Source organism: Paenibacillus tritici (assembly GCF_013204885.1).
GTDB classification, from domain to species: Bacteria; Bacillota; Bacilli; order Paenibacillales; family Paenibacillaceae; genus Paenibacillus_AQ; species Paenibacillus_AQ tritici.
In genome coordinates this window covers 1-57,671 of sequence record NZ_JABMKX010000008.1, presented here as the reverse complement: position 1 = coordinate 57,671, position 57,671 = coordinate 1, and the positions used below count along the sequence as shown (strand labels likewise).

50 protein-coding genes and 1 riboswitch (1 of these 51 running past the window's edge) are annotated in these 57,671 nt (G+C 55.3%); of the genes, 34 read left to right on the top strand and 16 right to left on the bottom strand.

The window, feature by feature from the left end:
- Positions 1 to 271 carry the end of a heavy metal translocating P-type ATPase gene (locus HQN87_RS15480; protein WP_173134966.1) on the top strand. Its footprint begins 2,183 nt before the window's first position, so 271 of the gene's 2,454 nt are visible here — the last part of the coding sequence; its start codon lies beyond the left edge, outside the window; its stop codon occupies positions 269 to 271.
- 898 nt (positions 272 to 1,169) lie between these two features.
- Here HQN87_RS15480 and HQN87_RS15475 read toward each other — a convergent pair.
- On the bottom strand, positions 1,170 to 2,120 hold the full coding sequence (locus tag HQN87_RS15475; RefSeq protein ID WP_173134962.1) for a DMT family transporter: 951 nt from the start codon (positions 2,118 to 2,120) through the stop codon (positions 1,170 to 1,172).
- A 201-nt stretch (positions 2,121 to 2,321) separates the two neighbouring features.
- On the opposite strand from HQN87_RS15475, the gene HQN87_RS15470 reads away from it, so the two are divergent.
- The 8 genes from HQN87_RS15470 to HQN87_RS15435 all read left to right on the top strand — a co-directional run bounded on the left by HQN87_RS15470 (position 2,322) and on the right by HQN87_RS15435 (position 10,608).
- Positions 2,322 to 3,665, top strand: a complete 1,344-nt coding sequence (locus HQN87_RS15470) for an aminotransferase-like domain-containing protein (protein WP_173134958.1) — start codon at positions 2,322 to 2,324, stop codon at positions 3,663 to 3,665.
- Between the two features lie 84 nt (positions 3,666 to 3,749).
- The gene (nfsA, locus tag HQN87_RS15465) at positions 3,750 to 4,502 is read left to right on the top strand and encodes an oxygen-insensitive NADPH nitroreductase (RefSeq protein ID WP_173134955.1); all 753 of its coding nucleotides are present in this window, start codon (positions 3,750 to 3,752) and stop codon (positions 4,500 to 4,502) included.
- 479 nt (positions 4,503 to 4,981) lie between these two features.
- Positions 4,982 to 6,244: an alpha/beta hydrolase family protein gene (locus HQN87_RS15460; RefSeq protein WP_173134952.1), complete on the top strand. Its 1,263-nt coding sequence runs from the start codon at positions 4,982 to 4,984 to the stop codon at positions 6,242 to 6,244.
- Between the two features lie 92 nt (positions 6,245 to 6,336).
- Positions 6,337 to 6,924 (top strand): TetR/AcrR family transcriptional regulator, encoded by a 588-nt coding sequence (locus HQN87_RS15455; protein WP_173134949.1) that lies wholly within the window; start codon positions 6,337 to 6,339, stop codon positions 6,922 to 6,924.
- Between the two features lie 275 nt (positions 6,925 to 7,199).
- On the top strand, positions 7,200 to 8,111 hold the full coding sequence (locus HQN87_RS15450; RefSeq protein ID WP_173134946.1) for an ABC transporter ATP-binding protein: 912 nt from the start codon (positions 7,200 to 7,202) through the stop codon (positions 8,109 to 8,111).
- A gap of 8 nt (positions 8,112 to 8,119) precedes the next feature.
- Positions 8,120 to 8,848 (top strand): ABC transporter permease, encoded by a 729-nt coding sequence (locus HQN87_RS15445; protein ID WP_173135745.1) that lies wholly within the window; start codon positions 8,120 to 8,122, stop codon positions 8,846 to 8,848.
- A gap of 6 nt (positions 8,849 to 8,854) precedes the next feature.
- Entirely contained in the window at positions 8,855 to 10,009 is a 1,155-nt protein-coding gene (locus HQN87_RS15440) for a sensor histidine kinase (protein WP_173134943.1), read from the top strand.
- Positions 10,006 to 10,608: a response regulator transcription factor gene (locus HQN87_RS15435; RefSeq protein ID WP_173134940.1), complete on the top strand. Its 603-nt coding sequence runs from the start codon at positions 10,006 to 10,008 to the stop codon at positions 10,606 to 10,608. Before HQN87_RS15440 ends, HQN87_RS15435 begins: the two co-directional genes overlap by 4 nt.
- 950 nt (positions 10,609 to 11,558) lie before the next feature.
- Here HQN87_RS15435 and HQN87_RS15430 read toward each other — a convergent pair.
- The 5 genes from HQN87_RS15430 to HQN87_RS15410 all read right to left on the bottom strand — a co-directional run bounded on the left by HQN87_RS15430 (position 11,559) and on the right by HQN87_RS15410 (position 16,392).
- Complete coding sequence (locus HQN87_RS15430) at positions 11,559 to 12,395, bottom strand: ABC transporter ATP-binding protein (RefSeq protein WP_173134937.1); 837 nt, start codon at positions 12,393 to 12,395, stop codon at positions 11,559 to 11,561.
- Positions 12,396 to 12,444: 49 nt separating this feature from the next.
- On the bottom strand, positions 12,445 to 13,206 hold the full coding sequence (locus HQN87_RS15425) for an ABC transporter permease (RefSeq protein ID WP_173134934.1): 762 nt from the start codon (positions 13,204 to 13,206) through the stop codon (positions 12,445 to 12,447).
- A complete protein-coding gene (locus HQN87_RS15420; protein WP_173134931.1) occupies positions 13,203 to 13,496 on the bottom strand; it encodes a thiamine-binding protein in 294 nt (97 codons plus the stop codon). Before HQN87_RS15420 ends, HQN87_RS15425 begins: the two co-directional genes overlap by 4 nt.
- 52 nt (positions 13,497 to 13,548) lie before the next feature.
- Positions 13,549 to 14,628, bottom strand: a complete 1,080-nt coding sequence (locus HQN87_RS15415) for an ABC transporter substrate-binding protein (RefSeq protein ID WP_173134928.1) — start codon at positions 14,626 to 14,628, stop codon at positions 13,549 to 13,551.
- Between the two features lie 129 nt (positions 14,629 to 14,757).
- Positions 14,758 to 14,868: riboswitch (TPP riboswitch) on the bottom strand.
- Between the two features lie 72 nt (positions 14,869 to 14,940).
- Positions 14,941 to 16,392: a hypothetical protein gene (locus HQN87_RS15410; protein WP_173134925.1), complete on the bottom strand. Its 1,452-nt coding sequence runs from the start codon at positions 16,390 to 16,392 to the stop codon at positions 14,941 to 14,943.
- Between the two features lie 278 nt (positions 16,393 to 16,670).
- On the opposite strand from HQN87_RS15410, the gene HQN87_RS15405 reads away from it, so the two are divergent.
- The 8 genes from HQN87_RS15405 to HQN87_RS15370 all read left to right on the top strand — a co-directional run bounded on the left by HQN87_RS15405 (position 16,671) and on the right by HQN87_RS15370 (position 23,367).
- Entirely contained in the window at positions 16,671 to 17,117 is a 447-nt protein-coding gene (locus HQN87_RS15405) for a pyridoxamine 5'-phosphate oxidase family protein (protein WP_173134922.1), read from the top strand.
- A 172-nt stretch (positions 17,118 to 17,289) separates the two neighbouring features.
- On the top strand, positions 17,290 to 18,330 hold the full coding sequence (locus tag HQN87_RS15400) for an EAL domain-containing protein (RefSeq protein WP_173134919.1): 1,041 nt from the start codon (positions 17,290 to 17,292) through the stop codon (positions 18,328 to 18,330).
- Between the two features lie 22 nt (positions 18,331 to 18,352).
- Positions 18,353 to 19,027, top strand: a complete 675-nt coding sequence (locus tag HQN87_RS15395; RefSeq protein WP_173134916.1) for a response regulator transcription factor — start codon at positions 18,353 to 18,355, stop codon at positions 19,025 to 19,027.
- The gene (locus HQN87_RS15390; protein WP_173134911.1) at positions 19,024 to 20,445 is read left to right on the top strand and encodes a sensor histidine kinase; all 1,422 of its coding nucleotides are present in this window, start codon (positions 19,024 to 19,026) and stop codon (positions 20,443 to 20,445) included. The genes HQN87_RS15395 and HQN87_RS15390 overlap by 4 nt, the downstream gene beginning before the upstream one ends.
- Positions 20,446 to 20,524: 79 nt before the next feature.
- On the top strand, positions 20,525 to 21,436 hold the full coding sequence (locus tag HQN87_RS15385) for an ABC transporter ATP-binding protein (RefSeq protein WP_173134908.1): 912 nt from the start codon (positions 20,525 to 20,527) through the stop codon (positions 21,434 to 21,436).
- A complete protein-coding gene (locus HQN87_RS15380) occupies positions 21,433 to 22,149 on the top strand; it encodes an ABC transporter permease (protein WP_173134905.1) in 717 nt (238 codons plus the stop codon). The genes HQN87_RS15385 and HQN87_RS15380 overlap by 4 nt, the downstream gene beginning before the upstream one ends.
- A gap of 1 nt (position 22,150) precedes the next feature.
- Complete coding sequence (locus HQN87_RS15375; RefSeq protein WP_173134902.1) at positions 22,151 to 22,888, top strand: ABC transporter permease; 738 nt, start codon at positions 22,151 to 22,153, stop codon at positions 22,886 to 22,888.
- Positions 22,889 to 23,001: 113 nt separating this feature from the next.
- A complete protein-coding gene (locus HQN87_RS15370) occupies positions 23,002 to 23,367 on the top strand; it encodes an ArsR/SmtB family transcription factor (RefSeq protein WP_173134898.1) in 366 nt (121 codons plus the stop codon).
- Positions 23,368 to 23,687: 320 nt separating this feature from the next.
- Here HQN87_RS15370 and HQN87_RS15365 read toward each other — a convergent pair whose 3' ends face one another.
- Positions 23,688 to 24,689, bottom strand: coding sequence for a cation diffusion facilitator family transporter (locus tag HQN87_RS15365; protein ID WP_173134895.1), 1,002 nt, complete (start codon positions 24,687 to 24,689; stop codon positions 23,688 to 23,690).
- A 367-nt stretch (positions 24,690 to 25,056) separates the two neighbouring features.
- Between HQN87_RS15365 and HQN87_RS15360 the strand changes: the two genes are divergently transcribed.
- Both HQN87_RS15360 and HQN87_RS15355 read left to right on the top strand, forming a co-directional pair.
- A complete protein-coding gene (locus HQN87_RS15360) occupies positions 25,057 to 27,378 on the top strand; it encodes a heavy metal translocating P-type ATPase (protein ID WP_173134892.1) in 2,322 nt (773 codons plus the stop codon).
- Positions 27,379 to 27,593: 215 nt separating this feature from the next.
- Positions 27,594 to 29,588 (top strand): methyl-accepting chemotaxis protein, encoded by a 1,995-nt coding sequence (locus HQN87_RS15355; RefSeq protein WP_173134889.1) that lies wholly within the window; start codon positions 27,594 to 27,596, stop codon positions 29,586 to 29,588.
- A gap of 73 nt (positions 29,589 to 29,661) precedes the next feature.
- Here the strand turns inward: HQN87_RS15355 and HQN87_RS15350 are convergent, their stop codons facing one another.
- From HQN87_RS15350 to HQN87_RS15340, 3 genes are all read right to left on the bottom strand, one after another.
- Complete coding sequence (locus HQN87_RS15350; RefSeq protein ID WP_173134886.1) at positions 29,662 to 30,624, bottom strand: L-lactate dehydrogenase; 963 nt, start codon at positions 30,622 to 30,624, stop codon at positions 29,662 to 29,664.
- Positions 30,625 to 30,852: 228 nt separating this feature from the next.
- On the bottom strand, positions 30,853 to 31,359 hold the full coding sequence (locus HQN87_RS15345) for a CcdC family protein (protein ID WP_173134883.1): 507 nt from the start codon (positions 31,357 to 31,359) through the stop codon (positions 30,853 to 30,855).
- Between the two features lie 203 nt (positions 31,360 to 31,562).
- The gene (locus HQN87_RS15340) at positions 31,563 to 31,823 is read right to left on the bottom strand and encodes a GlsB/YeaQ/YmgE family stress response membrane protein (protein WP_036732764.1); all 261 of its coding nucleotides are present in this window, start codon (positions 31,821 to 31,823) and stop codon (positions 31,563 to 31,565) included.
- 268 nt (positions 31,824 to 32,091) lie between these two features.
- On the opposite strand from HQN87_RS15340, the gene HQN87_RS15335 reads away from it, so the two are divergent.
- A complete protein-coding gene (locus HQN87_RS15335; RefSeq protein ID WP_173134880.1) occupies positions 32,092 to 33,144 on the top strand; it encodes a lactonase family protein in 1,053 nt (350 codons plus the stop codon).
- Positions 33,145 to 33,235: 91 nt separating this feature from the next.
- Here the strand turns inward: HQN87_RS15335 and HQN87_RS15330 are convergent, their stop codons facing one another.
- Complete coding sequence (locus tag HQN87_RS15330; RefSeq protein WP_173134877.1) at positions 33,236 to 35,461, bottom strand: alpha/beta hydrolase; 2,226 nt, start codon at positions 35,459 to 35,461, stop codon at positions 33,236 to 33,238.
- Positions 35,462 to 35,995: 534 nt separating this feature from the next.
- Between HQN87_RS15330 and HQN87_RS15325 the strand changes: the two genes are divergently transcribed.
- The 4 genes from HQN87_RS15325 to HQN87_RS15310 all read left to right on the top strand — a co-directional run bounded on the left by HQN87_RS15325 (position 35,996) and on the right by HQN87_RS15310 (position 39,435).
- The gene (locus tag HQN87_RS15325) at positions 35,996 to 37,117 is read left to right on the top strand and encodes a sulfate ABC transporter substrate-binding protein (protein WP_173134874.1); all 1,122 of its coding nucleotides are present in this window, start codon (positions 35,996 to 35,998) and stop codon (positions 37,115 to 37,117) included.
- A gap of 114 nt (positions 37,118 to 37,231) precedes the next feature.
- The gene (gene cysT / locus HQN87_RS15320; protein ID WP_173134871.1) at positions 37,232 to 38,077 is read left to right on the top strand and encodes a sulfate ABC transporter permease subunit CysT; all 846 of its coding nucleotides are present in this window, start codon (positions 37,232 to 37,234) and stop codon (positions 38,075 to 38,077) included.
- Positions 38,078 to 38,248: 171 nt separating this feature from the next.
- On the top strand, positions 38,249 to 39,112 hold the full coding sequence (cysW, locus tag HQN87_RS15315) for a sulfate ABC transporter permease subunit CysW (RefSeq protein ID WP_173134868.1): 864 nt from the start codon (positions 38,249 to 38,251) through the stop codon (positions 39,110 to 39,112).
- A gap of 101 nt (positions 39,113 to 39,213) precedes the next feature.
- Positions 39,214 to 39,435, top strand: coding sequence for a YezD family protein (locus HQN87_RS15310; protein WP_173134866.1), 222 nt, complete (start codon positions 39,214 to 39,216; stop codon positions 39,433 to 39,435).
- 92 nt (positions 39,436 to 39,527) lie between these two features.
- Here HQN87_RS15310 and HQN87_RS15305 read toward each other — a convergent pair whose 3' ends face one another.
- Positions 39,528 to 39,833 (bottom strand): hypothetical protein, encoded by a 306-nt coding sequence (locus HQN87_RS15305; RefSeq protein WP_173134863.1) that lies wholly within the window; start codon positions 39,831 to 39,833, stop codon positions 39,528 to 39,530.
- A 430-nt stretch (positions 39,834 to 40,263) separates the two neighbouring features.
- Between HQN87_RS15305 and HQN87_RS15300 the strand changes: the two genes are divergently transcribed.
- Together HQN87_RS15300 and HQN87_RS15295 are read left to right on the top strand one after the other, a co-directional pair.
- On the top strand, positions 40,264 to 40,896 hold the full coding sequence (locus tag HQN87_RS15300) for an NAD(P)-dependent oxidoreductase (protein WP_173134860.1): 633 nt from the start codon (positions 40,264 to 40,266) through the stop codon (positions 40,894 to 40,896).
- A 1,148-nt stretch (positions 40,897 to 42,044) separates the two neighbouring features.
- Positions 42,045 to 43,679: an NAD(P)H-hydrate dehydratase gene (locus HQN87_RS15295; protein WP_173134857.1), complete on the top strand. Its 1,635-nt coding sequence runs from the start codon at positions 42,045 to 42,047 to the stop codon at positions 43,677 to 43,679.
- A gap of 100 nt (positions 43,680 to 43,779) precedes the next feature.
- Here HQN87_RS15295 and HQN87_RS15290 read toward each other — a convergent pair whose 3' ends face one another.
- Positions 43,780 to 44,235: a hypothetical protein gene (locus HQN87_RS15290; protein ID WP_173134854.1), complete on the bottom strand. Its 456-nt coding sequence runs from the start codon at positions 44,233 to 44,235 to the stop codon at positions 43,780 to 43,782.
- A 67-nt stretch (positions 44,236 to 44,302) separates the two neighbouring features.
- Positions 44,303 to 45,199 carry an SDR family oxidoreductase gene (locus HQN87_RS15285; protein WP_173134851.1) on the bottom strand — a complete coding sequence of 299 codons (897 nt, stop codon included), beginning with the start codon at positions 45,197 to 45,199 and terminating at the stop codon, positions 44,303 to 44,305.
- A 124-nt stretch (positions 45,200 to 45,323) separates the two neighbouring features.
- Between HQN87_RS15285 and HQN87_RS15280 the strand changes: the two genes are divergently transcribed.
- The 3 genes from HQN87_RS15280 to sdaAA all read left to right on the top strand — a co-directional run bounded on the left by HQN87_RS15280 (position 45,324) and on the right by sdaAA (position 47,433).
- The gene (locus HQN87_RS15280; protein ID WP_254075513.1) at positions 45,324 to 45,728 is read left to right on the top strand and encodes a GNAT family N-acetyltransferase; all 405 of its coding nucleotides are present in this window, start codon (positions 45,324 to 45,326) and stop codon (positions 45,726 to 45,728) included.
- Between the two features lie 119 nt (positions 45,729 to 45,847).
- The gene (gene sdaAB / locus HQN87_RS15275) at positions 45,848 to 46,558 is read left to right on the top strand and encodes an L-serine ammonia-lyase, iron-sulfur-dependent subunit beta (protein ID WP_173134845.1); all 711 of its coding nucleotides are present in this window, start codon (positions 45,848 to 45,850) and stop codon (positions 46,556 to 46,558) included.
- Positions 46,555 to 47,433 carry an L-serine ammonia-lyase, iron-sulfur-dependent, subunit alpha gene (sdaAA, locus tag HQN87_RS15270; protein ID WP_173134842.1) on the top strand — a complete coding sequence of 293 codons (879 nt, stop codon included), beginning with the start codon at positions 46,555 to 46,557 and terminating at the stop codon, positions 47,431 to 47,433. Before sdaAB ends, sdaAA begins: the two co-directional genes overlap by 4 nt.
- A 37-nt stretch (positions 47,434 to 47,470) precedes the next feature.
- Here the strand turns inward: sdaAA and HQN87_RS15265 are convergent, their stop codons facing one another.
- Positions 47,471 to 47,773, bottom strand: coding sequence for a hypothetical protein (locus HQN87_RS15265; RefSeq protein ID WP_173134839.1), 303 nt, complete (start codon positions 47,771 to 47,773; stop codon positions 47,471 to 47,473).
- A gap of 71 nt (positions 47,774 to 47,844) precedes the next feature.
- Here HQN87_RS15265 and HQN87_RS15260 point away from each other — a divergent pair, with 71 nt between their 5' ends.
- On the top strand, positions 47,845 to 48,039 hold the full coding sequence (locus HQN87_RS15260) for a YwbE family protein (protein ID WP_173134836.1): 195 nt from the start codon (positions 47,845 to 47,847) through the stop codon (positions 48,037 to 48,039).
- A gap of 1,275 nt (positions 48,040 to 49,314) precedes the next feature.
- Here HQN87_RS15260 and HQN87_RS15255 read toward each other — a convergent pair.
- Positions 49,315 to 50,124 (bottom strand): HNH endonuclease signature motif containing protein, encoded by an 810-nt coding sequence (locus HQN87_RS15255; protein ID WP_173134833.1) that lies wholly within the window; start codon positions 50,122 to 50,124, stop codon positions 49,315 to 49,317.
- Between the two features lie 236 nt (positions 50,125 to 50,360).
- Between HQN87_RS15255 and HQN87_RS15250 the strand changes: the two genes are divergently transcribed.
- The 4 genes from HQN87_RS15250 to HQN87_RS15235 all read left to right on the top strand — a co-directional run bounded on the left by HQN87_RS15250 (position 50,361) and on the right by HQN87_RS15235 (position 57,227).
- Positions 50,361 to 50,897 carry a hypothetical protein gene (locus tag HQN87_RS15250; protein ID WP_254075512.1) on the top strand — a complete coding sequence of 179 codons (537 nt, stop codon included), beginning with the start codon at positions 50,361 to 50,363 and terminating at the stop codon, positions 50,895 to 50,897.
- Positions 50,898 to 50,949: 52 nt separating this feature from the next.
- The gene (locus tag HQN87_RS15245) at positions 50,950 to 51,966 is read left to right on the top strand and encodes a LacI family DNA-binding transcriptional regulator (protein WP_173134819.1); all 1,017 of its coding nucleotides are present in this window, start codon (positions 50,950 to 50,952) and stop codon (positions 51,964 to 51,966) included.
- Between the two features lie 93 nt (positions 51,967 to 52,059).
- Entirely contained in the window at positions 52,060 to 53,403 is a 1,344-nt protein-coding gene (locus tag HQN87_RS15240) for a glycoside hydrolase family 30 protein (RefSeq protein ID WP_173134815.1), read from the top strand.
- A 596-nt stretch (positions 53,404 to 53,999) separates the two neighbouring features.
- A complete protein-coding gene (locus HQN87_RS15235) occupies positions 54,000 to 57,227 on the top strand; it encodes a cellobiose phosphorylase (protein WP_173134812.1) in 3,228 nt (1,075 codons plus the stop codon).
- Positions 57,228 to 57,671 lie beyond the last annotated feature (444 nt).

Genomic DNA, 57,671 nt, shown 5'->3' with positions numbered 1-57,671 from the left:
TATCGGCACGGGTACGGATGTGGCGATGGAGGCGGCGGATATTACGCTGATGCGCGGCGACCTGATGAGTATCCCTGATGCCATTCTGATGAGCCGCAAAACCATGCGCAACATCAAGCAGAATCTGTTCTGGGCGCTTGCTTACAATACCATTGGAATCCCCATTGCTGCGCTGGGCTTCCTGGCCCCTTGGCTGGCCGGAGCCGCGATGGCCTTCAGCTCCGTATCTGTGGTGCTGAATGCGCTGCGGTTGCAGCGCGTTAAGCTGTAAGAATCATAAGACCTGCCGGGGCCGGGGTGTTTCCGGACGGAAGACGGGCAAACTAAAGAATCGCCGGGCGTAATTGCCGGCGGTTCTTTGAGTTATTTGAGGGAATAAGAAAGACTGGAGGAAAGTAGGGAGAGGGAAGAGGGGAGAGGAGAAGGTGAGAAAGTGAGAAAGTATGAAAGAAAATGAAAAGTAGAAAATTTAAAAATTAAGATGTTAGGAATAGTCAATTAGGCAAAAGGAGATCCACCCCAGTAGCCAACTATACGGGATCTAAGGGATAAATCCCATTGAATCCGCCGGAAGCAGGCGATGTGATGGAATGAGGGGGATAAATCTCTTTGATTCCGCCGGAAGCAGGCGATGTGATGAAATGAGAGGGATAAATCCCTCTGAATCCGCCGGAAGCAGGCGATGTGATGGAATGAGAGGGATAAATCCCTCTGAATCGGCCGGAAGCAGGCGATGTGATGGAATGAGAGGGATAAATCCCCTTGAATCTGCCGGAAGCAGGCGATGCGATGGAATGAGAGGGATAAATCCCATTGAATCCGCCGGAAGCAGGCGATGTGATGAAATGAGAGGGATAAATCCCCTTGAATCCGCCGGAAGCAGGCGATGCGATGGAAAGAGAGGGATAAATCCCATTGAATCTGCCGGAAGCAGGCGATGTGATGGAATGAGAGGGATAAATCCCTCTGAATCTCACCAAAAGCTGGCGATACGAAAAATGAAGAGCAAAGTGCACTTGAATGCTCCAGATGTTGGCCGAAGGAGGGACTGAGGAGCATGAATAGTTAGTGTTCCTGATTTCTTCAGGCGCTCCCCCGTAGGCAGCCGCCTAAGCCTAACAGTTGGCCTAGACTCCAGCCTGGTTCACCTGTTTGGGTGATTTCCCTCCTTATGTCAGCCTTGTACCCTGCTGGTTCCGCCCCTTGGTTCCTCCCTTATACCGCCCCAGCCAATTCGTACCGACTACCCCGGCGATGATCAGGAATGATCCGATCCAGTGATAGACCGTAATCTTTTCCTCCAGGAAAAGCGCGCCGGCCACCATGGATACGATGGTGGAGAGGTTGGTGAATACGCTCATGAGCGAGGCTTCGATTTTGGATAAAATATAGGTGGAGGTCAGCGTGGTGACCAGGGAGGCGATAACGCCCAGATAGACAGCCGACAGGATAAAGGCTCCGCTCTTCAGCGGGCTCAGAAAATCCCCGAGGGTGCCGCTGGCGGTATGCCCGGTGAGCGACAGGATCAGGAAGGTGGCGAAGCCGATTCCCATCATCAGGTAGCTAAGCTCAGCGGGACTGAAGTGGCTGGAGAGTGACCGGGCCAGCACGCTGTAGCCAGCGAAAGCCAGACAGGTCAGGAACAACAGCACAATCCCGGTCATATTGGACAGCTCAATGCGGCTCCCTTTCATGACGAAGATAAATACAACGCCAAATACCGACAGGAAAATACATAGCTTTTGCAGCAGAGTTGTCTTCTCCTTCAGGAATATAGAGGCGATAATCATCGTCACCACCGGAGTAAACGAATAGAGAATTCCACCCTCGGCTGAGGTTGCACGCTGAAGTCCAAATACCTGGAGGGTGAAAAAGCCCAGCGGGTACATGGCTGCCAGCAGCAGTGCCCGGCCGATCGGCTTGCCCCGGTAGGAGATTTTGACCCAGCCGAAGGCGACGGGAACCGACATGACGACAAAGGAGGCGGCGAAACGGTAAGTTAGAGTATCCAGCGGTCCGGCATGAACCAGAGCCACCTTGGTGAACAGGAATGAGAAGCCGATAATGAACGCATTAAGTACGGCGAAGCTGTAGGCCAGCTTAAGTCCTTGCTGCTGCATGGGTGCATCTCCTTTGGGTTAAGTGTTACTTTAAAATTAAAGGGAAATGACCGGTCCAACAATACCAGCTTTCTGCGACTGTACCGGTACAAATTGCTTATTCCAGTATCATGAGGGAAGAATAATAAGGTAACATGAACAACAGGATACGGAAATCACAGGGAAAGTGTAAGTGACAGTGACAGCGAACGGAGGCAGGCGATGAACAGGTATCACTGGGTAATCACCGAAATGGAGAAGCGGATGAAGGAAGGGCAATACCGCCCAGGGGATAAGCTGCCATCTGTGCGGAGTGCGGCGGAATTGTACGGCTGCAGTGTCAGCACTATTTTGCGGGCTTACGGGGAGCTGGAGAGAACACATACGATCTATTCTATTCCGCAGAGCGGCTATTATATGGTGGAGAAGGCGGAAGACCCGGGGGCTGCCGCGAGCGGCGGGAAGATCGACTTCGCTTCGGCTTCACCGGACCTGAACGTATTTCCTTATCTGGATTTTCAGCATTGCCTGAACAAAGCGATTGACCAGTACAAATACAACCTGTTCACCTATGGTGATTCTCTAGGGCTGGATACGCTGCGCCGCACCCTGGTGTCTCATTTGGCGGAGTATCAGGTGTTTACGGGGCAGGAGCGGATTCTGATTACCTCGGGGATTCAGCAGGCGCTGGAGATTCTGGCCAGGATGCCGTTCCCAAGCGGCAGGACAGAGATTCTAGTGGAACAGCCGGGTTATGACATTTATCAGCGGTATCTGGAGGCGGAGGGACTGTCTGTCAGCGGAATCGCACGGTCGGCGGCGGGGATTAACCTGGAGGAGCTGGAGGAGCGGTTCGCCAGCGGGAGATTCAAATTCTTTTACACTATGCCCAGGTATCATAATCCGCTCGGGACCTCCTACAACACAGAGCAGCGCAGAGCCATTGCCGGACTGGCGGCCAGATACGATGTCTATATTGCGGAAGATGATTACATGGCGGATCTGGGGATCGGCCGGCGTTATGACCCTATCTATGCGTATGATCAGACCTCACATGTCATCTATCTGAAAAGCTTCTCCAATATCATCTTCCCGGGCCTCCGGCTGGGTGCGGTTGTGGTGCCGGAGCCGCTGCTGGAGACCTTCCGCTCTTATAAGGGATACACGGATACCTCGCTGCTCTCGCAGGCTGCGCTTGAGGTATACATCAAGAATGGCATGTACGGGCATCACCGGCACAAGATAAAGGCCATGTACGCCAAAAGAATCCGGGCGGTATATGAGGCGCTCGGGCGGCATAATACGAAAGGCTTAGTAGAGCCTTCTGCGGACAGCTCCGGCACCTATATCCAGTTCAAGCTGCCGGTAACCGTGAATCTGGAACGTCTGGTCAAGCGGCTGGGCGGGCGGAAGATCAGTGTGGTGTCCGGCAACAGCTTTTATCTGCCCGCCTGGAAGTCCCGGGAGAAATTCATACGCATCAGTATTTCCCGCGCCGGAATGGATCAGATTGATGAGGGAATCCAGGCCGTTATCCAGGAGGTGGAGCGCGGGAGCGGGTGGTAGAGCAGTAGCAAATGCCTCCTGTTGTCTGAACCTTCGGATGAGATCATAATATGTCTATACACGAGTGAAGAGAGGCGATGGATTGTGAAACCTGTAAATGAAACCCTTGAACTATTGAACCGTCATACCTCTGTCCGTCAGTATCAGGACAAGCCAGTCAATGAGGAGCTGCTGGCGGCCATTATCGGAGCGGGCCAGATGGCTTCAACCTCCAGCACTGTCCAGGCCTACACAGTGATTGCCGTGACGGAGCCGGACCTGAAGGCGCAGTTGTCCAAGCTGTCCGGCAATCAGGCTTATATTGAGCAGTGTCCGGTGTTCCTGGTCTGGTGTGCCGATCTATACCGTCTGCGGGAAGCAGCGGCCCCTCATTTGCAAGGAACCCCATCCTATGAGGACACGACAGAGAACCTGATCGTAGCTACAGTCGATGTAGCGCTCGCCGCACAGAATGCAGCCGTCGCCGCTGAATCGCTGGGTCTTGGCATCGTATATATTGGCGGAATCCGCAACGAGATCGCTGATGTATCGGAGCTGCTGAACCTCCCTGAGCTGGTCTACCCTGTATTCGGCATGTGCCTCGGTTATCCGGCTGCTGTGAACGGCATCCGTCCGCGCCTGCCGCAGGCGGCGGTGCTGCATCATAACGGCTATCAGGCGGCAGCGGCGGTAGATCAGGCCAAGGTGTATGACGGTATCTCCAGAGACTATATGCGCCAGCGGACCGGCGGACAGAGCGAGATCTCCTGGTCTGAGATGATGGCCAAACGCCAGGCCCAGCCCTCGCGGATGCACATGAAGGAATTCCTGCTTAGCAAGGGATTCATGCAGAGGTAGGGAATAAGTAAGGCCTTCTCCGGAGTCTGTGGGAGAGGCCTTTTTTGATTGGAGGCGAGTGGACCAAATGTATGCGGAAAACCGAACACAATCGGTCTGGAGCGGGCGCGTGGACCAAATGTATGCGGAAAACCGAACACAATCGGATTGGAGCGGGCGAGTGGACCGAATGTATGCGGAAAACCGAATACAATCGGTCTGGAGCGGGCGAGTGGGCCGAATGTATGCGGAAAACCGAATACATTCGGTCTGGTGCGGGCGAGTGGGCCAAATGTACGTGAAAAAATATTGCTTAACGAGAAATTTTACGTGTTGCGCAAAATTTTAGATCGTGCTAAAATCTGGTCAGAGGTTGGATTTCGCTGGACGCCAACACCCGGGCCCGGAATCGCGCCGTAGCCTAATTCCCTCTTCCGCTCCGCGGCTGTTTCTGCTGTGGATGATCTTGAAATGATAGATTGGAGAAGGAGGAGAATGGTATGGTACAGGTAGATGGGCAAGAGACAAAGGTGGCTGCACGTTTGACGCACAAGGTATTCTTCGAACGCGATGATATTGACTTCACGTTCCAGTGGCTGCTGTCGTTCGCACACTGCGGCGGCGTGGCACAGGGGGAATTATTCAAGCTGGCGCGGCAGATCGACCCGAACTCTATCACCAGCTGGAAGAATGAATTCGAGCAGGAAGCGGTCAAGGTGGAGGCAACCGCAGAACGAAGTCTGAAGAAGGGCCATCTAATCAGCGCGAGCGAGGCCTTCATCCGTGCCCACTCATACTACAGGGCAGCCTTCTACGGGGCTTTCCCGGATGAACCTGATTTCGCGCGGTATCACGGCAAAAGTGTGGAATGCTTCCGCAAGGCGCTTGATGCGAAGTCTGAGCAGATTCCCCATGAGTGGGTCGAGGTGGAATACAAGGGGTACAAGTTCCCGGGCTGCTTCCTGAAGGCGGAACACGGTAATGCGCCTAAGCCAACGATTATTTTCCATAACGGCGGGGAAACGCACAAGGAAGATACCTATTTTCTCGGAGGGCAAGCGGCTATTGACCGGGGATATAACGCGCTGATCGTAGACCTTCCTTATGATGTATGTGTCAGATTCTATGAGCCGGAGGCGACAGCCCGGAACTTCCCGCGCGAGGAGCTGCATAATGTCTACAGAGCCACCACGGATTTTGTTCTGGCCCGTCCGGATGTGGACCCTGAGCGGCTGGTGGTCAGCGGCATGAGCTATGGCGGGGCCAAGACGATGGTGCATGCCAGCTGTGACGACCGCTTCGCAGCGGCAGTGCCCAACTCACCGGTGTACTCCATGGCGTCCTTCATTGAACGCGGCATGCCTTCGTTTCTCCGGGGCAGTGCAGAAGAAGCAGCGGAGCATACTAAGAAAATGCCATACACCGGCCAGGTCCTGTTCGCCGGATCGGCTTGGTCGCACGGCTTCGACAGTATTGCCGAGTGGTATCATGTAGCCAGGGAAGCCATCGAAGTGGACCCGAAGGACGTCAAATGTCCCCTGCTCTCCATGTATTCTGAAGCGGAGCATCCTGAGATGCAGCGGCAGGCGAGAGACACTTACGAGAAGGCTCCGAACAAGAAGAACGCGATCTTCAAGGGGACGGAAGAGGATGGTGCCGACCTGCATTGCCAGCTGAACAATTTGCCGCTCAGCTACCAGGTGATGTTTGACTGGCTGGACGAGGTTTTGGATTATAACATACAGCTACAGACGGCGCAGTAAACGATTCCGCAGGATGATATCGGATCTGTGGTGCTGTCCTTTCAGCACCGCAGATCTTTGACTACATATAAGGATTGGAGCAATAGAGTGCCATGATGACTGAGAAACCGGGCTTGAGAGAACGCAAGAAAGAAGAAACCAGGCGGACGCTAAGCGATGTAGCATGTAGTCTAGCCATGGAGAGAGGGGCCAGTCAGGTCCGGGTGGAGGATATTGCCGCAGCCGCCAATGTCTCCATGCGGACATTCAATAATTATTTTGCCTCCAAAGAGGCCGCAATGGTTGGCAATGCGTATCAACGTTCCGAGCGGATAGCGGCTGCCCTTGCCGGCCGTCCTTCAGGTGAACCGCTTCAGGACTCGATCCGCGCCGCTGTGATTGATGGATTCGCTGAGACTACAGACCGGCAGTGGTATGCACGCATCGTCCTCCTCCGCGATGATCCGGCATTATTCGGTGCGACGCGCAAGGTGGAGATCGAGATTGAGCAGGAGCTCGCCAAGGTGATCGCGGAACGTACACATAAGGATTTGAAGCTTGATCTTTACCCGACCTTGTTGGCCTCGCTGCTCATGGCAGCGATACGCGCAGCGGTCTTCCATTGGGTAAGTGCACCTCCCGGGGGACAGACACTGCAGGATACGCTGGATCAGGCAATTCAGCGGTTGAGGTTTGAGTAATATGCACACGGAGGCGCTCCTGCTACGATAACGGAATCGTGGACAGGAGCGCCTTGTTTAATTATAAGAATTTATATGTTTCACATGATACATTAGCCTTCTATTTCTCGCTGAAACGAATGCCGTCCTTTAAAAGAACGGCAAAGCCGTTTCCACTTGTTGCCGGGTGACAGTTGTCACTTTGAATCAATGACAGTCCATACTGATGTTCCTCTCCGGTCTCCGGTACTATAGCCATATAGCCAAGAGGGCAGAAGGACACGGAGGGATACACGATGGAACATGTCATTGAAATGAAGAATGTCAGCCGCAGCTTCCAGGAGAAGCAAGCAGTGAAGCAGGTGAGCTTCAGCATTAGCCGCGGCTCGATCACAGCGGTGCTTGGCCCTAACGGAGCAGGCAAAACTACCACCTTGGCAATGCTGCTGGGGTTGCTTGAGCCCTCGGAGGGAAGCGTGAAGGTCTTCGGTCTTCCGCCGACCGACGTCAAGGTGAAGCAGCGGACCGGAGCCATGCTCCAGGAGGTCAGCGTCATGGACCGGCTGAAGGTCCGGGAGATTCTGGCCCTGATCCGCAGCTATTATCCGCAGCCCATGGAGATGGAGGTGCTGCTTCAGGCGACGGGGCTGGGGGCGGCGGATCTGAACCGCTATGCGGAGAAGCTCTCCGGCGGGCAAAAGCGCAGTCTCAGCTTCGCGCTGGCGCTGGCGGGCAACCCGGATCTCCTGTTTTTTGACGAGCCGACGGTGGGGTTGGATACGACAGCGCGGCGGCATTTCTGGGAGAGGGTGCGGGGACTGGCCGATCAGGGCAAGACGATTCTGTTCAGCACCCATTATCTTCAGGAGGCGGAGGATATCGCGGACCGGATTCTGCTGTTCAACCGGGGAGTGCTGGCGGCGGACGGAAGCCCGGACGAGATTAAGGCTAGACTGGTTAAGAAATCGCTGTCCTTCCTGGCGTCCGGTGACCCGGCGCTGCTGCGCAGTCAATTGCTGGAGTTGCCAGCCGTGGAAGGCTGCTACGAGAAGGATGGACGGCTGCATGTGACGACAGGGAATACGGATGAGGCACTGCGGGCTATTTTCGTGAACGGGCTGGCCGTGCAGGATGTACGGATCGACCAGGGGAAGCTGGATGAAGCGTTCGAGCAATTGACCCTGAATCCAGAGGAGGCGGCAGTGTGAGGAAACCTATGATGGCCCAGTGCAAGGCAGAGCTGCTGCGGATTATCCGCAATCCCTATTATGTATTCTGGTCGCTGCTCATGCCGATTATGTTCTACTTCATCTTCACTCGGGTGGTGAATACGGGGACGGACAATATGAAGCAGTGGCAGGCGCATTATCTGATGTCGATGGCGGCCTTCAGCGTGATGGGCTCGTCCATTATGACCCTCGGCATCCGGCTGGTGCAGGAGCAGACCCAGGGCTGGAATACGTTTATCCGGATTACCCCGCTGCCGTCTTCGGTTTATTTTCTCGGCAAAATGTTCGGTCAGAGCGTGATGCATCTGTTCTCGATTCTGTGTATTTTCTCAGCAGGCTATCTGATCAACGGCGTATCGCTCAGCGCGGCTGAATGGCTGTTCAGCGGATTGTGGCTGCTCGCCGGTTCTGTGCCTTTTCTGGCACTGGGTACGATTATTGGCTCGATGAAGCGGGTGGATACGGCAAGCGGGGTGAGCAATGTGCTCTATATGGGGCTGGCGGTGGCTGGAGGGATGTGGATGCCCCTGGATATTATGCCTGCACTCATGCAGAAGATTGGCCGCTGGCTGCCTTCCTACAATTACGGGGATGGAGCTTGGGCCATTGTGAATGGAGGGTCCCCGCAGTGGAGGGCGGTGGTGGTGCTGCTCGGTTACCTGACTGTATTTATGATATTATCGGTCTATATCCGAAAAAAACAGGAAGCGGTGTAATGTACAATGGCACGTAAGCAGTTCCGGTTCTTTCCGCAAAGATTCGGCTTCTTCCCCTATATCTGGCTGATCTATCTGGTGTTTCCGGTCCTTAACCTTAAGGGGTATAGCGGGTTCAAGCTGATGGCGGGTTATGCGCTGGTCCTGCTGTTTCTGGTGACTTACCGTCAGCTCTACTGGCAGGAGGGCAAAGCCTTCTCCGCTTGGCTGGGTCTGCAAATACTGATCATCGTAGTGCTGTTTATCCTGTACAGTCCCTACAATTTGTATATGGGCTTCTTCACCAGCAACTTTATCGGATGGTATGCCGATTCACGCCGGTTTTGGCGGGCCTTGACGGTGTTTGCGGGGGTGCTGATCGCATTGATCCTGCTGTCTTTGGCCCATATTCAGGGCACAGAGATCCTGTTCCTGCTGCCTTTTATCATGATGATGCTGGTCACTCCCTTCGGTATCCGCTCGATGAACCGCCGGCGTCTGCTGGAGCGGGAGCTGGACCAGGCCAATGAGGTAATCAGGCAGATGGTCAAACGCGAGGAACGGATGCGCATCGCCCGGGATCTGCATGACACCATGGGTCATACCCTCTCGCTGATTACGCTAAAAAGCCAGCTGGTAGAGAAGCTGGTCGTCAAGAATCCCGAACGGGCGCAGGCCGAAGCCAGAGAGATTGAGCGGACCTCACGGGCGGCGCTGCGCCAGGTGCGGGAGCTGGTGTCGGAGATGCGCGCAGTCTCCGTCGCTGAAGAGCTGGCAGAAGCAGCGGAGATGCTGCGCAGTGCGGAGATTGCGCTGGAGGTAGACGGGGATGCGGCACTGCCGGGTGTATCTGATCTGACGCAGAATATTCTTAGCCTCTGCATTAAGGAGGCTATCACGAATATTGTGAAGCACAGCGGCGCGGACCGGTGCCGGATTGGCATCGGAATGACAGCCGGAGAGGTACGGATCACGGTGGAGGATAACGGAGTGGGACTCGGGCAGGACCGGGGGGCGGAGGAAGCGGAGCGGCAAGGCGGCAACGGCATGAAGGGGATGGCCGAGCGGCTGTCGCTGATTGACGGTTCACTTACGCTTGCCTCCGGGGCCGGCGGGGGAACGCTGCTGACTGTGGTCACACCTAGAGTAGTTAAGGATGGGAAGGATGGGGAAACGGGATGATCAGCATCATAATTGCCGAAGATCAGCGGCTGCTGCGCGGCGCAATGGCATCGCTGCTCGATCTGGAGGATGATATTGAGGTGGCAGGTGAAGCCGGGGACGGGGCAGAGGCACTGGCCTTGATCGAACGTCTTCAGCCGGATGTGTGTCTGATGGATATTGAGATGCCGCTGATGAGCGGCCTTGAGGTGGCGGAGATTCTGAAATCGCGGGGCTGCGCCACCAAGATTATTATCCTGACCACCTTCGCCCGCCCCGGCTACTTCGAGCGCGGGGTGAAGGCCGGAATTCAGGGGTATCTGCTGAAGGATGAGCCGGTGGATAAGCTGGCGGATGCTATCCGCCGCGTGATGGCCGGTGGGCGGGAGGTATCGCCCGAGCTGGTGTTCGGCAGCCTGCGGGAAGAGAACCCGCTGACGGACCGGGAGCGGGAGATTCTGAAGCTTGCCGCAGCGGGCCGTAGCGCCGGTGAGATCGCCTCGGCGCTCCACCTCTCCTATGGCACCGTCCGCAACTACATCTCCGAGATTCTCGGCAAGCTGCAGGTCGGAAGCCGGATCGAAGCCGTGCGGCTGGCGGAGGAGAAGGGCTGGATGTAGGGTGGGGGAAGTGAAGGTAAGCGAAGGTAAGTAGAGTGAGTGCAGGCAAGTGTAGGTAGTGCTGGTAGTGCAGTGAGAGTAGTGAATGCAGTGAGTGCTGATCAGTGCTGGTAGTGCAAGTGAGAGTAGTGGGTGTAAGTAAGTGCGGTAAGTCTGTGAGTGGAGGTAAGTGCAGGTAAGTGCAGGTAAGTGCTGTGAGTGGAGGTAAGTGTAGTGAGCGCAAGTGTAGGTGAGTGTACTAGGTGCGGGATGGATATGTGGATGACGGATGGGTGGATGTGCGGATGTGTAAGGTGCGGGGAATAAGGGGTTCCAGTACACACGGTATACTTAATTGCACTCCATACAACTAAATCGTCTGATGGATCACTAATGATCCCTATAGCTGCATTTCGTACAACTAAATTGCTATTTATAGCCTGATATTACTCATTCGGGCAGATTTAGTTGTACAGACTACAGTTATAGGAGGCGAGCGATCCTTTTTACTGTTTTTAAATGCACAGAATACAACTACACGGACGAAGTGGTTCGCAACTTACATTACACGACCTGAGTTGTTCTAGCCCATTGTATTTACTACAATAGATGCTCCCCAAATCCGCCGCAAATTTGAATCTAATGCACTTCGTACAGCAGAAATCTGCGAAGAAGGCTTTTTGGGGCCCAAGAACAGAAATCTGCTGTACGAAATACAGCAGAATTGAATATGGCCGGGAGTATTACGGATTCTATTGTAGTAAATACAATCAGTTAGAAAAAGGTTGCTGCAAAAGCGCAGCAGAGGCAGCACGGCAATAAGCGCGGCGGAGGCAGCACGGCAATGAGCGCAGCAGAGGCAGCACGGCAATAAGCGCGGCGGAGGCAGCGCGGCATTGAGTGCAGCAGAGGCAGCACAGCAAAAGCGCAGCAGCGGCAGCACGCAACGAGCCCAGCAGGCGAAGAGCCTGCTAACTCAGGCTCTTCGCCTGCTCCTCGCGCATCCACAGCGAGAGCTGGCGCTTGAGCTGGAGGAACTCGGGCGCGTCGGTAATCTCATCGCGGCGCGGACGCGGGAAGGGCACCTCCACGGTGTGGAGGACGGAGCCGGGACGTCCGGAGAAGACGTAGATGCGGCTGGAGAGCAGCAGCGCTTCTTCGATGTTGTGGGTGATGAACAGCACGGAGCGGCGGTTCTCCTCCCACAGCTCCAGCAGCCAGCGCTGCATCTGCTCGCGGGTCAGCGCGTCGAGTGCGCTGAACGGCTCATCGAGCAGCATCAGCTCCTGCGGCGCGAGCATGGCCCGCAGGAAGGCGGCCCGCTGCTGCATGCCGCCGGACAGCATGTGCGGGTAAGCGCGCTCGAAGCCGCCCAGGCCGACCTTCGCCAGCCAGTGGCGCGCGGCTTCGCGGGCTTCCTGCAGCGGGGCGCCTTGCAGCTCGGCGCCGAGCACGACATTGTCCAGGGTGCTGCGCCACGGGAATAGCGCGGGCTGCTGCGGCATGTAGCTGATCTTGCCGCGCTGCCCGGTAACCGGGAGGCCGTTCATGCTGACGGTTCCGCTATCCGGCAGCGTCAGGCCGCCGATGATGTGGAACAGGGTGCTTTTGCCACAGCCTGAAGGACCGACAATGGAGACGAATTCCTGCGGCTCTACCGTCAGGGATACCTTCTCCAGCACTTGCGTCTCCCGGCGGCGGTGTGTGAATGATTTGGAGATGCCGCTGACTTCCAGCGCGGGCGGCGTACTCCGGATCTCCCCAAGGCTGCTGCCGGGACCGTCCGTCTTCGGGTGTTGGGTATTCATGAGATGAGACACTTCGGTCAGCTCCTTCTATATATTGTTATCGACTGCGTTAAATCTCTTTGCGCGGCTTCCAGCGCACGAGCCATTTCTCCAGCACGGCAATGAGGGCGAACAGCACCAGACTCAGGAGAACGATGATGACGATGGCTACGAACATCCGGTCCGTACGGTAGGATGCCTTTTGCAGCAGCATATAGTAGCCGATGCCTTTGTCCGCGCCGATCCACTCGGCAACTACCGCGCCCATAACAGCATAGGTGGCGGAGATTTTGAGGCCTGAGAACAGGGAGGGCAGTGAGCCGGGAAGCTCCAGCTTGGTGAAGATCTGCCACTTGCCGGCCCCGGCCATCTTCATATAATTCATCATGACCCGGTCGCTTTGGGCGAGTCCGCCCATGGCGGCAACGGCTACGGGGAAGAAGCAGACGAGGGTGATCAGGATGATTTTGGGCAGGAGGCCGAAGCCGAACCAGATAATCAGCAGCGGACCAAGGGCGATGGAGGGCACATTCTGACTGAGGATCAGCAGCGGATAGATCGCTCTTCGGAGCCAGGGCAGCAGATGCAGCAGCAGGGCGGTAAGCAGGCCGATGCCGGTGCCGACCGGGAAGCCGATCAGGGTCAGCCGCAGCGTGGCAGCCGTGTGCGCCCAGATTCCCGAGGCGTTGCCCTGCGATTCACGCGCGATATCCGAGGGGCTTGGCAGCTGCCAGGCCGGGATATGGAACACCGATACAGCCACTTGCCATGCGCCCAGAAAAAAGATGACCGCCACAAGGGGCGGCCAGATTTGTCTCCAGGTGCTTCTCACGGCCGGTATTTCTCCGTCAGCTTGTCCATGCTGATGCCGCCCGGGTTATGGGCGATCTTGATCTGGGAGATCACACTCGGGCTGCCGGAGGCGACCAGCGCCTCATGCATCTGACGCACAATATCCAGCAGTTCGGACAGCTCGCCTTCCATGGTGGTCTCCAGCGGATTCACCTGATGCTTGACCCCCGACTTCTGAATAACCTCAATCGCAGTGTCCACGTAAGGGATCGAATCCTCATTGTTTGGAGTCTTGGGAATTACCTGAATGCTAAGCAGTGTATTAGCCATTATTATTCATTCCTCTCATGTGAGTTAGTGTCAGTACTATTCCACTCGGTGTTTACTGGCCTTCCGGCAAAAATTCATTCGTAAACGTACTTTCCGCATCCAGCGGCTTATCCAGCAGCTTCAGGCCGTACATCCAGTCGGCATAATTCTTCCAGATATCAAGCTTCTGCTCTCCCCAGCGGGCGGCATCGTCTTTATATTTCGGGCTGAGCCATTTCTGGCTGGCCAGCACCAGCTTGGGGTCCAGCTCCGGTACAGCATCGGACAAGACCGTAGCTGCTTCTTCCGGGTTGTCGATGGCATACTGATATCCTTTGGTCGTAGCCTTAAGGAAGGCCTTCACCACTTCAGGGTGTTCAGCGATTTCCTTCTCACTGGTGGTCAGAACCGGGGTGTAGTAATCCAGCTGCGGCGCGTAATCCTTCAGATACAGCATATCCAGCGGCTCGCCGCGCAGCTCGGCCTCCACTCCGGTCCAGGCGTAGAAGATCCAGGCGAAGTCGATATCCCGTTTCACCGCCGTGAAGAAGTCGGCTTCGCCGATATTCACCAGCTTCACCTTGGAGACGTCCCCGCCTTCGGGGTCCATGATGGCTTTCATGGCCGCCTGCTCCGCAGGAGAGCCCCAGCCTCCGTAGGTTTTGCCTTCAAAGTCCTTCGGTGTCTTAATATTGCGGTCCTTCGGAGCGGCGAAGCCCGAGGTATTATGCTGAATGATAGCAGCGATAGACACGAGCGGCACATCCTGCAGACGGGCCAGAGTGAGCGCCTCCTGGGCGCTGATGCCAAACTGGGCTTCCCCGGAAGTGACCATGGTGTCAGACCCGGCAGCGCCAGGCTGTACAATCTCAACGTCAAGGCCCTCCTCGGCGTAATATCCCAGCTCCCTCGCGGCATACAATCCGGTATGATTCGTGTTCGGCGTCCAGTCCAGGGCAATCTTGACCGGGATCAGCTCCTCTGGGGCATCGGTCGCACCGGCAGCGGTTGCTTCAGGGGCAGCGGTGCTGTTCCCGGCGGCAGGCGCACTGGCACCGGCGTTTCCTGTGTTGCTGTTTCCGCCACCGCATCCGGCTAACGCGATAACCAGCATGGAGCTTAGCAGCAGTGTACCTGTTTTTGTGACTCCCATCTCTCTCTTCTCTCTCCTTCCAGCAATCCCTATTCTTCCAACTTTCAAGTTAGACCATACCAAAAAAGCGCCCCGAAGATCGGGACGCCAGTTACTTGCGTGAGGGGATCAACTTCTGGGCCATGATGGCACAGTGCTGATTGAGATTCCTACGCTGGCATTATCCAGATCAGGTATAAGGGTCAGTATCTTATGGGATACAATCTCAGCCGGCCAATTCCAGCACCCCTGGTTCTATGAAGTTCACGGGTATTGCTATGTTCTTACGGTGTATTATAGACGGCGGCTTCGCGGTTGTCCAGAGCCGTCTGTTCAATCCTTATCATAGTACCGCCTTTTGCGGCGGCTGCGGATTCCATTCCGCGCCTCCCGCAGCGTTAAGCCGAGACTGACCGCGATCCCCGAGAAGGTCAGGAACAGAGCCAGATATTCGAACAAGGAGTACTCCAGCATTTTGCTCCAGTCGATGTTCCCTTTCAGATCCTCAATGACCTGGTTCATGCCGTAAATCCCGCTGATTACCGTAAATACAGTCAGGACCATCAGCAGGGTATCCCGGCGTTTGGCCTGGAATTTGTCCTGATACTGAAACAGATCATTCAGGGTCATCTTCACTTCATCGAACAGGGCATCATTGCCGTAGACCTTGCGCAGCTGGAAAAAAATCTCCCGCCCCTGTGACTGCGAGATCAGCTCCAGAAAATAGAATTTGGCGGAAAATTTATTGATCAGAAAGATCAGATTCTCGATCTGGTCGTAATCGTGGTTGATACGCAGACGGGAATGCAGATTGGCGAGCTTCAGCAGCACGATTTTATGAAAAATACTCAGCAGCAGTCCATAATAATACTCTCCGTACATCTGGTTGACCAGCTCCGTGGCAATATCGGGCTTCGCCCGGCTCAGGCAGCAGAAGGTCTGCTCGTTCGTCATATAATAGGTGTCCGGCCCCCAGCGGCTATAGCAATGCTCCCGGGTGTACTGCTCGATATACTCAGGATCACTCGCACTTGTAAAAGGCTTACCGTCTATAGTCAGCCCATCCAGCTGGGAGGCGCGGTAGCGCAGCTCTACACTTATCTCATCCAGCTCTTCCTCACGGTTGAAGCCATAGAAGGCCTGCACCAGCATCCGTTCATCCACGAAAAAAGGCAGGGTCTCGAAATAAGCACCATCAATCTCCGCAGGGTCGAGAAACGGCTCCAGACCGGAGACGAGATTCTTGAACACGAAATCCTCCACCCGGCCGAAGGACTTCTCCTGGCAATGGATAAAGGCATGTTTATCCTGATAACACACATCCTCCAGTGTTCGGAACCGGTCGGCGAATTCCAGCACAGTGCTGAAGGGAAGGTTTTTCTCCTCGATAGCCACTCTTATGGTCAGAAAGCCCAGCTCAAACGGACAGAGGAACACATCGGTGGACAGAATCCGGAAATTCACAGACTCGAAGAGCATTTCCAGCCGGCACGGCAGATCGTTTACCCGGGAAAAGCGGCGGAAGGAATCGCTGTCCTTCTCACGCGGAAACAGCACATGAGCGGCAAACGGCAGATAGCTGCGCTCCATTTTCTCATGGGACACGCAGTAGCCTTCTCCGTAATAGGCATTCTCCAGTTCCTTGTTGTCGAGAAAAAAACGCGTGAACCCCTCCCTCTGCAGACTTGCGATCAGCTCTTTATCCTGTCCGGGCTTGATGGAGAAGGGGAAGATAAATTGCAGCAACGCTGTATGCAGAGTGGGTTCGGAATGCAGTTCAACCATGTGGGGGTTCCGTCCTTATTCGCAGAATATGGATCTTGTTAGCTATATTACCCGATTCTCCAGGCGGTCACACTTAACAGGAATAACAGGGCGGCAAAAGCGGCCAATAGCCCCGAGGTCTGGGCAGCTCCTTATAGGTGAATTTATGAACAGGTTCCGGGATTCAGAACGAACCGGACGGGTACACTATATTAGGCACAGGTTAATCATAATTCCAAACTGCGGATGTGAATATATAAACTTATATTCACATGAATTTGAAAGGAGATTAGACGTCAATGGATAACAAAGAGCTGGAGAAGAAGATCATGCAGGCGCTGGATGACAACAAGTTCGGGTCCTTCGGGACGGTTGAAGCGGGCAATAAACCTAAGGTGCGCTATATGGCGGTATTTCATGACGGACTTTCCATTTATCTCGCTACCAATCGTAAGACCCATAAGGTAGAGGAGCTGAAGGATAATCCTAATGCTTGTCTGCTGCTGGGCTACGAGCAGGGCGGCGGCAAGGATGTGCTGGAGATTGAAGCTACAGTGGACGTGACCAAGGATGAGGGCCTGCGTGCCAAGGTATGGAATGAGTCGCTGGAGAAGTGGTTCAAGGGACCGGATGATCCCGATTATGTAATCCTTGAGCTGTCCCCGTCACGGATCGAATATATGGGCAAGAACCAGGAGCATGGCGTATGGCAGGCTTCGGCCTCAGCCGCTTCCTCCGGCAAGTAACAGCGGAAATAAACGGTTCGATGACTATAGCCGGCAGAGCTTACATGTGGGCCTCCCCTGAGCCTTCTCGGTTCAGGAGAGGCTCTTTCTGCTGCTTACCCAGATGATCGCGCAGGAGGAATCATGCTATAATTGCCTCAGGTTTTTGACATCATGAGGCGGAGGGATTGCCATGAACTGTGTTGACTGCGCTGACATCGGCCCGATAGAAGATGAAGGAGAGCTGAAGCTGCGCCCCTGTGCTGATCCGCTGGCGGCAGCCATCAGGAATGCGGGGTATGAAGTATACAAGGCAAGGGAGACTTGCTTAATTCCATACCACCACAAGGAAGAACTGCTGGAGCTTATAGAATGGCTGGAGGCGGAAGAGGCTACGCCCCAATCCTTATCCTTGTGCATTGCGGGCAGAGGCGCCCGTGCTGCGCTGGACCGGTGGCTGACTCTCGATCAGCTCAAGGTCCGGTTCTCGAATGAGAGCCTGATCTCTATCATCAGGGGCCATGATTTCTGCAGCCACATGCAGCCGATTGTGAATTTCAGTGAAGAGATTGTCGGCTTTGAATTTCTGCTGCGCCCGCTGCCCCAGGGCCATTATTTTCAGCCGTATGAACTGTTCGAGATCGCCCGGCGCACAGGCTTCCATTCCTTTCTTGACCGGGCCGCCAGGATATCGGCGATAGAGACCAGCACCAGACTGCTGCCCAAGGGCATCAAGCGGTTCATTAATTTCCTGCCCTCTTCTATTTATAATCCCAAGTATTGTCTGACTCATACCTTCGAGGCCATCCGCAGGCTGGACCAGAACCCGGAGGATTATGTATTTGAAGTCGTGGAGACTGAGAAAATAAGCGATATCCCGCATCTGCGGGCCATCTTCGCCGAATACCGCCAGCAGGGGATGCGGGTTGCGCTGGATGATGTCGGCGCGGGTTATTCGACGCTAGAGCTGATGTCCAGCCTGCAGCCGGATTATGTCAAGATTGACCGCAAGCTGATCAGCTTCTGTGATCAGGATGAGAATAAGCAGCGAGTCCTCAGTGAAATCGTCTCCCGGGCCGGAGATTTCGGTGCAAGGCTGCTGGCCGAGGGAATTGAACGCCGCGAGGAGTTCCTGGTGTGCCGTGATCTGGGCATGGATCTGGGGCAAGGGTATCTGTTCGGGAAGCCGGAGGACAAGCCGCCGGGCCATTTCGGATTCACTGCTGCGATATGAAGGGAAAGGGGCGGTGAACTGCGTGAGCGTAACCGTACTGTATGTAGAAGATGACCGTGATATCGGCAATGCCGTGTCAGCAGATCTGCGTGAACGGGAGTATGCTGTCCGCTGGCTGGAGAGCGGGGAGGGGGCGCTTGAAGCCGCAGAGGGCTGCCAGCTGGCCATTCTGGATGTGATGCTTCCCGGCCTGGACGGCTTCACCGTCGGTCAGCGGCTGAAGCGGGCCTATCCGGACATGCCGATCCTGATGCTCTCGGCACGCACCTCCATTGATGACAAGCTGCAGGGACTGGATTTCGCCGATGATTATCTGACCAAGCCGTTTCATCCCGATGAGCTGGCAGCCAGAATGGAGGTCCTGTTAAGAAGAAGCGGCACTGCTGCACCTGCGCCCATGATGCTTAAGCATCTGGTGGTCCGGCCGGGCAGCAGTGTGGTTATGGAAGCTGCAAGCGGGCGGGAGATTATGCTTACCGGCAAGCAGTTCCAGATCTTCTCATACCTGCTGCGGCATCTTGGACAGGTTCTGACCAAGGAGCAGATCTATGAAGCAGTCTGGGGAGAGAGTTATATGGAAGGCGACAAGACGCTGATGGTACATATCCGGTATCTGCGCGAGAAGCTGGAGCTTGATCCGGCAGCGCCGGAGATCATTGAGACGGTCCGGGGAATCGGATACCGGGTGAGAGGATGAAGGGGGCAGGACGGTTCCAGCTTCTGCACCGTTCCCTGCTCTTCCGGTATCTGCTTATTCTTGTGGCCGCGCTGTTGTTTATCCCTGTTATTGTGCCGTTGACTATTATGCTGTACAGCATCTTTGGCGGACTCGCCCATGAAGCGCCTCCCAAGGAGTATGCGCTGTATTCCAGTGTCGATAAGCTGGAGATCATGTGGCATGAGGAAGCGCGAAAGCTCCTGGACCAGCCGCCTGAGGACATCACTCAGAGACTTCGGACACTCAGTGAAACCTATCACCATGCCAGAATATTCTGGGTGGATCACGAGGGCAGAACACAGCTGGTTACAGAGCCCTCGGGTCCTCCGCTGCTGCTGGACGGACAGGCGGCCCGGGATATCCCTGCTTATTGGGGGGCTGCCGAGGCAGTCTCCTTCATGAAGGACAGTACAGCGCTTAAACCGCTGGCGATTGTTGCCTTTGTAGGGGATCAGGCGGAAGCCGGAGAAGGCTTCATGGTGATGCAGATTCCGGAAGAAATCAAGAACGGGAGATATGCCCCGGGGCTGGATAAGTGGTATTCGATTATGATGCTGGTATTCTTAATCGTCTTCGTCGTCAGCTCCTGGCTCTTCTTCGTCATGATCCGCAGACGGCTGCTGCGGCTGCAGACTGCTATGGTCTTTACCGGGCACGAAGGCTTGCCGCAGGTGGTTCCGCCGGGTAAGCCCGATGAGATTGGCCGTCTGGAGGAGGCGTTCAATACCATGGTCACCGAGCTTAAGGCCAGCCTTGCCAGAGAGGCGGAAGAGGAAACGCTGCGCAAGCGGCTCGTGGCTGATCTCTCCCATGATCTGCGGACTCCGCTAACTGTGATCCGCAGCCACCTTCATGTGCTGGGCAAGGAATCGCTGTCGCCGCGCGGCCAGTCCTCCCTTGAGCTGATGGATCAGCGGATAGAGAGTCTGGGCATCCTGATTGAGAACCTGCTGTCCTATAATCTGCTTAGCAGCGGGCGTACCCTGCTGAAGCTGGAGCAGCGGGATGTGCTGAGGCTGCTGCGGGAGAGCGCTGCTGCCTGGTATCCGGTCTGGGAGAAGGAAGGATTCGAGGTTGAGATTGACCTGGAGGGTGCGCCGCTCTACTGGGATGTCGATGACAGCTGGTTCCGCCGGGTGATGGATAACCTGTTCCAGAATATTCTGCGCCATGCACGCAGCGGGCTGTATGTAGGGATATTTACGGAAATCCGGGACGGCAGCCGGGTGATTATCATCTCGGACCAGGGCGGCGGTCTGGAGAAGAGCTCCGACTCCGCCGGAGCAGGGCTTGGCCTGTCCATTGTGGATCTGCTGCTTAAGCGGATGGAGCTGGAATGGAGCATGGAGAGTACCGGGCAGGGCACCGAGGTGGTCATTTGGAAGCGGACGTCCTGATCATTTTTAAACAAAATTTAAACTTGCTGCTTCCGTGCTTTTAACCTTGGGGCGTTATGCTGTTACCGAGGTGAAGAGAATGAAGGATACAGTGATAGAGACTAAGAATCTTCTGAAGGAATACCGCGGCCGTGCGGCCGTGAAGGAACTGAATCTGAACATAGGCAAAGGGGAGATCTATGGCTTCCTGGGACCGAACGGCGCCGGCAAAACCACAACCATCCGTATGCTGCTCGGTCTGATCAAGCCGACCTCCGGCCGCATTGAAATCTTCGGCCAGGAGCTGCGCCGCAATAGGCTTCAGATACTGCGCAAGGTAGGCTCGCTGGTGGAATCCCCGTCTTATTACGGGCATCTGAGTGCGCTGGATAACCTGGAGGCGATCCGCCGCATTCTGGATGTGCCCAAGTCACGGATTGCCGAGGTGCTGGATATTGTATCGCTTACCGGCGAAGAGAAGCGGCCGGTTAAGGGCTTCTCGCTGGGCATGAAGCAGCGTCTGGGAATTGCCGCTGCCCTGCTGGGCAGCCCGGAGCTGCTGATTCTAGATGAGCCGACCAACGGGCTGGACCCGTCAGGTATTCAGGAGATCCGCTCCCTGATTAAGCGGCTGCCGGGGGAAGAAGGAATTACGGTCCTGGTATCAAGCCATCTGCTCAGTGAAATTGAGCAAATGGCCGGTACGGTCGGGATTATCCGCGAAGGGCAGATGGTCTATCAGGATACCATTGCCCATCTGCAGGAGCAGGCGGCAGGCAATCTCAGCCTGGCGGTATCGGAGCCGGAAGCTGCACTGATGACTGCCGTGCGGCGCGGATGCGGCGGGGAGCTGCAGGAAGGACGGCTGATCCTGCCCCGGATGAGCGATGCCAGAGTATCGCTCCTGGTCAAAGAGCTGGTCGAGGATGGCCATGCCATCTACAGGGTAGAGGAGCACAGGCAATCCCTGGAGGAATTCTTCCTGCAGGTGGTTGGGGGAGGCGCGCTATGATGTGGCGTGCACTATCGGCCGACTGGCTGAAGATCCGCGGCAAAGGCATCTGGTTCCTGGCCTTCCTCGGCCCGGTTGGCCTGATCGCCATGCAGGGACTGAATTTCGGTCTCCGCTATGATTATCTGAGGGCACAGTACCAGGCGGATTGGTGGGGAGGCCTGATTGATAATATAATCCCCTTCGTACCGATTGCCCTGTATCTTGGCGGGACGCTGATCTGCTCGCTGATTGCGAATGTTGAGCATCAGACAAGTTCCTGGAAGCAGCTTCTGGCGCTGCCCATCTCGCGTACCGCTGTGTTTATGGCGAAGCTGCTGCTCTGCCTGCTGCTGCTTGCCGTGTCTTGCCTGCTGCTGTCGGCAGGGACGGTCCTTCTCGGGCTGCTGCTCGGCTTCGGCGATCAGCCGATACCTTATGCTGATGTGCTGCGGATAGGCTTCGCTGCTTATGCGGCGGCTATGCCGGTCATTGCTTTGCAGCTGTGGCTGTCTCTGTCCTACCGGAACCAGACGCTTCCGGTGTCTCTGGGAATGACGCTGTCCCTGGTCAGCATGTTCGCCGTGTATCTTACGGAGTGGATGCCGCTCTCCTGGCCGACCCTGGCCCTCAGTGCAGAGCGCCCCTGGTTGTTCAGCGGTGCAGGGTTGCTGCTGGGACTCCTTGTGCTGCTGCCGGGAGCCCTGCATTTCGCGCGAAAGGATGTGGACTGATATGGGGACTTTTCTACGAATAATCTCTGCGGAGCGCCTGAAGATGTCCGGGTCCCGGGTCTGGATCCTACTTCTGCTCAGCCCGCTGATCTCCCTGCCGATTGGTGCACTTTCAGACATGCAGGAGGATAAGGTAATCACATGGCAAGTTCTGCTCAGTACGATGTCAGCGGTTCATGCAATGCTGTTCCTTCCAATGCTCTCGGGCATCTTCGCAGCCTTAATCTGCCGCAATGAGCATAGTGACGGCGGGTGGAAGCAGCTCCTGGCACTGCCGGTAACACGGACTTCGGTATACTTCGCCAAATATGTGATGATCATGTTACTCCTGGCTGCGGTTCAACTGCTGTTCCTGGGAGGAGTTCTGGGCATCGGATTGTACCGTGGAGCAGAAGGGGGAATTCCCTGGGGGCTGCTGCTGACCAGCCTGTTCGGCGGCTGGTTTGCCTGTCTGCCGCTGGCTGCATTGCAATTGGCTGTATCCCAGGGCTGGAGCAGCTTCGGCGCTCCGCTTGCCGTGAATGTCTGCTTCACTATTCCGAATATGCTGATTGCCAATTCTTCCACCTATGGCCCTTATTATCCATGGGTGCAGCCCATGCTGGCTATGTCGCCCTTTGGGGAGGAGCGGTTCGGCGCCTTCAACCTGCCTTTGGAGAGCTTGATGATGGTCGTGTCCGGGAGCCTGGTGCTTTTCCTGGCAGGAGGCTTGTTATTCTTTTGGCGTAAGGCGGTGTAATGCGATTTGCTCTCTCTCCATGGACAATGGGCGCAGTTTTTTCTATAATTAATCGTAGAAGATACTATTAAGCGCCGGGTGAAGCCGGATTAGCATATGGAGGAGGCGGGAGCATGGAGCCAGCGGCACTTGAAGAATGCGACAACACCTGTAATGGTTCCGAACTGGAACCGGAATCTATGGCATTGATTCTGCCGGACCGTGGAACTACGGACAAGATGGCAGAGATGTTCAAGGCACTCGGTGATCCGACGAGAGTTCGGCTCATCTACGCTTTATCCCAGCAAGAGCTGTGCGTGCATGACTTGTCGTCGATACTGGATATGGGGCAGTCGGCAGTGTCCCACCAGCTCCGCTACCTGCGCAATCTAAGGATTGTGAAGCGCCGCAAGGAAGGCAAGACGGTGTATTACTCGCTAAACGATGCGCATGTAGAGCAGATCTTCCTGCAGACTCATGAGCATATCCGTCATGAATAGATGATCCCGAAATGAAGAAGGGAAGGTCCCGGCAGCCGTGAATCGGCGGCTTGGGACTTTCCCTTATTTGTTGTATATAAGACGCAATTAAGCTTGAACTTGAAGCTTCGTCGTCACTTACCTCAACAATCCTGCACAAATTGCAACATTCCCCATACGATAACAGCCCGAATTGAGAATTGTTGCACTAAAAGCAGGAATCTCACTCGTCCAGGCAGCCCAGCGGGATTATTCTTGTGTTTCATGCAACAATCCTCCGGTTACACAGGTAGCCTTGGAGCAAAATTGCAATTGGTACAACATTTGTGCCCCTGCTCCGATCAAACGGGAAGCTCTCCATGCTTCAAGGAGGAACCTTCGATTTGCAGCGTCGTGTGCCGGATGCCGAAATTCTCTTCCACCACTCTGAGCGCTTCCTGCAGCACTTGTTCATGATTCACATCATCCCGGATCAGCAGATGACCGCTGAGTGCATCCAGCCCGGAGGTGATGGTCCAGATATGCAGATCATGCACATCGCTGACCCCTTCGATACCCATGAGCGCCTGCTGCACATCATGGGTATTGACGTTAAGCGGAGTCCCTTCCATAAGAATGTGGAAGGCCTGCTTGATGACGCCCCAGGCGCTCCGCAGGATAAGCAGTGCAACCAGCACGCTGATGATCGGGTCTGCGGCATACCAGGAGAATAGGTTCATGATCAGACCGGCAATCAGGGCGCCGACAGAGCCGAGGGCATCGCCCATAATATGCAGATAGGCACTCTTGATATTGATGTTGTCTTTGGCCCCGCTTTGGCGCATCAGTGACCAGGCACTGACGAGATTAGCCAGCAGCCCCACTGCGGCGATCAGCATCATTGTTCCGCTGGCTACAGCGGGAGGAGAGGAGAAGCGCTGGAAGGCTTCCCACATAATAAAGCCGGCGATAACAAACAGCGTCACCCCGTTGAACAAGGCAGCCATAATCTCGAATCTGTAAAAGCCGAAGGAATTCTTCGCGGACGGCGGCTTCACGGCCATAATCATTGCGACGAGGCTCAGGGCCAGTGACGCCGTATCACTCAGCATATGGCCCGAGTCGGACAGCAGGGCCAGACTGCCGGTGACAAGGCCGCCGAAGAATTCAAGGAACATAATGCCGCCGGTGATAATTAAGGCGATCAGCAGACCCTTCTTGTTGTCCGGCGCGTGAGAGTGTGAATGGGAATGCGGGCCAGAGTGTGAATGCGGGCCAGAGTGAGAGTGTGAGCCAGAGTGTGAATGTGAATGTGAGCCAGAATGTGAGTGCTGATGCTGTTTGGAGTGTTTAGAGTTGTTCATTAGGAAGGACCCCTTTTCCGTTAACATATGAATAGTTGCTCATATGTTAATATTATGACGGCCGCAATCAAAATACAAGCATTTCATCAACTATTTTTCCAATATGCTTATCCTGTCATACCACAAGCTCCGCAATAAGCCGTAAGATATTTCTCGCCCTGCCTCGTTTCCCTCTATAGACTTGTTTTTCTCTACAGCCTCGTTTTCCTCTGTTTTCTTCTATAAAAACGAAAGAAACGAATAAAGAAATAGCCGCAAACTATGGGCAGGATGCATTGACACTGTATGATTCAGGGGAATATAATAGGTGTAAGTTAACATATGAACAAATACTCATATATAGGTTTATTCAAGGGAGATGAGTCATTTGAGTACGGCAGAAGGCAGTGTAAAGCGGAAGTGGGTCCTCGACGGGCTGGACTGCGCGAATTGCGCGATGAAGATTGAGAATAAGGTCAAGAAGATCGAGGGCGTGTCCTCCTGCTCCGTCAACTTCGCTACGAAGACTATGACACTGGAGACCGCGGCTACGGTTGCGGATGAAATAGCCGAGCAGGCTTCGCAGACGGTGACTAAGCTTGAGCCGCATGTGAAGCTGCGGGAGGTTGGTGGCGGTTCGCGGGCGGTCAAGAAGCCGCTGTCTGCAGGCGGCGCAGCCGCAGCGGGGCGAGTAGCTGTACAAGGACAGGGCCATATTCATTCCCACGGGGAAGCGCACGGGCATGGGCATGAACACTCCCGCGAAGCTGGACATGGGCATTCTCATGCTGCGGCTGAGCATAATCATAGCCACGAGGATTCAGAGGGACACGGGCATAGTCATGAGCATGGGGAAGGCGATACGCGCCGCATCCTGCTCCGGCTGGGGGGCGGCGCGGTTCTGGCGGCGGCCGGGATGTTCCTGCCGGTCAGCGGAATCACCGAGCTGCTGATTTTCCTTGCAGCCTATCTGATCGTAGGCGGTGAGGTAGTCTTGGCAGCGGTCCGGAATATCGTCCGGGGCCAGGTGTTTGATGAGAATTTCCTGATGGCGCTGGCGACCATCGGTGCCTTTGCCATCGGTGAATATCCGGAAGGCGTCGCGGTTATGCTCTTTTATCAGGTGGGTGAGCTGTTCCAGGGTATGGCGGTGAACCGTTCACGCCGTTCGATTACAGCACTGATGGATATCCGGCCGGAGTTCGCTTATCTGAAGGAAGGCAATAACCTGCGGAAGGTCTCCCCGGAAGAGGTTACAGTAGGAGACAGCATCGTGGTGAAGCCGGGCGAGAAGGTTCCGCTGGACGGGATTATTCTTGAAGGCAGCGCGATGATGGATACCTCGGCACTGACCGGAGAATCGGTTCCACGTTCGACTCAGCCGGGAAGCCAGGTGCTGAGCGGATTCATTAACCGTAATGGTGTGATTACTATTGAGGTGACCAAGGATTTCGGCGAGTCGGCCGTCTCGCAGATTCTAGAGCTGGTGCAGAATGCCACCAATAACAAAGCCAAGACAGAGAACTTTATTACCAAATTCGCCCGTGCCTATACTCCGGTAGTGGTCATAACGGCGCTGCTGCTGGCAGTGGTTCCACCGCTGGTGTTAAGCGGAGCTACGTTCTCGGATTGGGTCTACCGTGCGCTGGTCTTCCTGGTTATCTCTTGTCCTTGTGCGCTGGTTGTGTCGATCCCGCTCGGGTTCTTCGGGGGAATCGGAGCCGCCTCCCGGAATGGAATTCTGGTGAAGGGCAGTAATTACCTTGAAGCGCTAAATGATGTGAAGATCGTTGTGTTCGATAAGACGGGAACCTTGACCAAAGGGCAATTCACCGTGACCGGCAATGTTCCGGCGGAAGGCTTCACGGAGCAGGAGCTGCTGCGTATAGCGGCTTACGCTGAGAGTCATTCCAGCCACCCGATTGCCGAATCCATCCGTGCCGCCTACGGAGAAGTGATTCCTGGTGAGGCTATTGCTGACTATAACGAAATATCCGGACACGGTATCGCTGTTACGGTGGAGGGGAAGGCCGTTCTGGCCGGGAATGCGCGGCTGATGGAGCGTGAAGGGATTACCAGCCGGACTCCACAGCAGCACGGGACGATTGTCCATGTTGCCGTGGATAAGCGTTATGCAGGATACCTTGTCATCGCGGATGAAGTGAAAGAGGATGCGCAGAAGGCCATTCAGAACCTGAACTCGCTGGGAATCCGCAAGACCGTCATGTTGACCGGGGATGCGGCTCCCGTGGCCGAGTCTGTCGGCAGACAGCTGGGGATTCAGGAGATCCATGCCGAGCTGCTGCCCGGCGATAAGGTCGCAGCGATTGAACGGCTGGAGCGGGAGAAGGGGCCGCGGGAGAAGATTATTTTTGTCGGTGACGGAATTAATGATACCCCGGTGCTGGCCAGAGCGGATGTCGGGATCGCCATGGGCGGGCTTGGCTCGGATGCGGCGATCGAAGCGGCGGATATTGTCATTATGACGGATGAGCCTTCCAAGATTGCTGCTGCTATAGGGATCGCCAAGCGTACGCGGACGATTGTGTGGCAGAACATTGCTTTTGCGCTGGGAGTCAAAGCCATCTTCCTGCTGCTGGGGGCGTTCGGCATTGCAACCATGTGGGAGGCTGTATTCTCGGATGTCGGGGTAACGGTACTTGCTGTGCTGAACAGTATGCGCGCTTTACAGCTTCCGAAATCGGGATAACGATTGTACAGGAATTGATTATGAAATAATTATGAAAAATAAGTCTTAATGATCCTAGATATTGGGTCTTAAGGCTTATTTTTTATTGGATGTATTATGTTTTTTGTCTATTTATGCCGATATATTAAATATATATTTACAGCATATGGAAGATTACAACGGGTATCTGGGGGGATTTTGCGGTGAGTGAGGCAAGCTTGTGGACAAAATTGAAAATGAATGCAAAGAATGGAAAGTCGTTATCCCTGCAAAGCAAATGGTCGCTGGTTATTTTGGCCATTGCCATTGTACCTTTGCTCGGAGCAACGATTTTTTTCATGCAGTATTTCGGAGGTGTGACCAGAGACGACAGCGAGGAGCTCGCACAGAATATTCTGGAGATGAATACCTCCCGGATCGTGGAGTGGCTGAATACCAAAACTTCGGCGGTTCAGGAGCTGGTTGCGCAGCATCCTGAATTCGACACCTCCCGGCCGGACACTATATTTCCTGTGATCAAGGTGCTGGAGGAAAGTGACAAACAGTCAGAGGGTTACAGTGTAATCAACAAGGATGGGGTATTGGCCAATGCCCTCAAACTTACGGCTGACGTTGGCAAATCGGCATACTTCCTGAAGGCCAAGGAGAGTCTGGCGCCGGAAGTGGCGGAGATGTCTTTTTTGAAGCAGCTCGATAAGTTTATCATTCCGGTATTTGTTCCGGCAGTGGATAAGGACAAGAAGTTCGCCGGCGGCATTGCCTTCTCGGTGACACCCGACATTCTGATGGAGATGAGCAAGAATATTCATGTGGCCGATACCGGCTACGGATATGTGATTTCGGGCCAGGGCGATTATTACGCTTATTCGGATACGGAGCGGATCGGCAAGAACATCGCGGATTACGCGCAGACCCCGGAGCTGAAGCAAGCGATTAAGCATATTCTCGGCAATGAAGCCGGTTCGGAAGCCTACAAGGGTGAGGACGGCAAACAGGTCATTACTTATTATCGTACGGTTCCCGGTACAGACTGGAAGCTGCTGATCACTGTTCCCAAAAGCGAGATTGTTGCCAAGCTAAGCTCAGCCCAGCGCATATCCACACTGTTCATTATCATCATCATCCTGGCGGTCATTGCCGTAGCGCTAACGCTGACCCGGCTGATTGTGAAGCCGATTGTGGCGATCTCCGGGGTGATGAAAAGAGTGGCGGAGGGCCATCTCAGTGAACGGGTTACGGTGCGTTCAGGTGATGAAATCGGCCTGATGAGCCAGAGTATTAATGATATGATCGAATCCTTGTCCGGCATTGTCAGCAAAATTGATGCCACAGTAAGCAAGGTGGCTGTCTCTGCGGAAGAGGTGCTGAATAACGCCAGTCTGACCTCGAATACGTCGGCAGAGATAGAGCTGGTGGTCCAGGACGTAGCCCAGGGAATGGGCGAGCAGTTCAAAGGCTCGGAGCAGGCGGCAAGAGCTACGGAGGAGATGGCGATCGGCCTGCAGAGAATTGCGGAATCCTCCGTCAATGTGTCCGACCAGGCGGAGAGTGTCAGTACCGAGGTGGAGCACGGATATGTGGAGATTCAATCCACACTGAAGCAGATGACCGTAATCAGCGGGGCGGCAGAGGAGACCTCAGCTCTGATCCGCAACCTGAGCGGGCAGTCTGAGCAGATTGGACAGATCATTGATGTGATCTCGGAAATTTCCAATCAGACGGGTCTGTTATCCCTTAACGCTTCTATTGAAGCAGCCAGAGCTGGCGAGCACGGGCGCGGCTTCGGCGTGGTAGCGAATGAAGTGAAGAAGCTGGCGGAGCGCACGAACAGCGCGATTGTAAATATTGTGGAATTAATCCGCCAGATTCAGGAATCCACCAGGGCTGCTGAGGTCTCCATGGAGAAGAGCATCGCTGAAATCGGTGACGGTATGGGCAAAATGCAAAATGTGGGCACATCCTTCGACCATATCCGCTCTTCCATCCGCGAGGTATCGGTTCAGATTCAGGATGTCTCTGCCGTGAATGAGCAAATGTCGGCCGGAACCGAGGAGATTACGGCCTCCCTCTCCGACATGCTGATCATTGCCAGAGATTCTGCCGAAAGTGCCGAGATGGTGGCCGAGGCTTCAACAGAGCAGCGGAATCTGATGGGCAGAGTCGTAACCTCAGCCGCATCGCTCAATCAGATGATGAGCGAATTGCGCGGCGAGATCGAGAAATTTCAATAAGTTTAGTTACAACACCAAATACCCCTCAGCCGCACAGGTTACCTGTGAAGCAGAGGGGTTGTTTGCTGTTAGGCTACAGCTTCTCCTCCAGCTGAAGAGAATCAATCCCCTTGCGGATGATACTGCAGGAGGCTGCGAACTTCGCCATCTCGTCGCCGCTGAGGTTCAGCTCCAGCAGCTCCTGAATGCCGCTGCTGCTGATAATGGCCGGTACTCCGGCGCATACGGCGTTTTGTCCGTATTCACCATCCAGAATAGCGGATACGGCGATGATCTTGTGTTCGTCATTCAGAATAGAGCGTGTGATATAGGCCAGCGCACTGCCGATACCGAAGTGAGTGGAGCCCTTGCGGGTGAAAATCTCCCAGCCCGCATCCTTCGTCTTGCGGGCGATATCCATAAGGTCGAGGCTGCTGAACCGCTCGCGGTGCTGCTCCATAATCTGCAGGATCGGCTTGCCGCCGATCGTGACATGGGACCAGGCCACGAACTGGGATTCTCCATGTTCGCCGAGTGCATAGCCGTTCACGCTGCGCGGATCAATGGTGAACACCTCGGACAGCAGGGTTTTCAGCCGGGAAGAGTCGATGGAGGTGCCTGTGCCGATAACCCGGTGCCGCGGCAGGCCAGAGATTTGCCAGACCATGTAGGTAACAATATCTACGGGGTTCGCGGCCACGACAAAGATCCCGTCGAAGCCTCCGGCCATAATCTCGGTGATGATCTCCCGGGTAATGACAGCGGCTGCCTCCAGGACATCCAGCCGGGTCTGCCCCGGCTTCGGATTGGCGCCTGCTGTCAGAATGACAACATCCATCCCTGCGCAATCGGTTGCGGTGCCGGCATATACCTTGGTGCGTGTTCCGGTGAAGTCCATACAGTGCGACAGATCAAGCGCCTGTGCCATGGCGCGGTCATAAGTGCGGTCGATCATCATAATCTCATCGCAAATGGCCTGATTCACCATGGAATAAGCAACGCTTGAGCCGACCATCCCGGAGCCGACGATTGCCACTTTTCTCGATTTACTTTTCAATTGCCTTGTCCCCACTCTCTACAAGTATGGTTATATTCTAACCGATCTGATCGCAAGTTACCTGACATGGAACCGATAATGCCATCTGTACCTATAGAATTAGAATATGCAGATAGTGGGCGTTAGTGAAGGCTGGAGTAAAAGGGTGTCCCCGGCAGTCATCTATACGGCTGCCGGGGACACCCCCTGTTGCACAACTATATTCGGTTTATGCTCCGGTCCACAGGTCTACACCCGGGGCTGCGGGATCGGCCGCTCAGCGGGTAACATCTGGGTATAATGCTTATACATGAACACTCTCCAGTGGAGAATCATGCCGAAGGCCAGAATGAAGAATAATCCGCCGGATTGCGGAACGGAAACATACCGGTTGATGAATTCATGAAGAAGCGTGCGGACCAGCAGCAGTCCAAGCAGAATGAAGGCGAAGCTCTTGGAGCGCTGGGCGTAAATCTGCCCGTCACGTTCTTCAAACCGTGTACTGCGGATCAGCGGATAGGCAAATATAAACCAGCCGATCAGGAAAGCTGCAACAGCCCACCACCAGGGGAAGCGGACTTCAGGTACGACGAACATGGCGAAGCCGGTGGACATGCCAAGCGGCGGAATCCATATTTTGCGGATGGTCACCGGGCGGGCGCTGGCCTTCATGCGGATGAAAATAACCATCAGCGCCATGAGCACGGCTCCCAGCGTGGAGCCCACATGCAGAAGTGAGGGGTTGATATTACCCATAATTCACTTTCCTCTCTGTGATTTGGGTCACTCTTTTCCTTCATTATAGCAGATATTGAATCCATTTCAGAATGAAGCTTAGGCCCCGGTTTGTACAGGGTGCACCCTGCACCGCACACAGCAAACCCGCCAGGATCTAACCCTGGCGGGTTTGCACAATAAGTATGATCCAGCAGCTTCAGAATTGAATGCTGCCATCCGGCTTAAGAACGGCTACGTCCGCCAACCGAACGCAGAATCAGGCTTACGATAAAGATCAGAACCACGGCACCAATCAATGACGGGAAGACATAGTAATCGCTGATCTTAGGGCCCCAGCTTCCCAGCAGCATGCCGCCGAGCCATGAACCGAGGATACCTGCGATAATGTTGCCGATAATTCCACCCGGAATATCGCGGCCCATAATCAACCCGGCCAGCCAACCAATTACGCCACCAACAATCAACATCCATAGCAAACTCATTATACTTCAGCTCCTTTTTTCTTTTGTACTTGTTGTCTTCGATGGTTACTATTAACCTCATGCACAGCGTTTAAATCACGTGTTAAATATTGCCGGGCACACATTATTTAGTATTCCAGTGTGCCCAGATTTATGCTGTTTAATCCCGGTAGGGTGATGGGTACATAAAGATGTTATAGTAAATTTAGTGATCATGCCTGAGTGAGGATAGCGCTGTTCAGGTTATATAAAGCTTATACAATATACTATGTATGAAGGAGCCGCTGCCATGCACCAGCCTAATGAAGTATTATTCTATATCGGAACTTACAATAGTGAGAAGGAAGAGGCCATCCTGTTAGGTGCGCTGGATAAGGAGACAGGAGAAATGAGGGTGATGGGCGGTACCAAGGGTATCTTGAATCCATCCTATCTGGCCGTTAATCCTGCACAGACTGTATTATATGCAGTAAGCGAGCAGGATGAGGGTGAGGTTCATGCCTTTGCCATTAATCCGGGCAGCAAAGCCTTGCAGCCGCTGGGCGGCAGAGCTACCGGAGGCGGCGCTCCCTGTTATGTCTCGGTCGCTCCTCAGGGAGACTACATATTCGTGTCTAACTATACGGGAGGCAACGTCAACGTGTTCCCGCTGAATCCGGACGGGGCCTTGCAGGAGATGTCTTCCCAGGTTAAGCATGAGGGTTCGGGAACGCGCAGTGACCGTCAGGAGGCACCGCATCCGCATTCCGTTATTCCGGATAAGACGGGTGAGCATGTGCTGGTCTGTGACCTGGGTCTGGATCAGATTGTGTTCTACCGTGTGGAGGAAGGGAAGCTGGCCACTCACCGGGAGGTAGAGCTTCCGCCCGGCTCCGGGCCGCGCCATCTGGCGGTACATCCTTCGCGGCAATGGATCTATCTGGTTAACGAACTGAATAATACGGTTACGGTATTCGCTAATGACGAGCCGCAGGGTAACCTGAAGCTCCTGCAGAATATCAGCAGCCTGCCGGAGCATTATACAGCCGGGAGTGATGATACTGCTGCGGATATCCATGTATCGCCCTGCGGACGTTACCTCTACGTATCCAACCGTGGACATGACAGCATTGCCTTATTCCATATTGATAATGCTACCGGGCTGCTGGAAGCGGAGGATTGGGTGATATCCGGAGGACGCACACCGCGCAACTTCGCCCTGATCGGCGGAATGCTGCTCGCTGCCAACCAGAACAGCGGGAATATTGCCTCCTTCCGGATCGACAGCGAGACCGGGCGGCTGATTCCTACCGGCAATGAACTGGAAGTGACGGCTCCAGTCTGCCTTATAGCATTAGACTAATCCGGGCGCAGTTTGTCCATAAAAGATAAAGACATAGAAATGCCCCCTCTCCGCCGAAGTAAGCGGGGCAGGGGGCACTTTGGATTGTCCGTTAATGCATTCCTTCCAGCAGGATGTCACGCTCGTAGAAGCCGATGTCGTCCAGCATGATTTTGTCGTCTTCCCCTTGCAGGTAGAAGGTGATGTCAGTCAGCTTGTCAGGATCGAGCGCCGGCTCCTCCTCCAGAAACAGCTCGAAGGGCAGCTTGTAGGTCTGGAATACGGCTTCCGAGACGTTCCCGAATTTGCCGTCGCTGATCCGTTCTTCCAGCCATGGACTGATCGTAAATTCTGTCTGCGGCAACGGCAGAATATCCATCACCTCGTCCAGGGGAATTCTTGCGGCGGTATCATTGCTGTCGGTCAGCTCGACCTCCACCTCCGGGGAGAGGGCAGCCTCCGGCTGTTCCTCCGCATCCTCTTCCTCATAAGGGCCGGAATTATGATTCGCCAGGGAGAAGGTCAGCCCCTCGGCAGCAGCGGATTCCGCAAGCCTGCGGGTAATCGTATCGTTAAGCTTGATCTTGTAAGCCGATTCTGGTTCTTCCGGCGTCTGATCCGGGCTGCTGCTGCGTTCCAGCAGGATGCCGTATGAGGGCTTATTGTTCAATTCGCGGTCTTTGGCGGCCTCTTCGCTCCAGAGCAGGCCTTCCACTGTGGCGGTCCCGCCTTGGACCGTACCTCTCTTGCGGTCTTCCTCATAGTCCGCAACCGGGATATAGGCCCCGCTCTGGAAGCGGTTATAGTAGGCGGTATCCGGCAGCCACTGAGCCCCGCTGCGGTAATCGCGGAACAATTGCCGGTATTCGGCCTTGCCGTTCAGCGTAGTCTCCAGGAAGGCGGAGATATAGACCTTGGCGATCTGCCGCTGCTGCTCCCCGTCCATGATTCCCGAACGCTTCAGGAAGAGGCCGGTCGGCAGCGTCTGATCATACAATCCCCAGTCCGTATTGAACTGGCTGTGATTGGCGTCGGCAATATAGAGCGAGCTTTTGAAGGCAGCGGTGTTCCCGGTGTAGGAGGAACGCATATATTGCCGGTCTCCATAGAAGTCATGCACATCACCGTCACGGGCGCCTTGGAGCGTCAGGTAGTTCACATCAGTCAGAGTGGCCTGCTTGCTGTCGATCATTTTATCGGTAGGGGCCAGCGCAATAAGAGAAGTGATATGGAACTGCCGGGTGGCGGCAAGCACCGGATCACCCGGGAACCAGCGCGAAGCATCCGCAGCCATCGCTACAGCCTGACCGCCGCGGCTGTGGCCCAGAAGTGCCGTAGAGTCATAATCCACCTTCTGGTAGAAGGGGGTGCCGGGCTGCTCCGCGAAGCTGGCGATTTGCTGCAGATGCTGGAGAATCACCCAGGTCCGCAGCTTGAAGTCATTGTCCGGGATCCCCGACCAGGCGGAATAATTCAGGAAGTTCTCGTCCAGTGTAACAGCGATGAAGCCCCGGCTGGCTAATAATTCACCAAGATAGGCATAGCCGCCCTCGGAGTAATCCTCCATCATATGGTTGCCGTGCACCATAAGCACGAGCGGATAAGGCCCGTCACCGTCTGGCATCCACACCCGGGCATTCAGCGGGAGCGCAGTGGGGTCGAACCCCCAGAACAGGGTTCGCAGCGTCGGCCAGGAGCGGATGTACTCCGTAGCATCCACCGAAGTGGAGACTAAGGCGACATCCCGGCTATACGCCTTGCGCTGCAGATCCTTGCCGCTCCCGTACGTGAAGCTGTGAAACGGATAGTCTCCCGGCCGGCCGGGATCGGCAGCGGCCAGTGGAAGAACCTGTGCGTCTGCTGCCAGGGTCCGGACCGGTGGTGAAGGAGCAGGGCGGCTTCCCGTCCCATATCCGTAGGCCAGTGCGAAGGGGGACAGGAGCAGAGCCGCTGCCAGAAGTCCGCCGGTAAGCGTTCTGCGGGTCCGCAGCAGCCCGGCGGCCAGCCCCGCTATTCCGCTGGTTAAGGCTGCGATGCAGGCAATGACTGCTGCGGCAGCCAGCTCCAGGTCGGCAAAATACAGAATGAGCAGTACAGTACCAAGAGCGCTGAGCAAAGAGCCTGCGAACAGATGCGGAATGCGCAGTCCGGTTAAGGAGAGCAGCATGGCCAGCAGATTGCCGGCCAGCGCCATGACCAGGGTCCCGGCTCCGGCGGCCAGGATCACATCCGCTGCGCTCCCAAGTCCCGTAGGGATACCCATAACTGCTATAGTAAAAGCCAGAATACATAGCGTCCAAGGACCGCTGAGTGCAATCCTCCATAACGTTGTATCCAAACTGTACGTCTCCAGGATGCGTCGGCCTATTTCTTCAAATATACGCCTGTGGAGCCGCGGCCCCTGCGGCTGCGGCCCGGGAGCGTACTCCAAATCCATTCCCATGATGATTTCCTCCGGCCAAATATTTCTCGCAGAAACGAATGCCGTCCTTTAAGAGGACGGCGAAGCCGTTTCCACTTGTATGAATTCGCTCTATAACGCTCTATTAAGATGTAGCAATAATAGTACTTTGGGACATCAATAACAAGTGGGTACTAGAGGAATGGCCGCCACTTCCTGCCGCGGGTCCAGCCGAAACCTGACTTCACTCCAAATTGAAAAAAACGTTTGACAGCACGCGAAGCGTTCAGTATTATATCTGTATAACCTACTAAATAGGTAGGAATAATCGAATAAGTTCTTACCGTACAGACGGAGGAACGCCCGCTTCAGGCTTGCAGATACGTGTCGATCAGACCGGTTTGACTTGCCGCAAGCGGGCTTCCTGCGTCTTTTTTTAACCAGATGAACATTATGGGGGAGTGGATTGTGATGACAAAAGGGATCAAGAAGGGGCTTCTCGCCGGGTTCACACTAATATTGACGGCAGGGCTTACGGCTTGCGGGAACAACAGCTCGGGTAACAATGCGGGTGCAGGGACAACGGCCCCGGCTGCAACAGAGGCGTCTGCGGATACTTCGGCTGCGCCGGAGGCATCCAAGGCTCCATCCAAAGATCCGGTCGAGCTGCTGAATGTATCCTACGACCCAACACGCGAGCTGTACGAGAATTACAACAAGGCGTTCGCCGCCTATTGGGAGCAGGAGACCGGCCAGAAGGTTACGATCAAACAATCGCATGGCGGATCGGGCAAGCAGAGCCGTGCCGTACTCGACGGACTGGAAGCAGATGTGGTTACGCTGGCGCTCGGGTATGACATTGATGCCCTTCAGGAGACCGGGCTGATCAGCGCGGACTGGCAGAGCAAATATGAACATAACAGCTCCCCGTATACGTCCACCATCGTCTTCCTTGTCCGCAAAGGCAACCCGAAGGGGATCAAGGATTGGCCGGATCTGCTGAAGGAGGGCGTGGAGGTCATTACCCCTAACCCTAAGACCTCCGGCGGTGCGCGCTGGAACTACCTGGCCGCCTGGGGTTATGCGCTTGACCAGAATAATAACGATGAAGCCAAAGCGCAGGAATTCGTGCAAAAGCTGTTCAAGAATGTACCTGTTCTGGACACCGGGGCGCGCGGCTCTACAACGACCTTCGTGGAACGCGGCATCGGCGATGTGCTGATCGCATGGGAGAATGAGGCCTATCTGTCGATCAAGGAGCTGGGCCCGGATAAATTCGAAATTGTGAATCCTTCCGAGAGCATTCTGGCAGAGCCGCCGGTAGCCGTGGTGGATAAGGTTGTCGACAAAAGAGGAACCCGTGAGGTAGCCGATGCCTATCTGAAGTATCTCTACACCGAGGAAGGCCAGAAGATTGCTGCCGAGAACTACTACCGCCCTACGCTGGAGAGCGTGAAGGAACAGTATAAGGATCAATTCCCGGAGATCAAGCTGTTCACACTGGCCGATAAATTCGGAACCTGGAAGGAAACCCAGGAGAAGCATTTCAATGACGGCGGAATCTTCGACAAAATCTACGTACCGGGCAGCTAACATTAAGATGCGGTATGGAGCCAGGCAGAACAGGTAAGCTGAATCTTGCAGGGCGGGGTCCCGTCAAGGTGCTGATCGGCCACACGCCGAAGGCAGGAAAGGATGAATGGGCAAATGAATGTCACTACTAAAGCTGCTGCTGTATCACGGCGCAGGCTTCTGCCGGGGTTCGGGATTACGATGGGGTTCAGCGTATTGTATCTGAGTCTTGTCGTGCTGCTGCCGCTGTCGGCGCTGCTCTTCAATTCGACGGGGCTGAGCTGGGCCAAATTCTGGGATGTGGCTACGGATGCCCGTGTGCTGGCCTCCTACCGTGTCAGCCTGAGTACGGCTGCTGCGGCTGCCCTGATCGACGCTGGTCTGGGACTGCTGCTGGCCTGGGTGCTGGTGCGTTATGAATTTCCCGGCAAAAGAATCTTCGACGCCCTGATCGACCTGCCGTTCGCGCTCCCGACAGCCGTTGCAGGCGTATCGCTGACCGCACTCTACTCGCAGAACGGCTGGATCGGCTCCCTGCTGGAGCCGCTTGGCCTCAAGGTAGCATTCACGCCGCTCGGCATCACGCTGGCGCTGATGTTCATCGGCATTCCCTTTGTCGTCCGCACAGTGCAGCCGGTGCTGGAGGATCTGGACAGGGACATGGAGGAAGCGGCCGCCACGCTGGGGGCAAGCCGCTGGCGGACCTTCCTGCGGATTGTCATGCCGGAGCTGTTCCCTCCGCTGCTTACAGGCTTCGCCTTGGCGTTCGCCCGGGGCATTGGCGAGTACGGCTCCGTCGTATTCATCTCCGGCAACATGCCGATGCGTACAGAGATCGCCCCGCTGCTGATCATGTCCAAGCTGGAGCAGTTCGATTACGCCGGAGCCACGGCGGTGGCGCTGTTGCTGCTGCTGATCTCCTTCCTGATGCTGCTGGTGATCAACAGCCTCCAGCACTGGGCGCGTAAGAGCTCGCGGTAACGGGGGAGAATGCTTCATAAAACTTAAGTGAATGCTTCCGAAGCGAGTTGTATTGCGAAGTCTACCCAGGAGCGTATGCTTCATAAAACTTAAGCGAATGCTTCCGAAGTAAGTTTTGCACGAAGCAGATTCAGGAAGCCTATGCTAACAAAACTTTTAGGAGGAATAATAATGGCCGGTACGGTTCCCCTGCATGTCCCCGGGCCGCGAACGGGCGTGTCTTCGCCCGCGGCAACAGAGTCACGAGCCGTGAAATGGGTGCTCATCTCCCTGGCTGGACTTGTATTGCTCTGGCTGATCGCCCTGCCGCTGCTGATCGTGCTGGTGGAGTCGCTGAAGCGGGGGCTGGATGTCTACTGGGCTGCACTGACCGACCCGGATGCGGCCTCGGCGCTGAAGCTGACCCTGCTGGTCGCCGCGATTACGGTTCCGCTGAATACGATCTTCGGGGTAACGGCGGCGTGGGCTGTAACCAAGTTCCGTTTTCGCGGCAAGGGCTTTCTGATTACGCTGATCGACCTGCCTTTTGCCGTATCCCCGGTCATCGGCGGGCTGATCTTCATTCTGGTGTTCGGCTCGCATGGCTGGTTCGGTCCGTGGCTAAGCAGTCATGATATCAAGATTGTTTTTGCTTTGCCGGGTATTGTGCTGGCGACGCTGTTTATCACGTTCCCGTTTGTGGCACGCGAGCTGATTCCGCTGATGGAGGAGCAAGGCACCCAGGAGGAGGAAGCGGCGATTACGCTAGGTGCGCACGGTTGGCAGATCTTCTGGCGCGTGACGCTGCCTAATATCAAATGGGGCCTGCTGTACGGCATTATTCTCTGTAATGCACGGGCCATGGGCGAGTTCGGCGCAGTATCGGTGGTATCCGGGCATATCCGCGGGGAGACGAATACGCTGCCGCTTCATGTCGAGATTTTGTACAACGAATATCAATTCTCGGCATCCTTCGCCGTGGCATCCCTGCTGCTCCTGCTGGCGCTGGTAACGATGATTGTCAAGGGCCTGCTTGTACGCAAAAATGCTCATTGACAGCTCTTGGGGTCCGTGCTAAGTTAATTCATAGTATACAAGGTGGTAATTACGGAATTTGGGTGGAGTTACTTCCCTAACCGGGAAAGGGAGGCTGGAGAATGGCTAAGCCGCTGAAGGTGGATGAGGTATGGCTTGCACGGATAACGGAACTTCTCGACGATATGGAATTCGGCTCATTGCACATCGTGGTGCACGAAGGCCAAATCGTACAGATGGAGCGCACGGAGCGCAGACGTTTCGGGAACAGCACAGCAAATGCACGTAATAGTGGAGAGACCGGAAGCCGGCGGACCGATACCCAGGCTGGGGGACGAGGATAATACGAATCAATGAAAAAGACCTTCGCTGGGAGAACCAACGGAAGGTCTTTTTTGTTGTTCTTGTTGTTCAGGGCGGTGCAGCAGCTTCGGCGTTAGTAGCGTGTGCGCCGTGATCCGCTTAGTCCTTCTACGAGCAGGATGATCGCGGTAATGGCATGCATAATCCAGCCGACAAAAGGAATCAAAGCAACCACTGAGGTGACCACACCGACTGCATTCCCGATGATAGGTCCGCGTTCCTTCAGCAAAATGATGATGGCTACAGCATGCAGCAGAAAAGCTACTCCAAGCGGTACCCAGGCATTAGCAACCACAAAGCTTCCCCCGATGATCGGCAGCGCCAGAAAAGCCTCATAAGCGAAAGTTCCCCATTTAAACAATTTTCCTGTAGGAGACATAATGATCCCACCAACTTTCCAAGTAGTAGTGTTAAGTGTCTATCCACAGTTTACCCAAGGATGAAGATAAAGAATAACCTGCCGGGCAGACAACTGGTGCAATTGCGCACGTTTCTGAGTTATTGTACGCCGGAGAAGGCGGGACGTTTCATTTTCGGCGGATATATAGATGCTTGTGCCGCCTTGCGGTGGAACCTTGGAGTCATATATATTGGTATCTGTACGGCGGAGGGGTCTGCATGAAGATCGCGGGAAGAGTGAGGATAACGAATGGACAAGCATGCACAGCCGGATATCCGGCAGGAGCTGCCTTCCGAACCGGTGATGCCCGCTTCGCAGGGGATGTTCCTGCGGCGTTAATTTTGTGTAATTATATAGAATGCATTTGGAAATATACAGACAGTGGATAGGAAAGTGAGGCGGCGGAAGAATGGATATTGTAGTGTTTGGTGCATCGGGCAAGATTGGAAGTGCCATCGTAGAAGAAGCGTTAAAAAGAAAACATGAGGTGACGGCTGCAGTACGCAGGCCCGAAGCCTTCACCCTGGAGCATGAACGGCTGCGCGTTGTTGCGGCTGATCTTCTGGACCCGGCTTCGGTAACGGCGGCTGTGCGCGGGCATGAAGAGGTGATCAGTGCATTCGGCCCTGCGGCCGGGCACGAGAATGATCTGCTGACGGTGGCTGCTTCGCTGCTGGAGGGGATGCGCGGGGCGGGACTTGAGCGTCTGATCGTAGTCGGCGGAGCAGGCAGCCTGAAGACGGAATCGGGTGAGTGGCTGATGGATACCGCCGATTTCCCGGAGGCTTACCGTGCGCTCGCATCAGCTCATGCGAATGCCTATGAGATTTATAGAGGCTCCTCGCTGGATTATACGTATCTTAGTCCGCCTGCCGCTTTTGTCGCGGGGCGCCGTACCGGCCAGTTCCGTATCGGCCTTGACCGCCTTATTGTTGACGAAGACGGACGTAGCGGCATCAGCATTCAGGATTTCGCTGTGGCGGTTATCGACGAGCTGGAGGAAGGCAATTTCAGCAGAGCCCGTTTCACTGTGGGATACTGACAGGTGCGCAAGGGCAGGTCCGAGGAGAGCATCATCCGAACTGCGGAAGTGGATTCATTAATAATCCAGCAATGGATGGGGCTGGGATTGAAGTGTAGATTCGGGTGATAGTTGTACAACGTACAATTAAAAACAGTGAAAAAGACCGCTTGCAGCATATAACTGTAGTCGGTACAACTAAATCTGCCCGAATGGGTGAGAACGAAGGTGCAGCCGGTATTTAAATGTACGAAATACAGCTAAACGGAGCATTGGTGGTATATCAGACGATTTAGCTGTACAGAGTACAATTCAGCTTACCGCATGTACAGCGTCAGATTGGGTGCGATGAGGCGTGAAGGACTATATGAGTGAAGTCAATGGGCCAGATGTATGCGGCAAACCGTGCACATTATGCTGGCGAGAAGGTAAACGGGTTAAGGTAAACGGGTTAATGTCTGCGGAAACAAACATGTCTTTCAAGGCACAACTCCAGCATGAAAATGAGCAGCGCGCCTAAAAACAGAACGTCGTCTGTTTATCTATTTAACAAATTTTAACGGAAACCCGAACACAATTGGACTGGGAGCGCCACGTAAGCCGAATGTAATCGAAAAACCGAACACAATTGAACTAGGAGCGCCACGTAAACCGAATGTAATCGGAAAACCGAACAAAATTGGACCGGGAGCGCCACGTAGGCCGAATGTAATCGAAAAACCGAACAAAATTGGACCGGGAGCGCCACGTAGGCCGAATGTAATCGGAAAACCGAACACAATTGGACTGGACGCGCCACGTAAGCCGAATGTAATCGAAAAACCGAACACAATTGGACTAGGAGCACCGCGAAGGCCAAATGTAATCGAAAAACGGAACACAATTGGACTGGGTACGCCCCGTAAGCCAAATGTAATCGGAAAACCGAACACAATTGGACTGGGAGCGCCGCGTAAGCCGTGCGTTTATCGCAGGTTGTGCCAGAAGTATTTTCTCAGAAAAACCAAACGCAATGTGCTGACATGAAGGTCATTAGGCTGAAGGTATGCGAATAACCGAACACAATAGTAGGTGGTTCGATCTTACTGATTCAATTTATTCAATTTACCGTATAAAGTCTGTTGCTCTACTAGCATACTCGAAGCAATGATAAGGGAGGTTCAAGGCCAATGGATGTAGTGACAGCGGAGGAGATGCGCGCATTCGACCGTGACACGATCGGGCGGCTGGGGATTCCGGCCATCGCGCTGATGGAAAATGCCGGACGGGCCATTGCCGAGGAAGTCATCGCCCTGTGCCGCCGGCGCGGGGCTGGCGGCGTTGGCGGAGCGCGGAGTGACGGCGCAGGAGCTGCGGGCAGAGGCGCAGCTCCTGCACGCTTCTCCGTCAGCGCAGATGCTGCGCTGACGCTGGCCGCTGCCGGCGGAGAGCACTGGCTCGTCCTCGCCGGCAAAGGCAACAACGGCGGCGACGGACTCGCCGCCGCCAGGCACCTGCGTGAGGCCGGCATCGCCGTCACGCTGGTGTACGCGGCCGCGCCGGAGTCGCTGGCCGGCGAAGCCGCCCTGCAGCGCGATGCCGCTGCAGCCATGGGCATTCCTGCCGTAGTCTACGGCAGGGACGCCCTGGACCTTGCCGCAGGCAGCGGCATCGTGGATGCGCTGCTCGGCACAGGCAGCGCGGGAGCCCCGCGCGGTGCCTATGCGGAGCTGATTGCCGCTGCGAACGCCAGCGGCAGACCCATCGTGTCCGCAGACATCCCCAGCGGGCTGGACGCGGACACGGGGGAGACGCATGAGCCCTGCATTCATGCGGCGCTGACCGTCTGCCTCGCGTTCCTCAAGCGCGGGCTGGTGCAGTATCCCGGCGCGGCGGCCGCCGGGCGGGTCGTGGTCCGCTCCATCGGCATTCCCGCGGTCCTGGCCCGTGAGAGCGGCGTCCGGGTCAGCCTGCTGACGCCGGAGGTGCTGGCGACACGCCTGCGGGTTGACCTGTCGCGCCACCGTTCGCCCGAGGGCCACAAGGGCACCTACGGGCATGTCCTGCTTGCCGCAGGAAGCCTGCGCATGAGCGGCGCAGGCCTGTTGTCCGCCCGTGCTGCGCTCCGCGCAGGCTGCGGCCTGGTGACCTGGGCGCTGCCGGAGAAGCTGCTGCCCTATATGATCGGCTCCGCACCGGAGGTGATGCTGGCCCCGGTCACGGGCGGCGACGGGGAGTGGAATGCCGGTACGGCCGCTGAAGTGCTGCGCCTTAGTGCCAGCCGCGATTGTATTGCCCTGGGTCCGGGGCTTGGCCGGTTTGAAGGAGATACGGAGTGGCTCCGCAGACTTTGGGAGGAGACGGACTCGGCCATGGTAATAGATGCGGATGCGCTGAATATACTGGCGGATGCTGAATACAGAACATGGAGCCGCCGCCATCCGGTAATCCTGACCCCTCATCCGGGGGAGATGGCCCGTCTGGCGGGGGTCTCTACCGCAGAGGTGCAGCGGGACCGGATTGGACTGGCGCTCTCCTATGCTGTTCAGCAGGGTGTGATTTTGGTGCTCAAAGGAGCCCATACCGTGATCGCAACGCCCGAAGGACAGGCTTATATCAATATCACGGGGCACCCCGGTATGGGCACCGGAGGTGCAGGTGATGTACTGACCGGAATCATCTCTGGTCTGCTGGCTCAGGGTCTGGAAGCTGTCCAGGCGGCAGCGTTCGGCGTCTATCTGCACGGGCTGGCCGGAGAACGGGCCGCCGGGAAGCGGGATAACCCGGCGGCCCTGATCGCCGGGGATATTATTGAGGCATTGTAATTATTGAAGCCGGTACTGTTGTCCGGCATTGTCTGGGGCGGTCTCTGGCGCAGCGGTGCCGTTTCTGCCGGAGACACGCTAGCCTGGCGGCGGAACGGATTCAGAATATGATCAGGCAGAGCAGCGGAATGAACAAGGCGAAGAAGGGAAGCAGGAGCGGATAGCGTTCACCGGCAATCTGGGCCAGCCGGAATAACAGCAGCACTACGAGTCCCGTAAGGCCGGAGACCAGGGCATCGCCGCCCTGCTCCGAGGCGAGCCAGAGGCCGGCGCCATAACCGGCTACAGCATACAGAGCCAAGGCCGGACTGAGTGAAGTGGAGCGTAACAGGCGGAGCAGCGCATCGGCAACGATCGCCGCCGGTAAGCCATAGGCGTAAATGGCATAAGGCACCGATACCGGCCATCCAGCCGGAATTCCGTCCTCGTAACCATGGAACAGCATGAACAGGGATACCAGAATAAAGGTCAATCCGGCGGCGGACAGTTTGGTCAAGGCGTACATGCCTGCAGTCAGGCGGACAGAGGGCAGATCATAATCCTTGTAGGGGGTCATCGCTTAACATCCTTTCTGGGTGGGGGATGAATACGGCCGGAATGACCGCTTGAAGCCGGAACGCGGATCAGCTTGTAACCATTTGCCCTCCGTTAACATGAATACAGGTGCCTGTCACATAGGACGCATCATCACTGGCGAGGTAGACATAGGCTCCTGCCAGCTCATAGGGCTGTGCCGCCCGTTTGAACGGGGTATCTGTCCCGAATACACTGACCTCTTCCGCAGAGAAGCTGGCGGGAATGAGCGGGGTCCACACCGGACCGGGAGCTACACTGTTCACACGGATGCCGCAGTCCGCAAGAGAAAGGGCGAGGGAACGGGTGAAAGAGACAATGGCGCCTTTGGTGGAGGAATAGTCAATGAGCTCCTTGTGGCCCCGGTAAGCGGTAACGGAGGCGGTGTTAATGATGCTGCTTCCATGATGGAGATACGGGAGCGCAGCCTGAGTCAGGAAAAAGAACGGAAAAATATTGGTGCGGTAAGTCTGATAAAGCTGTTCCTCCGAGATATCCAGAATGCTCTTCTGCGGATATTGAACGGCGTGGTTGTTCACCAGAATGTCGAGTTTGCCCAAGGTCTGTACGGTGTGTTCCACCGCCGCTGTGCAGCATTCTTTATAGCGCAGATCCGTCTCAATCCGCAGACAGCGGCGTCCCAGCTCCTCAATCCGGCGTTGTGTAGCTGCGGCATCCGAGGCTTCTTCCAAATAAGCGATAGCAATATCTGCCCCCTCTTTGGCAAAAGCGATAGCAGCCGCTCTTCCAATGCCGCTGTCCCCGCCGGTGATCAGAGCGGTTTTTCCTTGAAGCCGCCCGCTTCTTCCTTCCGGATTCTCGCTGATCGGACGCGGATGCATCAGGCTCTCCAGCCCCGGCTGGCGGTCCTGGTGCTGTGGGGGAAAAGCGATAGGCTGCACTTCGCATACCGTCTTTTCACCGTAATAAGGATAAACGGAATTCATCGGGTGAATCTCCTCCCTGCTTGCTTCTCTCCGTATATTGGTATGCATGCGCCCAGAAAAGCGTGCGGCGTTATCTTACATAGAATAAACATAGAATTGGGGAGAATGAATGCTATACAGATCAATGACTATTGACGATTACGAAGCAGCCTACCGCTTGTGGGAGAATACGGCCGGAATGGGCCTTAGTGAAGCGGACTCACGCACGGAGATTGCCCGTTATCTGGAGCGGAATCCGGGAATCAGCCAGGTATGTGTGGAGGAGGACGGTACCCTTGCAGGCACTGCGATGTGCGGACACGACGGGCGCAGAGGATATCTGTATCATGTGGCTGTCCACAGCGGCAGCCGGGGGAAGGGCGCCGGCCGTGAGATGGTGGCGCGCTGCCTGGAGAAATTGCGGGAAGAGGGTATTCTGAAATGCCATCTGATGGTGATCGGGACGAACAGCCTGGGCCGCAGCTTCTGGAATAGCGTCGGCTGGCAGGAGCGGGACGGGCTGGTCCTGTTCTCCAAGAACAGCGGATAGGTCACAGTCAATGTAATAGTGTAGCATTGGTGCGGACGCAGTATAATATATAGGAGCTGTACAATGATTGGCATTATTCACTGTGCATTGCCCAATTTGGATAGCGGGAGATCAGAACTATGCGGTTTAAGGATGTTTTCTCAATCATAGGTCCGGCGATGGTCGGGCCTTCCAGTTCGCATACAGCGGGAGCCGCGCGGATCGGCCGGGCGGCGAGGCAGGTGCTTGGGGAATTGCCGGGAGAAGCCGAGGTCACGTTCTTCGGTTCCTTCGCCGCCACGTATCAGGGACACGGGACAGACCGCGCTATAGCCGGAGGTCTGCTGGACTTCGCCACCGATGACCACAGGCTGCCGGATTCCATAGAGCTTGCGGCCGAGGCGGGGATGAAGATTTCCTTCGCCCAGGGAACGGGGCTGTTTCCCCATCCCAATACGGTCCGTCTGCGTCTTGTAGGCAGTGAGAGCGGGACGGAGCTGACGCTTACGGGTACTTCGATCGGCGGGGGTAATATTGAGATTGTGGATATCGACGGCTTCAGTGTGAAGCTCACCGGCATGTATCCGACAGTGCTGATTCAGCATATGGACTATCTGGGTGTACTGGCCAGTGTAACGGATGTGATGCGGGAAGGCCAGTTCAACATCGGACATATGTCACTGGACCGGAAGAACCGTAGCGGAGCGGCCTTGACGGTGCTGGAGCTGGACGAGGCAGCCACGAAGGAGCTGCTGGAGAAGCTGCAGGCGCTTCCGGCTGTGAAGACCGTCAAAGTGGTCGATTTGAACGAAAATGGACAAGAACAGAAGGGGAAGGACATCACACCATGAATTTTCAAACACTCAGCCAGCTGGCTGTATTATGTGAAGAGCGGGGGCTTGGAATCGGCGCTCTGATGCTTGAGGAGCAGAGTGCGGAATCCGGACGTTCCAAGGAGCAGGAATTCGCCACGATGAGCCAGTATTACGGCGTTATGAAGGAAGCCGTAGAGCGCGGCATGACGGAAGATACCACTTCCCGCAGCGGTCTGACAGGCCTGGATGCCCAGCGGGTGGGCGCCTATAATGCGGCCGGTGAACCTTGTCTGGGAGGGCCGGCTGGTCAGGCTATGGCCTATGCCCTGGCGGTATCCGAAGTGAATGCCTCCATGGGCCGGATTATTGCCACACCGACTGCCGGGTCCTGCGGAATTATTCCCGGTGTGTTCCTGAGCTGTCAGGAGCGCTTCGGCTGGGACGATGACTATATGGTATCCGGTTTATTCGCTGCCGGAGCGATCGGCTATGTTATCGCTAATAATTCTTTTGTATCGGGAGCGGAAGGCGGCTGTCAGGCCGAGGTGGGCTCAGCTATCGGCATGGCGGCCGGGGCTCTGACTGAGCTGCGCGGCGGGACGCCGGCAGAGGCTGTACATGCGGTAGGCCTGGCGCTAAAAAATACGCTGGGACTCATCTGTGATCCCGTTGGCGGACTTGTGGAGATCCCGTGCATTGTCCGCAACGGCTTCGGTGCCGTTACGGCGCTGGCGGCGGCAGATATGGCTCTGGCCGGTGTCCGCAGCGTGATTCCATCCGATGAGGTGATTAAGGTGATGCTGGAGGTAGGCTCCGCCATGCCCGAGAAGCACCGGGAGACGGCAGGGGGCGGGCTGGCCCAGACGCCAACCGGCCGCCGGATCATGAAGGATTTGCGGACGAAGAAATAACCGGCGGCCGATCGGCAGGGCGGCAGTCTGCCCCGCTTCAGAGCATGCGGAAGCGTTCAAGCTGATCCCACAGGCCCTCCTGCCGGAGAATCTCTGCCTGCTTCGGTCCCATAAGGTCGAAGTGGGGGAAGGGCTGGCGGTTATGAATATACCGCGCCGGAAGACCGTGCTTCCTGCACCATTCCCGCAGGCGGGGAAGATCGCTGCAGCCCACCTTGGTGACTGTGGTGATATCAGGGAAACGCGGGTCTATCCAGTAATGGGTCAAGAAAGCAATCTCCCCTGCGGAGACTGCCTGTTTCCAGCGGGTTAATTCTGCTCGGTTAATTCCAAAGGCCATAGCGGTTCATCCTTATCTTTAAGAGTAAGTTGATTCTATATTGCAAATCAGATGTGAAGGAAGTGAGAGATATGAACGGGCAAGTGAGAGCAGACATCCGCCCCGGACTTCAGGTGGATATCGTGCTGAAGCAGGACCAGGCGACCGGCAAGCTTACACATGGCACGGTTAAAGACATTCTGACCAACTCGCCCCGCCATCCGCACGGGATCAAGGTGCGCCTGACCGACGGCCAGGTAGGACGGGTTAAGAATATCACCGGCTGAACATAGCCGAACCAAGAACTAGACTTAAGAACTTAGAAGCGCCACGAACCGGGCGGTTGTGTAATAGGACAGCCGCCCGGGGAAGGGCGTTTTTTTGAAATATAAGCATTTATATACTTCCTGCCTAGTGGAGTATCAGATTTAATTCTGTGAATAATAGGGTTGAATCCCGGAGGTTCCGAACCACGGAACTACACCGCCCGGCCGAGTTTGCTCCTAACGGACCTGAGAGGCCCTATTCCCCGTAAAACACCACGTTTTGCGGTTTAACGGACGGAGTGGACCTTATCGTCTCTCTACGAGAGGTTTAAGCGTAGAAATTCCAAGAATAAGCTCCATGGGGTCCGTTCCTTTGCCCAAGTGGTGACTTTCATCCGGAATAAGAGCGCCTCAGTCCGTAACGCCGAGCCAAACGCCCGAATGAACAACTCCCCTCTTCATCTGGGAATGGCACTTGAAGGGGGACCTCCACTCCTGTACTCCTTCAGGCATTAGTATGCTCGCTTATTCGTATACATTGAGCAGATTACCTTCGCGCCATCACATTGTGTTCGGTTTTCCTGTGAAAATACGTCTGGCACTGCGATAAAACGCACGGCCTACGTGGCACGTCCAGTCCAAATGTGTTCGGTTTTCCGATTAGATTCGGCCTACGTAGCGCTCCCAGTCCAATTCTGTTCGGTTTTCCGATTACATTCGGCCTACGTGGCGCTCCCAGTCCAATTGTGTTCGGTTTTTCGATTACATTTGGCCTACGCGGTGCACCCAGCCAATTGTGTTTGGTTTTCCGTTAAAATTTGTTAAATAGATGAACAGACGATGTTCTGTTTTTAGGCGCGCTGCTCATTTTCATGCTGGAGTTGTGCCTTGGAAGACATGTTTGTTTTCGCATACCTTAACCCGATTACCTTTCGCGCCAGCATAATGTGCACGGTTTTCCGCATACATCTGGCCCATTGACTTCACTCATATATTCCTTCACGCCTCATCACGTGCATGAGCTATGCTCAATTGCACTCCGTACAACTAAATCGTCTGATATATCGCCTACGATCCGTTTAGATGTATTTCGTACCATTAAATTCCGCCCGCACCTTAGTTCTGACCCATTTGGTCAAATTTAGTTGCACAGACTACAGTTATAAGCGGTATTCCTTCCTTTACCCTGTTTTTAATTGCACGTTATACAACTATCGCTGAGGTTCCCTTCAAACTCACTTCATAAATAAATAGCCGGTTTGTTGTTAAACTCACTTCCTCAGTTCCCAAGGGATACTACCGGCTCATGAACTGCTCGACAGACTGGTCGGCCTTGGTCTGATTGCATAAATTACAGGCACAGACGCAGTTATCAGGCGTGGTATGGCCGCCCTTGGCCCGGGGGAGCAGATGGTCGATCGTATCCCCGTATAAGCCGCAGAAATAACAGGTGTAGTTATCCCTGGAGAGAACATAGGCTCGGAAATCTTTGTTGCTGTACAGGCGGCGGATCGTACGCCGGTTGACGACGATGGCGGCATGCTCCTTGACCAGCGTTACAGCAAGCTCCAGGTCGATCTCCTGGTGCCAGCGGCGGCCTTTGTCACTGTGCCCGCGCATCAGAATCATGCCCTTCGCCGAAGGAATCAGGGCAGAGGCATCCTGTGGATCAGGCTTCGGCCCGCGCTGCTGCGGAAGGGTGCGGCCTGTCTCGGCAGCATTGCGGGGACGGGTCTTCCCCTTGAAGCCCGCAGCCCCCGAGCTGCCCCGGGCTTCCTTGGCGCGTTCGGGCCGGGAAGGCTGACGGAGCTGGGCAGCAGGAGGCTTTGCAGTGCCAGCACCTGCTGCTCCGGATATAGAGACCAGGGGCTTGTCCCGCTTCGCGGGTCCCAGGCCGGCCGGACGTTCCGGCAGCGCCGGCTCCGCGCTGGCACGTACCGGAGGCAATACAGCATCTGCTCCGCGAAGCTTGCGGCATTCCCGGCAGGCTCCGCGCCGGGACACTCCCTTCGAGCGCTTGCCTGTACGTCTGCGGAATTCGGAGAGCGGCTTAAGCTGATGACAATAAGCACATTTTTTGGATGTTGCGAGAATAGGTTCAGTCATAAGTATAGTTGGCAGGACGGCTCCTCTGCCGTCAACTGTCCAATCCCTTCTGTATTTTGAGATATAAATGTATATGTTGCATGCGGCTCATAGAATTTCGGTATTTGATCTGATTGATACTAGTATAGCGTAAAGCACAGACATTCACACAGCAGGCACAAAATGGCGCAAAATCACATCAGTGTGACATCCCTCCCGTCAGCCCTGAGGAAAAACCTGTAAAATATTAATAAAGCATGAGACTAGGATCTGAAACGATATTAATTATGAACCTGAAATGGGGAATCGGAATGACTTCTGCCACAAAAAAGCCGGGAGCTGTAATTCTGCTGTATGTCCTTCATGCATTTTTGAGTCTTGGGGCTGTCGCCGGAGGGCTGGCGCTGCTGGCTGATCCCAGCGGGGAAATGCTCGGAATGCCGGCTTCGGTGCTGGAAAGATCGCCATTTGACAATTTTGTGATTCCGGGGCTGCTGCTGCTGGCTTTTTTTGGGCTGCTCCCGCTAATGGTGCTGTTCGGCCTGCTTAAGCAGCCGCAATGGAGGTGGGGCTATAGACTGACCCCATTCAGGTCGCTGCATGCTTCGTGGAGCTTCTCACTGTATATCGGCTTCGGACTGATTATCTGGATCTTGGTGCAGACCTATATGATGGATGCCGTCAGCGTGATTCACGTGCTCTATACGTCTCTGGGGCTGCTGATTCAGATCGTTACGCTGCTGCCTGCGGTACAAAGATATTTTATGCTGGACGGCTGTGCGGAAAGAAGTTAGAATGTCAGTGAACATAAAAGGGCTTACATTGAGCTGCGGGAGTGAACCGGAAATGACTACGATCTATGATATTGCCAAAAGGACCGGCTACTCACCAACCACGGTGTCCAAGGCGTTCAATAACTATTCTGATGTGCGGGAGAAGACGCGCCAGGAGATTCTGCGTACCGCCCAGGAGATGGGGTATCTCCCCAATGCGCATGCACGTACACTGACGACCAAGAAATCCTGGACCATCGGCGTGTTGTTTGTGGAGAATACGGGAGCGGGTATCCGTCACCCTTTTTTCAGCGCAGTGATTGAGAGCTTCAAGCAGGTTGCCGTAGCCAAGGGCTATGCCCTCATGTTCATCTCGAAAGATGTCGGAGGCAAGCAGAGCGGATATCTGGAGAACTGCCGGATTCGCGGAGTCGACGGAGTGGTTGTGTTTCTCTCTGATTATGATGACCCGTATTTCAAGGAGCTGCTGGAGAGTGATATTCCTACTGTGGTTCTCGATTTCGAGACGGAGCTGTCGCATACGGTCTGCTCGGATAACAGGAGCGGCGCCCTGCTGGCAGTGGAATATCTGACATCGCTCGGACACCGCAGAATTGCCCATATCTCGGGGGGCGGGAATACTTATCCGGGACAACAGCGTGAGCTGGGGTACAGAATGGCGATGGAGCAGAAGGGGCTTGAGGTGCCGGAAGAATATGTTGCTGAGGGAGCCTTCTATTCACTGGAGAATGGCTACGGCGCAATGAAGTCTCTGCTTGAGCTGCCGCAGCGGCCGACGGCTGTTTTTGCTTCGGGTGACTTGCTTGCACTGGGTGCGGTTATGGCTGCCAAGGATCTTGGGCTTGCTGTGCCGGGGGATATTTCCGTGATGGGTTATGATGACATTGAGCTTGCCGGATATGTAACACCTTCGCTGACTACTGTACGTCAGAATACGGAGCTGCTGGGAACACGGGCGGCTGAGCTGCTGCTGGCATCCATGAATGGTCCGCGTACCAGCCAGGAAGCAGTGGTGCTGCCGGTGGAGATCATTGTAAGGGATTCCTGCGCACCGCCGGGCCAGTCCTGAAAGTGCGTTCATCCGGGAATACCTTTTTTTTCGGCAAAATCGAAACCGGTTTCGATTTCTTTCGTTTTCACCATTCGAAGAGGAGTGATTGACATGTTCACCGTTCAAACCGTAGTAACTGCCAGAGATACGGGGGATCGCCTGAGTCCCAAAGCAGGCCTTCCCTTCAAAGCGGGCCTTCCCGGTGCAACACCGGAAATACGGCTGCACCCGGAGCAGGAGTATCAGACCATCCTTGGTTTTGGCGGCGCCTTCACGGAGGCAGCGGCCTATACCTTGTCGCGGATGAGCCCGGCGAAGCGGGCTGAGGTCATCCGGCGGTATTTTCACCCGGTGGACGGGCTGAATTACAGTATGGGCCGTGTGCATATCCATAGCTGCGATTTCGCACTCGGCAATTATACCTATGTGGAGGATGGCGATACGGAGCTGGCGACCTTCGACATCTCGCATGATCATCAGTGGGTGCTGCCGCTGATCAAGGATGCCATGGAGGTCCGGGGCGGACCGTTCACGATGCTGGCCTCCCCGTGGAGCCCGCCCGCCTGGATGAAGACGAACGGGGAGATGAATAACGGCGGTTCGCTGAAGCCGGAGTATGCGCCAGTCTGGGCGAGGTATTATACCAAATTTATTGAGGCCTACCGCAAGGAAGGCGTTCCGGTCTGGGCGGTTTCTGTACAGAATGAGCCGGCGGCCGTGCAGATCTGGGATTCCTGTGTGTACAGTGCTGAGGAAGAGCGTGATTTTGTCAAAAACCATCTCGGCCCTGTGATGCACGAAGCCGGAATGGGCGATGTGAACATCGTCATCTGGGATCATAACCGCGACATTATGATTGAGCGTGTAACCCCGATCCTGTCCGACCCGGAAGCCGCGCAGTATGTCTGGGGCACCGGCATCCATTGGTACGGCGGCGAGGAGTTTGACAAGGTGGAGAAGGTTCACGAGCTTTTCCCGGATAAGCATGTACTCTTCACTGAAGGCTGCCAGGAGGGCGGCGTACGGCTGGGGGAATGGTTCACAGGAGAGCGCTACGGCCGGAACATGATTGGCGATCTGAATGCCTGGACCGAAGGGTATCTGGACTGGAATCTGGTGCTGGATGAGACGGGCGGGCCGAACCATGTGGGGAATCTCTGCGATGCTCCGGTGATTGCGGATACGACTACGGACGAGGTTCACTATAACAGCTCGTATTATTACATCGGGCATTTCAGCAAATTCATTGCACCGGGTGCGGTGCGGATCGGGCTGGATGCGGCTGCTGAAGGTGTGCTGGCCGCAGCGTTCCGCAACCCGGACGGCAGCCTTGCTGTGGTGCTGATGAATGAAGGCGAGGAAGAACGCTCCCTGACGCTGGGCCTCAGGGATGAAGTAGCCGAATGCAGCCTGCCTGCGCACTCTATTGCGACACATCTGATTAGGCAGGGTTAGGCCTGCGGGGGAGACGGAAAGAGGATGAGTCGTTCCGGCAAAGTGGTGTGGGGATGAGTAGAAGCTGGGAGTTGGGGGCTAGTAGCTGACAGTATGGGGGTAAGGCTGGAGGGTAGGAGGTAGAATCTAGTGACGGATAGGCTGGCGCTGGGAGTTAGAGGCTAGTAGCTAAGAATAGGAGTTAGAAGCTGCAAGCTACAGTCTTAGTCGGAGCGGGTTCAAGCCCTCTTTAGCCATCTATTGCACTATGTACAGTAGATGCCCCCTAAATCCGGCGAAATTAGCGATCAATTGCATTATGTACAGCAGAATTCAGCTGAAGAGGCCTTTTCGGGCAGAAAGCTGGAAATCTAATGTATGAAATACAACAGAAGGCTGGTCGGGAGCGTAATGAGACAAATTCTATTGTACAAAGTGCAATCACCCAGGCGAGTGGCCATTTTTCAAGAGGTGTAAAGGGGGGGCAGCAGCCATTCAGGGGTCGCAATTACCCAGAAGTTATATAGCACGAGAAAGTTCAGCCGACAACGTAGCTACTGCGGGCCGGTAGCTGAAGCGGGCTGCAAGCGTTTATTAATATTTCTAGGAGGATAAATATGAGCAATTATTATTTTGATTCAGGTAAATTTGTAATCGAGCAGTTCCATGAAGGCAAGCCGTTCGCCAGCTTCCTGCCCGGCCTGGCCGGGCTGAAGGGGATACCGATGTGGACGTTCTATGTGAACCGCGGCCAGGGGATCAGCAGCTTCGGCGTGCGGGACAAAAACTCGCCGATCATGGAGTTCTCGCCAGCCAATATCTCCTATAAGAATGTAACATCGACCGGCTTCCGCACCTTCATCAAGCTGAAGGGGGCAGAGGAGATCTATGAACCGTTCCAGTCGGCCCGCCCGGACCCGGCAGCCAAGCGGATCATGACCATTCTCCCGAACGGACTGACCATTGAGGAATCGCATGCCGGACATGGACTGAAGACCACGGTCCACTACTACAACCTGCCGGGTGATGATTATGCTGCACTGGTCCGTCAGGTGGAGATCGAGAATACCGGCGGTACAGAGCTTGCGCTGGAGCTGCTGGACGGTCTGCCGGAGGTGCTTCCATTCGGGGTGGAGAATAGTAACTATAAGGAGATGGGGAACCTGCTCCGCAGCTGGATGGATGTGTTCAACCTGGAGAATGGAATTCCGTTCTACAAGCTGCGTTCCAGTACGAATGACGATGCGGAAATGAGCTCGATTGAGAGCGGACACTTCTATCTCTCCTCCACGGCAGAAGGGGAGCAGTTGTATCCGATCGTGGATTATGAAGTGATCTTCGGCTGGAATACTTCACTGACCTATCCCGACCGCTTCGCAGCGCTTCCGCTGGCTGAGCTGCTGGCACAGGCGCAGTATCCGGTCAACAAGGTGCCGTGCGGCTTCAGCGGGACCGCCAGAACGCTTGCCCCGGGCGCTTCCCTGAAGCTGAACACTATCATTGGGCATGTGAATGATATTGCCAGAATCAATCACCGGGCGGCGGAGCTGTGCCATGAGGAGTATTTTGCCGCCAAAGCCCTTGAAGCTGCCGCGCTGACCGAAGAGTTAACTGCGGATATCGCCACCCGGACGTCCTCGCCGATCTTCGACGCGTATTGCCGCCAGTCCTATCTCGACAATTTCCTGCGCGGGGGATATCCGTTTATCTTTGACAATGGGGAAGAGGGCTTCGTCGTCCATCTCTACTCCCGCAAGCATGGCGATATGGAGCGGGATTACAACTTCTTCTCACTGGCTCCCGAATATTATTCGCAGGGCAACGGGAATTTCCGCGATATGAACCAGAACCGGCGTAATGATGTCTTTTTCCATCCCAAGGTGGGCAGCTTCAACATCAAAATGTTCTACAGCCTGATTCAGGCGGACGGCTATAATCCGCTCAGTGTGCAGGGCACCAGCTTCGAGATTCTGCCGGAGGCGGGAGATCAGCTTAAGGCGTGGCTGGACGGAGCGCTTGCAGGCGGGGATGCAGGACTAGAGCGGCTGCTGGCCGGGCGCTTCACGGCAGGCAGTCTGATTAACTATATTGCCGATCATCAGATTACGCTGCAAATAAGCGAGCAGGAGTTCCTCAGCGGTGTGCTTGCCCTGTCGCAGCAGAATATTGAAGCCGCCTTCGGGGAGGGCTTCTGGTCCGATCACTGGACGTACAATCTGGATCTGGTGGAAGGCTATCTTGATATTTATCCTGAGCGCTGCGGGGAGCTGCTGTTCGGGGATGAGACCTATGCGTTCTACGACAGTGCCGCGTATGTCCTGCCGCGCAGCGAGAAATACGTGATCAGCGGCGGCAAGGTCCGGCAATTCGGAGCGTTGCTGGAGGATGAAGAGAAGCTGCACAAGCTGAAGCGGAAGGCCTCTGATACCCAGTGGCTGCGGACACAAGGCGGACATGGGGAGATCTACCGGACCAGCTTGTTCGTGAAGATGCTGTCGCTGGCCCTGAACAAATTCACCACTCTTGACCCGTACGGCATGGGTGTTGAGATGGAGGCGAACAAGCCAGGCTGGAATGATGCCATGAACGGGCTGCCGGGACTGGTTGGCTCCGGTATGAGCGAGACGCTGGAGCTTAAGCGGATGCTGGTGTTCATGCTGGAAGCACTGGAGAACACTGCGGATCTGCCTTCAGCCGTGGCACTTCCAGCGGAGATAGCGGCGCTGCTGACGCAGGTAGACCCTGCTGTAACTGAAGCGCTGGACGGCTCACTGGATTCATTCCTGTATTGGGACCGCGTGGCCTCGGCACGCGAGGCTTACCGGGCAGAGATCCGCTTCGGGATTACAGGTGAGACCGCCGAGTGGTCCCTTGCGGTGATCCGCGATATGCTGGCCCGGTGGCTGCGTAAGGTGGATCAGGGTATTAAGCTTGCGGTGACCATGGGCAATGGACTGGTTCCAACCTACTTCCGGTTCGAGGCTACACGCTTCCAGCCGGTCACCGATGAAGCCGGAGAGCCGGTAATCAGCGGTTATGGACTGCCGAAGGCCAGAGTAGAGGCGTTCGAGGCTTCCGCTCTGCCGTATTTCCTGGAAGGCCCTACCCGCTGGCTCAAAACCCTGGACAATAAGCAAACCGCCAAGGAAATCTATACCAAAGTGAAACAAAGCGGCCTGTTCGATCCGGTTACCTCCATGTACCGGACTTCGGTGTCGCTGGAAGAGGAAACGCATGATATCGGCCGCATCCGGGCCTTCACGGCGGGCTGGCAGGAGCGGGAATCCAACTTCCTGCATATGTCGTACAAATATTTGCTGGAGCTGCTGAAGGCCGGTCTGTATGAAGAATTCTACAGTGAGCTGAAGACCTCACTGATTCCGTTCCTTGATCCTGAGGTATACGGACGCAGTACGCTGGAGAATTCCTCGTTCATCTCAACGGGCGGGAATCCTGATCCTGCTACGCATGGCCGGGGGTTCGTGGCCAGACTGAGCGGCTCTACAGCGGAGTTCCTGAGCATGTGGAGAACCATGATGGCGGGAAGTCACCTGTTCTCCATGGAGACTGGCGAGTTGACCCTGACTCTGAATCCGTCGCTGCCTGGATGGCTGTTCGACGAGCAGGCTAAGGTATCCTTCACGCTGCTCGGCGGTACAGAAGTGACGTACTATAATCCGCGTAAGGCAGATACCTTCGGGGACAGCAAGGCGGTGATCCAGAAGCTGACGTTAACCCTCAGGGACGGCGGGGAGCGCGTGATTGCCGGCAGCCTGCTGCGCGGCGAAGACGCCGAGGCCCTGCGGCGGGGAGAGATCGCCTCGATTCTGGCGGCAATGGAATAATCGCAATCTGCAGGTGCAGCAGATTCAGCTACAGGCTATAGGAGGAGACCCGGTGGGGTCTCCTTTTCTTCGTAATTGGGAAATTTACTCTGACTCGTTCGAGAGTAGATGGCTGGATAGGTGAATGAGGTGCAGAAGTGCTCCTTAATTTGCCGGGAATAAACTGGATGGGGTAATGAGGTGCAGAAGTGCTCTCTAATCTGCCTGAAATGGACTGGTGGGTGAAATGAGGTGCAGAAGTGCTCTCTAATCTGCGGGAAATGGGCTGGTGGGTGAAATGAGGTGCAGAAGTGCTCTTTAATCTGCCGGGAATGGGCTGGTGGGGATGGCGTAAAATAAGTTGTGTACCAGTATTTGGAGCCTAGTCAGGCAACAAAAAAGTAGGGTATCCTCAGGATTGCGAAACCACTAAGGAGGAACCCTACCAATGCCTATTTTACCCGA

Excerpts from the sequence above, each read along its gene's own strand:
- HQN87_RS15475 (WP_173134962.1), bottom strand. The coding sequence starts at position 2,120 with ATGCAGCAGCAAGGACTTAAGCTGGCCTACAGCTTCGCCGTACTTAAT.
- HQN87_RS15470 (WP_173134958.1), top strand. The coding sequence starts at position 2,322 with ATGAACAGGTATCACTGGGTAATCACCGAAATGGAGAAGCGGATGAAG.
- HQN87_RS15460 (WP_173134952.1), top strand. The coding sequence starts at position 4,982 with ATGGTACAGGTAGATGGGCAAGAGACAAAGGTGGCTGCACGTTTGACG.
- HQN87_RS15455 (WP_173134949.1), top strand. The coding sequence starts at position 6,337 with ATGATGACTGAGAAACCGGGCTTGAGAGAACGCAAGAAAGAAGAAACC.
- HQN87_RS15450 (WP_173134946.1), top strand. The coding sequence starts at position 7,200 with ATGGAACATGTCATTGAAATGAAGAATGTCAGCCGCAGCTTCCAGGAG.
- HQN87_RS15445 (WP_173135745.1), top strand. The coding sequence starts at position 8,120 with ATGATGGCCCAGTGCAAGGCAGAGCTGCTGCGGATTATCCGCAATCCC.
- HQN87_RS15440 (WP_173134943.1), top strand. The coding sequence starts at position 8,855 with ATGGCACGTAAGCAGTTCCGGTTCTTTCCGCAAAGATTCGGCTTCTTC.
- HQN87_RS15435 (WP_173134940.1), top strand. The coding sequence starts at position 10,006 with ATGATCAGCATCATAATTGCCGAAGATCAGCGGCTGCTGCGCGGCGCA.
- HQN87_RS15430 (WP_173134937.1), bottom strand. The coding sequence starts at position 12,395 with ATGAATACCCAACACCCGAAGACGGACGGTCCCGGCAGCAGCCTTGGG.
- HQN87_RS15420 (WP_173134931.1), bottom strand. The coding sequence starts at position 13,496 with ATGGCTAATACACTGCTTAGCATTCAGGTAATTCCCAAGACTCCAAAC.
- HQN87_RS15415 (WP_173134928.1), bottom strand. The coding sequence starts at position 14,628 with ATGGGAGTCACAAAAACAGGTACACTGCTGCTAAGCTCCATGCTGGTT.
- HQN87_RS15410 (WP_173134925.1), bottom strand. The coding sequence starts at position 16,392 with ATGGTTGAACTGCATTCCGAACCCACTCTGCATACAGCGTTGCTGCAA.
- HQN87_RS15405 (WP_173134922.1), top strand. The coding sequence starts at position 16,671 with ATGGATAACAAAGAGCTGGAGAAGAAGATCATGCAGGCGCTGGATGAC.
- HQN87_RS15400 (WP_173134919.1), top strand. The coding sequence starts at position 17,290 with ATGAACTGTGTTGACTGCGCTGACATCGGCCCGATAGAAGATGAAGGA.
- HQN87_RS15390 (WP_173134911.1), top strand. The coding sequence starts at position 19,024 with ATGAAGGGGGCAGGACGGTTCCAGCTTCTGCACCGTTCCCTGCTCTTC.
- HQN87_RS15385 (WP_173134908.1), top strand. The coding sequence starts at position 20,525 with ATGAAGGATACAGTGATAGAGACTAAGAATCTTCTGAAGGAATACCGC.
- HQN87_RS15380 (WP_173134905.1), top strand. The coding sequence starts at position 21,433 with ATGATGTGGCGTGCACTATCGGCCGACTGGCTGAAGATCCGCGGCAAA.
- HQN87_RS15375 (WP_173134902.1), top strand. The coding sequence starts at position 22,151 with ATGGGGACTTTTCTACGAATAATCTCTGCGGAGCGCCTGAAGATGTCC.
- HQN87_RS15370 (WP_173134898.1), top strand. The coding sequence starts at position 23,002 with ATGGAGCCAGCGGCACTTGAAGAATGCGACAACACCTGTAATGGTTCC.
- HQN87_RS15365 (WP_173134895.1), bottom strand. The coding sequence starts at position 24,689 with ATGAACAACTCTAAACACTCCAAACAGCATCAGCACTCACATTCTGGC.
- HQN87_RS15355 (WP_173134889.1), top strand. The coding sequence starts at position 27,594 with ATGAATGCAAAGAATGGAAAGTCGTTATCCCTGCAAAGCAAATGGTCG.
- HQN87_RS15345 (WP_173134883.1), bottom strand. The coding sequence starts at position 31,359 with ATGGGTAATATCAACCCCTCACTTCTGCATGTGGGCTCCACGCTGGGA.
- HQN87_RS15340 (WP_036732764.1), bottom strand. The coding sequence starts at position 31,823 with ATGAGTTTGCTATGGATGTTGATTGTTGGTGGCGTAATTGGTTGGCTG.
- HQN87_RS15335 (WP_173134880.1), top strand. The coding sequence starts at position 32,092 with ATGCACCAGCCTAATGAAGTATTATTCTATATCGGAACTTACAATAGT.
- HQN87_RS15325 (WP_173134874.1), top strand. The coding sequence starts at position 35,996 with ATGACAAAAGGGATCAAGAAGGGGCTTCTCGCCGGGTTCACACTAATA.
- cysT (WP_173134871.1), top strand. The coding sequence starts at position 37,232 with ATGAATGTCACTACTAAAGCTGCTGCTGTATCACGGCGCAGGCTTCTG.
- cysW (WP_173134868.1), top strand. The coding sequence starts at position 38,249 with ATGGCCGGTACGGTTCCCCTGCATGTCCCCGGGCCGCGAACGGGCGTG.
- HQN87_RS15310 (WP_173134866.1), top strand. The coding sequence starts at position 39,214 with ATGGCTAAGCCGCTGAAGGTGGATGAGGTATGGCTTGCACGGATAACG.
- HQN87_RS15305 (WP_173134863.1), bottom strand. The coding sequence starts at position 39,833 with ATGTCTCCTACAGGAAAATTGTTTAAATGGGGAACTTTCGCTTATGAG.
- HQN87_RS15300 (WP_173134860.1), top strand. The coding sequence starts at position 40,264 with ATGGATATTGTAGTGTTTGGTGCATCGGGCAAGATTGGAAGTGCCATC.
- HQN87_RS15295 (WP_173134857.1), top strand. The coding sequence starts at position 42,045 with ATGGATGTAGTGACAGCGGAGGAGATGCGCGCATTCGACCGTGACACG.
- HQN87_RS15290 (WP_173134854.1), bottom strand. The coding sequence starts at position 44,235 with ATGACCCCCTACAAGGATTATGATCTGCCCTCTGTCCGCCTGACTGCA.
- HQN87_RS15285 (WP_173134851.1), bottom strand. The coding sequence starts at position 45,199 with ATGAATTCCGTTTATCCTTATTACGGTGAAAAGACGGTATGCGAAGTG.
- HQN87_RS15280 (WP_254075513.1), top strand. The coding sequence starts at position 45,324 with ATGACTATTGACGATTACGAAGCAGCCTACCGCTTGTGGGAGAATACG.
- sdaAB (WP_173134845.1), top strand. The coding sequence starts at position 45,848 with ATGCGGTTTAAGGATGTTTTCTCAATCATAGGTCCGGCGATGGTCGGG.
- sdaAA (WP_173134842.1), top strand. The coding sequence starts at position 46,555 with ATGAATTTTCAAACACTCAGCCAGCTGGCTGTATTATGTGAAGAGCGG.
- HQN87_RS15265 (WP_173134839.1), bottom strand. The coding sequence starts at position 47,773 with ATGGCCTTTGGAATTAACCGAGCAGAATTAACCCGCTGGAAACAGGCA.
- HQN87_RS15260 (WP_173134836.1), top strand. The coding sequence starts at position 47,845 with ATGAACGGGCAAGTGAGAGCAGACATCCGCCCCGGACTTCAGGTGGAT.
- HQN87_RS15255 (WP_173134833.1), bottom strand. The coding sequence starts at position 50,124 with ATGACTGAACCTATTCTCGCAACATCCAAAAAATGTGCTTATTGTCAT.
- HQN87_RS15250 (WP_254075512.1), top strand. The coding sequence starts at position 50,361 with ATGAGACTAGGATCTGAAACGATATTAATTATGAACCTGAAATGGGGA.
- HQN87_RS15245 (WP_173134819.1), top strand. The coding sequence starts at position 50,950 with ATGACTACGATCTATGATATTGCCAAAAGGACCGGCTACTCACCAACC.
- HQN87_RS15240 (WP_173134815.1), top strand. The coding sequence starts at position 52,060 with ATGTTCACCGTTCAAACCGTAGTAACTGCCAGAGATACGGGGGATCGC.
- HQN87_RS15235 (WP_173134812.1), top strand. The coding sequence starts at position 54,000 with ATGAGCAATTATTATTTTGATTCAGGTAAATTTGTAATCGAGCAGTTC.